This window comes from Acidovorax radicis N35 (genome assembly GCF_000204195.1).
GTDB classification, from domain to species: domain Bacteria; phylum Pseudomonadota; class Gammaproteobacteria; order Burkholderiales; family Burkholderiaceae_C; genus Acidovorax; species Acidovorax radicis.
In genome coordinates this window covers 111,261-166,570 of the sequence record NZ_AFBG01000025.1, presented here as the reverse complement: position 1 = coordinate 166,570, position 55,310 = coordinate 111,261, and the positions used below count along the sequence as shown (strand labels likewise).

General features: G+C 66.3%; 56 protein-coding genes (2 of these 56 cut by a window edge). 25 read left to right on the top strand and 31 right to left on the bottom strand.

Annotation, left to right across the window (positions count from 1 at the left end; translation table 11 throughout):
- The 6 genes from rpsL to ARADN35_RS0125040 all read right to left on the bottom strand — a co-directional run.
- Positions 1-91: the 5' portion of a 30S ribosomal protein S12 gene (gene rpsL / locus ARADN35_RS0125070; protein WP_007851137.1), read on the bottom strand. 287 nt of this gene lie to the left of the window's left edge; the window shows 91 of its 378 coding nt (coding positions 1-91); the start codon lies at positions 89-91; its stop codon lies off the left edge, out of view.
- A gap of 293 nt (positions 92-384) precedes the next feature.
- A complete protein-coding gene (locus ARADN35_RS0125065) occupies positions 385-1,554 on the bottom strand; it encodes a D-alanyl-D-alanine carboxypeptidase family protein (protein ID WP_029414398.1) in 1,170 nt (389 codons plus the stop codon).
- A 105-nt stretch (positions 1,555-1,659) separates the two neighbouring features.
- Entirely contained in the window at positions 1,660-2,313 is a 654-nt protein-coding gene (locus ARADN35_RS0125055; RefSeq protein ID WP_010467131.1) for an alpha/beta hydrolase, read from the bottom strand.
- Positions 2,314-2,410: 97 nt separating this feature from the next.
- Entirely contained in the window at positions 2,411-2,770 is a 360-nt protein-coding gene (locus ARADN35_RS0125050) for a (2Fe-2S) ferredoxin domain-containing protein (protein WP_010467130.1), read from the bottom strand.
- Positions 2,771-2,814: 44 nt separating this feature from the next.
- Positions 2,815-3,912 carry a VanZ family protein gene (locus ARADN35_RS0125045; RefSeq protein WP_029414397.1) on the bottom strand — a complete coding sequence of 366 codons (1,098 nt, stop codon included), beginning with the start codon at positions 3,910-3,912 and terminating at the stop codon, positions 2,815-2,817.
- A gap of 189 nt (positions 3,913-4,101) precedes the next feature.
- Complete coding sequence (locus tag ARADN35_RS0125040) at positions 4,102-4,530, bottom strand: CopD family protein (RefSeq protein ID WP_010467126.1); 429 nt, start codon at positions 4,528-4,530, stop codon at positions 4,102-4,104.
- A gap of 330 nt (positions 4,531-4,860) precedes the next feature.
- Between ARADN35_RS0125040 and hemB the strand changes: the two genes are divergently transcribed.
- Both hemB and ARADN35_RS0125030 read left to right on the top strand, forming a co-directional pair.
- Positions 4,861-5,868, top strand: coding sequence for a porphobilinogen synthase (hemB, locus tag ARADN35_RS0125035; RefSeq protein ID WP_010467124.1), 1,008 nt, complete (start codon positions 4,861-4,863; stop codon positions 5,866-5,868).
- A gap of 61 nt (positions 5,869-5,929) precedes the next feature.
- Positions 5,930-7,063, top strand: coding sequence for a magnesium transporter CorA family protein (locus ARADN35_RS0125030; RefSeq protein WP_050812580.1), 1,134 nt, complete (start codon positions 5,930-5,932; stop codon positions 7,061-7,063).
- Positions 7,064-7,251: 188 nt separating this feature from the next.
- On the opposite strand, the gene ARADN35_RS0125025 is transcribed toward ARADN35_RS0125030, so the two are convergent.
- From ARADN35_RS0125025 to ARADN35_RS0125015, 3 genes are all read right to left on the bottom strand, one after another.
- Entirely contained in the window at positions 7,252-7,872 is a 621-nt protein-coding gene (locus tag ARADN35_RS0125025; protein ID WP_010467120.1) for a chalcone isomerase family protein, read from the bottom strand.
- A 135-nt stretch (positions 7,873-8,007) separates the two neighbouring features.
- A complete protein-coding gene (locus ARADN35_RS0125020; protein ID WP_181147583.1) occupies positions 8,008-8,949 on the bottom strand; it encodes an amidohydrolase family protein in 942 nt (313 codons plus the stop codon).
- Positions 8,950-9,093: 144 nt separating this feature from the next.
- Positions 9,094-9,786 (bottom strand): dienelactone hydrolase family protein, encoded by a 693-nt coding sequence (locus ARADN35_RS0125015; RefSeq protein WP_010467112.1) that lies wholly within the window; start codon positions 9,784-9,786, stop codon positions 9,094-9,096.
- 218 nt (positions 9,787-10,004) lie between these two features.
- Between ARADN35_RS0125015 and ARADN35_RS0125005 the strand changes: the two genes are divergently transcribed.
- The 4 genes from ARADN35_RS0125005 to creC all read left to right on the top strand — a co-directional run bounded on the left by ARADN35_RS0125005 (position 10,005) and on the right by creC (position 14,473).
- On the top strand, positions 10,005-10,640 hold the full coding sequence (locus ARADN35_RS0125005; RefSeq protein WP_010467109.1) for a MarC family protein: 636 nt from the start codon (positions 10,005-10,007) through the stop codon (positions 10,638-10,640).
- A 98-nt stretch (positions 10,641-10,738) separates the two neighbouring features.
- Positions 10,739-11,431 carry a winged helix-turn-helix domain-containing protein gene (locus tag ARADN35_RS0125000; protein WP_010467108.1) on the top strand — a complete coding sequence of 231 codons (693 nt, stop codon included), beginning with the start codon at positions 10,739-10,741 and terminating at the stop codon, positions 11,429-11,431.
- Between the two features lie 50 nt (positions 11,432-11,481).
- Positions 11,482-12,915 (top strand): hypothetical protein, encoded by a 1,434-nt coding sequence (locus ARADN35_RS0124995; protein WP_029414395.1) that lies wholly within the window; start codon positions 11,482-11,484, stop codon positions 12,913-12,915.
- A gap of 79 nt (positions 12,916-12,994) precedes the next feature.
- Positions 12,995-14,473 carry a two-component system sensor histidine kinase CreC gene (gene creC, locus ARADN35_RS0124990; RefSeq protein ID WP_010467106.1) on the top strand — a complete coding sequence of 493 codons (1,479 nt, stop codon included), beginning with the start codon at positions 12,995-12,997 and terminating at the stop codon, positions 14,471-14,473.
- Here creC and ARADN35_RS0124985 read toward each other — a convergent pair.
- Entirely contained in the window at positions 14,470-14,850 is a 381-nt protein-coding gene (locus ARADN35_RS0124985) for a hypothetical protein (protein ID WP_010467105.1), read from the bottom strand. The two genes, creC and ARADN35_RS0124985, sit on opposite strands and share 4 nt — an antisense overlap.
- A gap of 175 nt (positions 14,851-15,025) precedes the next feature.
- On the opposite strand from ARADN35_RS0124985, the gene creD reads away from it, so the two are divergent.
- Entirely contained in the window at positions 15,026-16,474 is a 1,449-nt protein-coding gene (creD, locus tag ARADN35_RS0124980) for a cell envelope integrity protein CreD (RefSeq protein ID WP_010467103.1), read from the top strand.
- Positions 16,471-16,791, top strand: a complete 321-nt coding sequence (locus ARADN35_RS0124975; RefSeq protein WP_081474711.1) for a hypothetical protein — start codon at positions 16,471-16,473, stop codon at positions 16,789-16,791. Before creD ends, ARADN35_RS0124975 begins: the two co-directional genes overlap by 4 nt.
- Before the next feature lie 101 nt (positions 16,792-16,892).
- Here ARADN35_RS0124975 and ARADN35_RS0124970 read toward each other — a convergent pair whose 3' ends face one another.
- The 4 genes from ARADN35_RS0124970 to ARADN35_RS0124955 form a co-directional block, all read right to left on the bottom strand.
- Positions 16,893-17,939, bottom strand: coding sequence for a GGDEF domain-containing protein (locus tag ARADN35_RS0124970; protein ID WP_010467101.1), 1,047 nt, complete (start codon positions 17,937-17,939; stop codon positions 16,893-16,895).
- Between the two features lie 170 nt (positions 17,940-18,109).
- A complete protein-coding gene (locus tag ARADN35_RS0124965; RefSeq protein WP_010467100.1) occupies positions 18,110-18,625 on the bottom strand; it encodes a hemerythrin domain-containing protein in 516 nt (171 codons plus the stop codon).
- Positions 18,626-18,823: 198 nt separating this feature from the next.
- On the bottom strand, positions 18,824-19,405 hold the full coding sequence (locus ARADN35_RS0124960; RefSeq protein WP_010467099.1) for a hypothetical protein: 582 nt from the start codon (positions 19,403-19,405) through the stop codon (positions 18,824-18,826).
- Positions 19,406-19,528: 123 nt separating this feature from the next.
- Entirely contained in the window at positions 19,529-19,747 is a 219-nt protein-coding gene (locus ARADN35_RS0124955; RefSeq protein ID WP_010467098.1) for a CsbD family protein, read from the bottom strand.
- A 423-nt stretch (positions 19,748-20,170) separates the two neighbouring features.
- Here ARADN35_RS0124955 and ARADN35_RS26800 point away from each other — a divergent pair, with 423 nt between their 5' ends.
- From ARADN35_RS26800 to ARADN35_RS0124940, 3 genes are all read left to right on the top strand, one after another.
- Positions 20,171-22,195, top strand: coding sequence for a DUF1800 domain-containing protein (locus ARADN35_RS26800; RefSeq protein WP_010467097.1), 2,025 nt, complete (start codon positions 20,171-20,173; stop codon positions 22,193-22,195).
- A gap of 11 nt (positions 22,196-22,206) precedes the next feature.
- Positions 22,207-23,652 (top strand): DUF1501 domain-containing protein, encoded by a 1,446-nt coding sequence (locus ARADN35_RS0124945; RefSeq protein ID WP_010467095.1) that lies wholly within the window; start codon positions 22,207-22,209, stop codon positions 23,650-23,652.
- 118 nt (positions 23,653-23,770) lie between these two features.
- The gene (locus ARADN35_RS0124940; RefSeq protein WP_010467093.1) at positions 23,771-25,174 is read left to right on the top strand and encodes an NAD(P)/FAD-dependent oxidoreductase; all 1,404 of its coding nucleotides are present in this window, start codon (positions 23,771-23,773) and stop codon (positions 25,172-25,174) included.
- Positions 25,175-25,257: 83 nt separating this feature from the next.
- On the opposite strand, the gene ARADN35_RS0124935 is transcribed toward ARADN35_RS0124940, so the two are convergent.
- From ARADN35_RS0124935 to ARADN35_RS0124915, 5 genes are all read right to left on the bottom strand, one after another.
- Positions 25,258-26,040, bottom strand: coding sequence for a hypothetical protein (locus ARADN35_RS0124935; RefSeq protein ID WP_010467091.1), 783 nt, complete (start codon positions 26,038-26,040; stop codon positions 25,258-25,260).
- Between the two features lie 255 nt (positions 26,041-26,295).
- Positions 26,296-27,003, bottom strand: a complete 708-nt coding sequence (locus tag ARADN35_RS0124930) for an ABC-type transport auxiliary lipoprotein family protein (RefSeq protein ID WP_029414394.1) — start codon at positions 27,001-27,003, stop codon at positions 26,296-26,298.
- A gap of 9 nt (positions 27,004-27,012) precedes the next feature.
- Complete coding sequence (locus tag ARADN35_RS0124925; protein WP_010467087.1) at positions 27,013-27,978, bottom strand: MlaD family protein; 966 nt, start codon at positions 27,976-27,978, stop codon at positions 27,013-27,015.
- Positions 27,978-28,859, bottom strand: coding sequence for an ABC transporter ATP-binding protein (locus ARADN35_RS0124920; RefSeq protein WP_010467085.1), 882 nt, complete (start codon positions 28,857-28,859; stop codon positions 27,978-27,980). The genes ARADN35_RS0124925 and ARADN35_RS0124920 overlap by 1 nt, the downstream gene beginning before the upstream one ends.
- Complete coding sequence (locus tag ARADN35_RS0124915) at positions 28,856-29,980, bottom strand: MlaE family ABC transporter permease (RefSeq protein ID WP_029414393.1); 1,125 nt, start codon at positions 29,978-29,980, stop codon at positions 28,856-28,858. The genes ARADN35_RS0124920 and ARADN35_RS0124915 overlap by 4 nt, the downstream gene beginning before the upstream one ends.
- 445 nt (positions 29,981-30,425) lie before the next feature.
- Between ARADN35_RS0124915 and ARADN35_RS0124910 the strand changes: the two genes are divergently transcribed.
- Both ARADN35_RS0124910 and ARADN35_RS0124905 read left to right on the top strand, forming a co-directional pair.
- Positions 30,426-32,105, top strand: a complete 1,680-nt coding sequence (locus tag ARADN35_RS0124910) for a GMC family oxidoreductase (protein ID WP_010467081.1) — start codon at positions 30,426-30,428, stop codon at positions 32,103-32,105.
- A gap of 20 nt (positions 32,106-32,125) precedes the next feature.
- On the top strand, positions 32,126-32,476 hold the full coding sequence (locus tag ARADN35_RS0124905; RefSeq protein ID WP_010467079.1) for an antibiotic biosynthesis monooxygenase family protein: 351 nt from the start codon (positions 32,126-32,128) through the stop codon (positions 32,474-32,476).
- A 46-nt stretch (positions 32,477-32,522) separates the two neighbouring features.
- On the opposite strand, the gene ARADN35_RS0124900 is transcribed toward ARADN35_RS0124905, so the two are convergent.
- Together ARADN35_RS0124900 and ARADN35_RS0124895 are read right to left on the bottom strand one after the other, a co-directional pair.
- Complete coding sequence (locus ARADN35_RS0124900) at positions 32,523-32,858, bottom strand: hypothetical protein (protein ID WP_010467078.1); 336 nt, start codon at positions 32,856-32,858, stop codon at positions 32,523-32,525.
- Between the two features lie 170 nt (positions 32,859-33,028).
- Positions 33,029-34,396: an ammonium transporter gene (locus ARADN35_RS0124895; protein ID WP_010467076.1), complete on the bottom strand. Its 1,368-nt coding sequence runs from the start codon at positions 34,394-34,396 to the stop codon at positions 33,029-33,031.
- Positions 34,397-34,762: 366 nt separating this feature from the next.
- Here ARADN35_RS0124895 and ARADN35_RS0124890 point away from each other — a divergent pair, with 366 nt between their 5' ends.
- The 5 genes from ARADN35_RS0124890 to ARADN35_RS0124870 all read left to right on the top strand — a co-directional run bounded on the left by ARADN35_RS0124890 (position 34,763) and on the right by ARADN35_RS0124870 (position 39,448).
- The gene (locus ARADN35_RS0124890; protein ID WP_010467075.1) at positions 34,763-35,521 is read left to right on the top strand and encodes a sulfite exporter TauE/SafE family protein; all 759 of its coding nucleotides are present in this window, start codon (positions 34,763-34,765) and stop codon (positions 35,519-35,521) included.
- Positions 35,522-35,776: 255 nt separating this feature from the next.
- Positions 35,777-36,541 (top strand): ABC transporter substrate-binding protein, encoded by a 765-nt coding sequence (locus ARADN35_RS0124885; protein WP_010467071.1) that lies wholly within the window; start codon positions 35,777-35,779, stop codon positions 36,539-36,541.
- A 124-nt stretch (positions 36,542-36,665) separates the two neighbouring features.
- Positions 36,666-37,448 carry an amino acid ABC transporter permease gene (locus ARADN35_RS0124880; RefSeq protein ID WP_010467069.1) on the top strand — a complete coding sequence of 261 codons (783 nt, stop codon included), beginning with the start codon at positions 36,666-36,668 and terminating at the stop codon, positions 37,446-37,448.
- Entirely contained in the window at positions 37,445-38,197 is a 753-nt protein-coding gene (locus ARADN35_RS0124875; protein WP_010467068.1) for an amino acid ABC transporter ATP-binding protein, read from the top strand. Before ARADN35_RS0124880 ends, ARADN35_RS0124875 begins: the two co-directional genes overlap by 4 nt.
- Positions 38,198-38,551: 354 nt before the next feature.
- On the top strand, positions 38,552-39,448 hold the full coding sequence (locus ARADN35_RS0124870) for a DMT family transporter (RefSeq protein ID WP_035198701.1): 897 nt from the start codon (positions 38,552-38,554) through the stop codon (positions 39,446-39,448).
- A gap of 101 nt (positions 39,449-39,549) precedes the next feature.
- Here ARADN35_RS0124870 and mrdA read toward each other — a convergent pair whose 3' ends face one another.
- From mrdA to ARADN35_RS0124850, 4 genes are all read right to left on the bottom strand, one after another.
- On the bottom strand, positions 39,550-41,490 hold the full coding sequence (gene mrdA / locus ARADN35_RS0124865; RefSeq protein WP_010467063.1) for a penicillin-binding protein 2: 1,941 nt from the start codon (positions 41,488-41,490) through the stop codon (positions 39,550-39,552).
- 98 nt (positions 41,491-41,588) lie between these two features.
- Entirely contained in the window at positions 41,589-42,107 is a 519-nt protein-coding gene (mreD, locus tag ARADN35_RS0124860) for a rod shape-determining protein MreD (protein WP_010467061.1), read from the bottom strand.
- 76 nt (positions 42,108-42,183) lie between these two features.
- Positions 42,184-43,107, bottom strand: coding sequence for a rod shape-determining protein MreC (gene mreC, locus ARADN35_RS0124855; RefSeq protein ID WP_010467059.1), 924 nt, complete (start codon positions 43,105-43,107; stop codon positions 42,184-42,186).
- A 129-nt stretch (positions 43,108-43,236) separates the two neighbouring features.
- On the bottom strand, positions 43,237-44,280 hold the full coding sequence (locus ARADN35_RS0124850; protein WP_010467056.1) for a rod shape-determining protein: 1,044 nt from the start codon (positions 44,278-44,280) through the stop codon (positions 43,237-43,239).
- A 217-nt stretch (positions 44,281-44,497) separates the two neighbouring features.
- Between ARADN35_RS0124850 and gatC the strand changes: the two genes are divergently transcribed.
- From gatC to gatB, 3 genes are read left to right on the top strand one after another with little or no spacing between them, the layout of a single operon-like run.
- The gene (gene gatC / locus ARADN35_RS0124845; RefSeq protein ID WP_010467054.1) at positions 44,498-44,797 is read left to right on the top strand and encodes an Asp-tRNA(Asn)/Glu-tRNA(Gln) amidotransferase subunit GatC; all 300 of its coding nucleotides are present in this window, start codon (positions 44,498-44,500) and stop codon (positions 44,795-44,797) included.
- Between the two features lie 7 nt (positions 44,798-44,804).
- Entirely contained in the window at positions 44,805-46,307 is a 1,503-nt protein-coding gene (gene gatA / locus ARADN35_RS0124840) for an Asp-tRNA(Asn)/Glu-tRNA(Gln) amidotransferase subunit GatA (RefSeq protein ID WP_010467052.1), read from the top strand.
- A gap of 1 nt (position 46,308) precedes the next feature.
- Positions 46,309-47,763: an Asp-tRNA(Asn)/Glu-tRNA(Gln) amidotransferase subunit GatB gene (gene gatB, locus ARADN35_RS0124835; protein ID WP_010467050.1), complete on the top strand. Its 1,455-nt coding sequence runs from the start codon at positions 46,309-46,311 to the stop codon at positions 47,761-47,763.
- 132 nt (positions 47,764-47,895) lie between these two features.
- Here gatB and ARADN35_RS0124830 read toward each other — a convergent pair whose 3' ends face one another.
- Both ARADN35_RS0124830 and pyrE read right to left on the bottom strand, forming a co-directional pair.
- Positions 47,896-48,600: a hypothetical protein gene (locus ARADN35_RS0124830; RefSeq protein WP_010467048.1), complete on the bottom strand. Its 705-nt coding sequence runs from the start codon at positions 48,598-48,600 to the stop codon at positions 47,896-47,898.
- Positions 48,601-48,605: 5 nt separating this feature from the next.
- The gene (gene pyrE, locus ARADN35_RS0124825) at positions 48,606-49,304 is read right to left on the bottom strand and encodes an orotate phosphoribosyltransferase (protein ID WP_010467047.1); all 699 of its coding nucleotides are present in this window, start codon (positions 49,302-49,304) and stop codon (positions 48,606-48,608) included.
- Between the two features lie 10 nt (positions 49,305-49,314).
- Between pyrE and ARADN35_RS0124820 the strand changes: the two genes are divergently transcribed.
- Complete coding sequence (locus ARADN35_RS0124820; RefSeq protein WP_010467045.1) at positions 49,315-50,118, top strand: exodeoxyribonuclease III; 804 nt, start codon at positions 49,315-49,317, stop codon at positions 50,116-50,118.
- A 22-nt stretch (positions 50,119-50,140) separates the two neighbouring features.
- A complete protein-coding gene (locus ARADN35_RS0124815) occupies positions 50,141-52,048 on the top strand; it encodes a GspE/PulE family protein (RefSeq protein WP_010467043.1) in 1,908 nt (635 codons plus the stop codon).
- Between the two features lie 99 nt (positions 52,049-52,147).
- On the opposite strand, the gene ARADN35_RS26795 is transcribed toward ARADN35_RS0124815, so the two are convergent.
- Genes ARADN35_RS26795 through gstA form a run of 3 tightly spaced genes read right to left on the bottom strand, consistent with a single transcriptional unit; the run spans position 52,148 to position 53,439 of the window.
- A complete protein-coding gene (locus ARADN35_RS26795) occupies positions 52,148-52,570 on the bottom strand; it encodes a nuclear transport factor 2 family protein (RefSeq protein ID WP_010467042.1) in 423 nt (140 codons plus the stop codon).
- On the bottom strand, positions 52,567-52,794 hold the full coding sequence (locus ARADN35_RS0124805) for a tautomerase family protein (RefSeq protein ID WP_010467040.1): 228 nt from the start codon (positions 52,792-52,794) through the stop codon (positions 52,567-52,569). The genes ARADN35_RS26795 and ARADN35_RS0124805 overlap by 4 nt, the downstream gene beginning before the upstream one ends.
- A gap of 36 nt (positions 52,795-52,830) precedes the next feature.
- The gene (gene gstA / locus ARADN35_RS0124800) at positions 52,831-53,439 is read right to left on the bottom strand and encodes a glutathione transferase GstA (RefSeq protein WP_010467038.1); all 609 of its coding nucleotides are present in this window, start codon (positions 53,437-53,439) and stop codon (positions 52,831-52,833) included.
- Positions 53,440-53,550: 111 nt separating this feature from the next.
- On the opposite strand from gstA, the gene ARADN35_RS0124795 reads away from it, so the two are divergent.
- Positions 53,551-54,468: a LysR family transcriptional regulator gene (locus ARADN35_RS0124795; protein WP_010467037.1), complete on the top strand. Its 918-nt coding sequence runs from the start codon at positions 53,551-53,553 to the stop codon at positions 54,466-54,468.
- 60 nt (positions 54,469-54,528) lie between these two features.
- Entirely contained in the window at positions 54,529-55,167 is a 639-nt protein-coding gene (locus ARADN35_RS0124790; protein ID WP_010467036.1) for an MBL fold metallo-hydrolase, read from the top strand.
- A 142-nt stretch (positions 55,168-55,309) separates the two neighbouring features.
- On the opposite strand, the gene ARADN35_RS0124785 is transcribed toward ARADN35_RS0124790, so the two are convergent.
- A protein-coding gene (locus ARADN35_RS0124785; protein WP_010467034.1) for a TonB-dependent receptor crosses the window boundary here: on the bottom strand, position 55,310 shows a 1-nt sliver of it. Its footprint extends 2,171 nt past the window's final position; a 1-nt sliver of its 2,172-nt coding sequence is all that appears in the window; the start codon falls outside the window, past its right edge; only part of the stop codon is in view: it crosses the right edge, with 1 base visible at position 55,310.

The window sequence follows — 55,310 nt, the reverse complement described above, 5'->3', positions numbered from 1 at the left end:
GGCGCTGGGGAGAATTTTCCATCGCAGGGCTCTTGGACTTGATCTTTTCGACCTCGCGCCCCTGACGGACTAGTTGATTGATGGTTGGCATGAATACGTCCCTAAACGTAAAAAACGAAAACGTGAAACCCTTCGGAATTTCCGAAAAGCCTTCTAATGTAGCAGCAAGGGTGTAAAGAGGCAAGCCGCAGCGGCTTTCTCAAAAAACCACGCCACACGGATGGCCTGAACCTGCCATTGCCGACGGCCGTCGAAAGCGCACGGCAAATGTGAGGGCAGCCGTGCAAGGGCCGCCCCGCCGCACTGGCTGCGTCCCCCTTCCCGAATGGCACAGCCATTCGAGAGGAGGGGTGAAGGCGCGAAAGCGCCTCAGGGGGTTGCACCCTACTTAATCCAAAGCCGGATCGCGTCCCAGGCACGTCCCAGGATGCCCGCCTGCTCCACACCTTCCAGCGCCACCAGGGGCACTTCGGCCAGGGCCTGCTCGCCCAGGAGCACCTTCAGGGTGCCCACGGACTGGCCCTTGGTGAATGGAGCGACCAGCGGATCAGGGCGCGCGATCTGGGTGGTGATCTTGCCGGCGCTGCCCGCAGGCACCGCCACCACGATGGCATCCTCGCGCCCGATCTTGAGGGTGTTTTCCGTGCCCTTCCAGACGGCGGGCGTGGCCACGGGTTTGCCGGCGTCGAAAAGCTTGACGGCTTCAAACGCGGTATAGCCCCAGTTCAGCAGCTTCTGGCTTTCGTTCGCGCGCGCGTTTTCGCTGGCGGCGCCGAGCACGATGGACAACAGACGGCGCTGGCCCACGCCCGGGAACTCACGCTTGGACGTGGCCACCAGGCAGTAGCCGGCGGCCGCAGTGTGGCCGGTCTTGAGGCCATCCACCGTCGGGTCGCGGAACAGCAGCGAGTTGCGGTTGCTGCCGTTCGACGCGGGGGTGCCCGGGTAGCTGTACTGCTTGGTGGAGTAGTAGTGCATGTACTCCGGGAAGTCCTTCATCAGCCGCGTGGCCAGCACCGAGAGGTCACGCGCCGTGGTCGTGTGGCCGGGTTCGGTCAGGCCTTCGGGGTTCTTGTAGCTCGTGCCTTTCATGCCCAGGGCCTGGGCCTGGTCGTTCATGAGCTTGACGAAGTTCTCGGCCGTGCCGCCCACGCCTTCGGCCAGGGCCATGGTCGCGTCGTTGCCCGACTGGACGATCATGCCCTTGATGAGGTCTTCCACGGGGACCTGCATCTTGGGGTCGATGAACATGCGCGAACCGGGCATCTTCCAGGCGCGCACGCTCACGGGCAGCTTCTGGTCCAGCGCGATTTTCTTGGCGCGCAGGGCGTCGAACACCAGGTAGCCCGTCATGAGCTTGGTCAGCGAGGCCTGCTCCACGGGGGCGTCGATGTCCTTGGCTGCCAGCACCTGGTTGGCCGTGACGTCCACCAGCAGATACGTGCGCGCAGCAATTTCAGGGGGCTGGGGCGCCTGCGCAAGGGCTCCGAAGGCGGCAGGCGCCACGGCAGCAAAGACGGCCAGGGATCGCAGCGCGGACAAGATTCGTTTCATGGGCAATAAGGGGCTGGAGAGGCTTAAAAAAGGAGAGAAAGAGAGGGAGGGGACGGGCCCTGCGCACGGCGCGAGCGCCCGGCGAACCGGCATGGGCCAGGGCGTTCAGCCCCCCGATTGCAGGTGGCGCACCACCAGATTTTTCAAAAGCGGCAATTGTCCGTGAAAGAAATGCCCCCCTGCGGGAATGACTGTGACAGGCAGTATCTGGGGCCGTGCCCAGTCCATCACGGCGGCCAGCGGCACGGTGTCGTCGTGCTCGCCGTGCACGACCAGGGTGCGCAGATGCGCGTCGGGCGGCACGGGGGCAACGGTGAAACGGCTGGCGGCCGTGCCCACCAGCACTGCGTGGTCTACGCGGCCCTGCGGCCAAAGGGTGGCCAGCGCGTGGCTGGTGACAAACGCGCCAAACGAGAATCCCGCCAGCGCGATGCGCTGGCCTGCGGCGGCGGGCGCCACCTGCTCCACCACGGCCAGCAGGTCCTGCAATTCGCCCTGGCCGTCGTCGTGTACACCTTCGGTGCCACCCACACCGCGGAAATTGAAGCGCACGGCCGTCCAGCCACACTGCACAAAGGCGCGCGCCAGCGTTTGCACGACCTTGTTGTCCATGGTGCCGCCAAACAGCGGGTGGGGGTGCGCAATGATGGCCACGCCACGGGGCGCAGCAGCACCGTCAGCCAGCGTGGCAGCGTCACGCACGGCCTCGATGGCGCCTGCGGGGCCGGACAGGGTCAGGCGTTCGGTCTGGGCATTCACGATTTACTACCAAATTAATAGCTGACAGCGCTTTACAGATAAGCGCTGGGAGCCAAAATCATTCAAAAATGGATCAACGAGACGGATGGAGGCGCATTCAGCGGCCAAGTTCCGCCGGCGTGACCAGGCGCTCCACCACCTGGCCGTTCTTGAGGTGCGATTCGACGATCTCGTCGATGTCGGCGGTATCCACATAGGTGTACCAGGTGCCCTCGGGGTAGACCACCGCGACGGGGCCAGCCGCGCACCGGTCCAGGCAACCGGCCTTGTTCACGCGCACCTTGCCGGCCCCCGCCAGGCCTGCTGCCTTGACCTGGGCCTTGCAGCGGTCGAAACCCGCCTGGGCGTTGTGGTGGGCGCAGCTGTCCTCACCGTTGGTGCGTTCGTTCAGGCAGAAGAAGATGTGGCGCTGGTAGTAGCCGGGCGCTGCGGCCGGTGCGGGGGTGGTGTCGCTCATCCCTGCATTTTACGAACCCACGCCGCGAGAGAGGGGAAGGCGGCTCAGGGGGCGCCCTCTCTCCTCGACACGCGCAGCAGCACATAAAGCAGCGTGGCATAGGGCCACAACCACCCCAGCCACTGGCCCAGGCCGTAGAAGCGGATGAACCGGCCCTGCTCCCAGATCTGCAGCGTCTGCGCAAAATAGGCGCTGGTGGGCGCCTGGTTGAGCAGCGCCAGGTGCCAGACCAGGGCCACCAGCAGCACGGCGGCGCAGGCACGCCGAGGCAGGGCCAGCAGCAGCACCGCCAGCGCCAGCGCGCCCCACACGCCCACCCGCGTGGGCAGGCCCATCCACTCCCAGGCATGCACGGGGCCCCAGCTCAGGGCCGCCGACAGCGCGGTCAGCGTAACCCCCACGGCGACGACACCCAGGGCAAACAGCGCGCGCCGGCCCACGGAGCGGATCACGCAGTAGCCCAGCAGGCACGGCGCCAGCAGGCCCAGCGTCACGCACAGCAGTTCTCCGCTGGGGGAAAGGGGGTCGAACACGGCCTCGCGCAGCGGCAGCCAGTCCAGAAAGGGGGTGTCTTCCAGCACCTCGATGAGCGCTGCCTCCAGCCGTTCCAGCACCTGCCCCAGCCCGAACGGCACGGCCGCCGGGAACAGCAGCGCCAGGGGCCACAGGGCCAGCAGCACGATGGCGCCGCTGGCGTCCTGCACAAACCAGCGCCCTCTGAAATCGCTCCAGCGGTCGATGGCGCCCAGGCGCTCCAGCAGCGCGGCGCTCAGCGCCCCCGCCAGGGTGCCCGCCGCGTTGAGTAGCAAGTCCAGATTGGAGGGCACGCGCCGGGGCAGGTAGATCTGCAGGAACTCCATGGCCAGCGACAGCAGCATGCCCACCAGCGTGGCCAGCAGCACGGCGCCACGCCCCCAGCCCGAGCGCAACATGGCCAGCACCAGCAAAAAACCCAGCGGCGCATAACCCACAACATTGGTGGCGATGTCAAAGCCCGTCCAGTACGGCGGGGGCAACGGTGCCAGCAGGAACACCAGAGGGTCAATGCCCTGGGCGCGCCAGCCGTCAAACGGAAACAGACTGGCAAAGACGATAAGCGCCGTGTAGATCAGCGCCAGGGGCCAGGCGGAGGTCTTGGGCACCGACACCGCTTTCAGGCTATGGGCTGTTCAGTGCGCACTGTGGCCCGCAGCGCATGCAACAGGCGCAGCACAAGCGCAGGACGCCAAGCAAGGGCCGCCCCGCAGCGAGGGCGTCGTCCCCCTGCCGGCAGTTCGCAGCGCTGCGAGAGCGGGGGGAAGGCGCACAGCACCTCAGGGGGGTGTTCCATGTCAGAACGGCTTGACCACCACCAGCACCACCGCAACCAGCAGCAGCACCACGGGCACCTCGTTGAACCAGCGGAACCACGCATGGCTCCTGCGGCTGGTGCCGTTGGCCAGCTTGCGCAGCAGCACGCCGCAGGCGTGGTGGTAGCCGATCACCAGCAGCACCACCGCCAGCTTGGCGTGCATCCAGCCATTGCCAGGGCCCCGCCCGATGCCATAGCCCATCCACAGCCACGCGCCCAGTGCCAGCGCGGGCACGGCCAGCAGCGTGGTAAAGCGCAGAAGCTTCCTGGCCATGAGCAGCAGGCGGTCACGCTCGGCGGCCGAGCCCGGCGCCACCATCGCCAGGTTGACGAAGATGCGCGGCAGGTAGAAAAGACCAGCAAACCAGCTGGCCACGAAGACGATGTGAAAGGCTTTGACCCAGAGCATGGAGGCAGTTTAAGGGCCCGTGCCGGCCGCCCCGGGCCGCGCCAAAAAAAAGCCCGGCAAATCCGCCGGGCCGGGAAAGCCTGTTTTGCATCGCTGCAACCCGAGGCCCCGCTCAGGGAGGGAAAGCGGGGGGCGGCAAGCCGCCCGGCGCCAATTTAGCACCGGGCAAGGGGTGTTACAAGCGGCATTTTCAATGTGAGAGGACGCCGCATTGATGTTTGAAACCGGCGCGCCCCATGCCAGTGCACCCGTGGATCCGGCTTCGCCGGTCCAGGGGGTGCGTCCCCCTTTGGGGGAAGCCGCGCAGCGGCTCAGGGGGATAATCTCGCGATGCATCTCCAAAGCCCCGCCCCCTTCCCCCAGAACCGCCCGCGCCGCCTGCGCCGCGATGCGTTTACGCGCAACCTGGTGCGCGAAAACGCCGTCACGCCACACGACCTGATCTACCCCGTGTTCGTGCACGAGGGCCAAGGCCGCAGCGAGGCCGTGACCTCCATGCCCGGCGTGGACCGCCTGAGCCTGGATCTGCTGCTGGCGGTGGCCGAGGACTGCGTGAAACTGGGCATTCCGGTGTTGGCGCTGTTCCCGGCGATCGACCCGTCGCTCAAGACGCCCGATGGCAAAGAGGCGCTGAACCCCGACGGCCTGATCCCGCGCGTGGTGCGGGCGCTCAAGAAGGAATTCCCCGCCCTGGGCGTGATGACCGATGTGGCGCTGGACCCGTACACCAGCCACGGCCAGGACGGCGTGCTGGACGCCACCGGCTACATCATCAATGACGAGACGGTGGAGATCCTCACCGGCCAGGCACTCACGCATGCCGAGGCGGGCGTGGACATCGTCGCGCCCAGCGACATGATGGATGGCCGCATTGGCGCGATCCGCGAGGCGCTGGAGGTTCAGGGCCATATCCACACCCGCATCATGGCCTACAGCGCCAAGTACGCGAGCGCCTTCTACGGCCCCTTCCGCGACGCCGTGGGCACGCGCGGCGCTTTAGGCAAGGCCGACAAGAACGTCTACCAGATGGACCCCGGCAACAGCGACGAGGCCCTGCGCGAGGTGGCCATCGACATCGCCGAAGGTGCCGACATGGTGATGGTCAAGCCCGGCATGCCCTACCTGGACATCGTGCGCCGCGTGAAGGACGAGTTCCACGTGCCCACGTTCGCCTACCAGGTCAGCGGCGAGTACGCCATGATCAAGGCCGCTGCCGCGAATGGCTGGCTCGATCACGACGCCGTGATGATGGAAAGCCTGCTGGCCTTCAAGCGCGCAGGCGCCGATGGTGTGCTGACCTACTTTGCGCGCGATGCTGCGCGTTTGCTCCGAAAATAATAGCAATTAGCGCTGGATGGAAAAGCGCTAGAGGCATTTTTTATTGCTCAACCGGGGTCGCATGCGTATTTTTCACATCCACAGCGGCGGCGTGCAGGAGCTCACCGAGCTGCCCACGCAGATGCCCGCCCAGGGTTTTGTCTGGATCGCCTGCGCGCGCCCGGCCTTCCAGGCGCGGCTGGCCGAGATCCAGGCGAGCCTGCAGACCCTGGTGGGGCTGCAGCTGGTGGACCTGCACGTGTCCGACCTGCTCAACGCACAACTGCCCTCGCACTACGACTACACCTCGCAATACGACCTGCTGGTGTTCCGCCGCCTGGCCACATTGAATGGCGACGCCCCGGACGCACCCAGCGCGGCGGGCGCCGGTGCGCCCCCATCGCTCAAACGCAGCGGCCCGCCCGTGCTGCGCCGCATCGACACCAGCCCGGTGGGTTTTGCCGTGTTCGACCAGCTGCTGCTGACCGTGCACCCCGCAGACTGCGCGGTGCGCGACGCCTATGCCACACGCCTGCTGGCCTCGCTGCCCACCAGCCCCAGCGAGGGCCGCAGCAGCCCCGTGCCCGGCGCCCGCGTGCCCACCAGCCCGGCCGACCTGATGCTGCGCGTGGTCAACCTGATGGTGGATGGCTACCTGGACCTGCGCCGCGAACTCACGCGCCAGCTCGACCACTGGCAAAACGAGCTGCTCAAGCCCCGCGCACGCTACGTGAACTGGACATCGCTGCTCGAAGCCCGCCTGTCGCTGCACATGCTGGACGAGATCTGCGAAGACCAGCGCACCGCCGTGCAAGACTGGATCGACGCGCTGGAAACCTGGGCCCTGCCCGAGACCCCGCTCGGCCTGCGCGAGCTGGACCTGCTCAAGGTGCGCAGCCGCGATGTGCTGGAGCACATCGAACGTGTGGTGCACCACGTGCGCCGGCTGGAGCAAAGCACCGAAACCGCCGTGCAGATGCACTTCAGCGTGCAGAGCAACCGCACCAACGACATCATGCGCACGCTGACCGCACTGACGGCGGTGTTCCTGCCGCTCAACCTGATTGCGGGCATCTTCGGTATGAACTTCGAGTTTCTGCCCCTCATCCACAAGGCCGACGGCTTCTGGTGGGCGTTGGGCTCGATGGTCTTCATCGCCCTGGCCCTGGTGGCCCTGTTCTGGCGCAAACGCTACCTGGCGCGCACGGGCACCTGAGCACAGGCAGCCCCTCCAGCGCCCGCTCAGAGGCTGAGAGTTTTTTAGCCGAGCCCGAAAGGCGCGCCAAAAAGCCTAGGATCTAGGCGCAAAGCACAGCCATAGCTCGGGCTATGGCGAGCATTTGCAACGACGAGCCGGGGCTTTTTGGCGTGCAAGGCGGGCATGGATAAAAGACTCTCAGCCTCTCAGGTCGGGCCGGACGCCAGCAGCGCTTCCTTGAGAGACGCGTCCACCGGCGACGGGCCCAGCCAGATGCGCAGCACCATGCCGAAATACTCGGCATCGCCCACCGGCGCGCCCTGCGGCTGGCCCTGGATGAAGAATGTGGTGCCCTTGCCCGGCACATACTCCATCGCAAAGGTGTCGCCCGACGCCAGCTTGGCACGGCCCGAGAAGATCTCGACCAGGCGGTTGCTCGACGGGGTATGGCGCCGGATCTGGTCCGGCGTGGCGTTGCTGGATAGGCCCTTGATGAACGACAGCCCCAGGTCGGTGCCCGGGATGTCGCGTTGCGCCACAAACTGCAGGCGCATGGGGCCCGTGGTGGCCAGCACCTCCTCGGCCGTGCGGACCTTGCGCGGCAGGTACAGCGCCATGTCATAGACCTTGAACACAGTGCGGTAGCGGGTGCCCGAGCCCTGCAGCACCAGCGGCGTGCCTTGCACGGTTTGCGCGGGTTCGAACGGGGTGGCGGCACCTGCTGGCGCCACGAACCCCAGGCTGGCGGCTGCCAAAGCCCATGAACAGGCCACGCGCGCTGCAGGGCGATGGCGACGGGGGAAAGAAAAGGTGGTGGTGGTTTTCAAGGGCTTTTTTCCGGACTGCGGGGTGGCAAGCAAGGGCCCCCAGGCCGCCCTTCCCGCCCGGAAATCATAGGGCCTGGCCCCACGCGGCGACGGACGTGTTGGCGTCAGCGCCGCTACCGGGCCACCATAGCGCCGCTATCTGCGCGGTGCCGGCACCCCAAACAGCGCCGCCCCGTTGTCCCAGGCAATCCGCCGCGCCACATCGGCGGGCAAACCGCCGAGCCACTGCCGGTAGCCTTGCATGAGGCCCTCATAGTGCTGCCAGCGCTGGTTCACCCAGGTGTCCGAACCCACCACAAACCGCGCGGGGTACTTGAGCAGCAGCGCGCGCCACGCGGGGCACAGCTGGTTGTCGTCGCACACCAGGCCCGGCCGGTACGACAGCTCGCCCACCAGCCCGGGGTAGCGCCCCATCAGTGCATCCACGCGCTCTACCGACGCACCGCCAATGCCTGTGTGCGCCCAGATCAGGCGCAGCTTGCGGCCCTGGGACGGCGTATTGGCCATCAGCAGGTCGATGGCCGCGTCGTCCACATGGGCCAGCACCACCAGGTCGCGCTCCTCGGCCAGCACCATGAGCTTTTTGGCCACCGGGCCATCGGCGTTGGCACTGTCGTACAGGTGGAACTCGCCAATGCCCCGGTACGGCCCGGCCGCCGTGCCGCGCGCCAGCTCGGCCTGCACCATGGTGTAGATGCTCTCGTCCGCGAACCAGCCTGAATAGTCCGCACGGTTGCGGTACAGCCGCACAAACGGCACCACGGTGACGCCTGCCTTGCGCGTCTGTGGCAACTCCGCCAGCGTGAGCGAGCCGGTGTTCGGCCGCGAATTGGCCACGATGGCGCGCACGCCGCTGGCCTTCATGCGCGCCAGCACATCGGCGGGCGGATGGGGGCCGGTTTTTCCATCCCAGGCTTCCTCGTTGTAGTGCAGGTGGGCGTCGAACAGCGGGCCGGTGTAGTCGGCGGCGTGGGCCTGAAGGCCCAATGCTATCAAACCAATAGCTGTCAGCGCTTTACAGGCAAGCGGTAGCAGCAAAAATCGCTTCAAAACCTGGATACGCGTCGTACTCGCCATGCCAACCTCCAAACATTGAGCAGTCATCGCGACACCCCCGGTGCATGCACGTGGCACGACCCTGCCAGTGCCCCCGTGCAAGGGACGCCCCGCCGCACTGGGGGCGTCCCCCTGGGGGGGGCGCCGCAGGCGACTCAGGGAGGCTCAAGCAATCAGATGCTTGTCGAAGAACGCCAGCGTGCGGTCCCGCGCCGTCATCGCCGAGGGCTCGTCGTAGCTGCCACGCTGGTCGCAGTTGAAGCCGTGGTCGGCTTCATAGATGTGCACTTCGACGTCGGGGTGGGCGCGGGCAAAGGCCTGCACGCCATCCAGCGGGATGTAGTGGTCGCGCTGGCCGAAGTGCGCCAGCACGGGCACCTGCGGATGGCGCGCCGCCTCCTCGGGCGTGGTCATGCCGCCACCGTAGTACGGCACGGCGGCCGACAGGCCCTGCAGCTGGCAGGCCGCGCGCCACGTCAGCAGGCCGCCCCAGCAAAAGCCCACGATGCCCACCTTGCGACCACTTTGCGCCGCCGCATGGTCAATGGCGGCCTGGATGTCGGGCATCACGCCCGGCGCGGGCAGCGCCTCCACGGCGGCCTTGAGCGCCATGCCGGCCTTCATGTCGTCGCCCGAATAACCCATGTCCACGTCCTGCTGGACGCGGTGAAAGGTCGACGGCGCCACGGCCAGGTAGCCACGTGCCGCGAAGCGGTCGGCCACTGCGCGGATGTGCGAATTCACGCCAAAGATCTCCTGCAGCACCACCACGGCGCCACGGGGCGCCCCATCAGGCTGCGCCACCCAGGCCGGAAACGTAAAACCATCGCTTGATTTCAGATCGACAAACTGACCCATGCTGCTGCTCCTTGAAGGGGTGTTGCAAGACGGCGCCCAGCGCACTCGCAAAAGGGGCTGGGATGCCTGGAACCTGTTCCAATGCTGCATTCTTGCAGGAGACCGCATTTCATGGACAAGATTGCGTTATTCACGGGCCCCCGCCCAGGCCTTGGCGCCGCCACGGCCGCCGCACACTCCACCACCCTGTCGCTGCCTGGCGAATCCGGAGGCCATTGATGGATCTCAAACCCCTCATCACCCTGCTGGCCATCGTGAATCCGCTGGCCATCGTCCCCTTCTTCATCCACTACACGCAGGGGTTTTCGTACCCGCAGCGGCGCCGCACCATCCAGGTGGCCAGCTTCAGCGTGTTCTGCGTGATTGCAGCCTGCGCGCTGCTGGGCCTGCAGATCCTCGATTTCTTCAACATCTCGCTGCAGAGCTTCCAGGTAGGCGGCGGCATGCTGCTGCTTATCAGCGCGATGAACATGCTCAACGCCCAGCCCGCCGAGGCCAAGCCCAGCACCAACGAATATGAGGAAGGGGCCGAGAAAGCCGCCGCTGGCAGCAGCATTGCCGTGGTGCCGCTCACCATCCCGCTGCTCACGGGCCCAGCCAGCATGTCCACGGTGGTGATTTACGCCGACCGCGCCCAGGGCATCTGGCAAACCCTGGCGCTGGTGGGCTACGGCGTCGTCATCGCCCTGGCCACCGCCGTGTGTTTCGCCCTGGCCGACCCGATTGCGCGCGTGCTGGGCAAGACCGGCATCAATGTGATGACCCGGCTGATGGGCCTGATCCTGGCGGCGCTGGCGGTGGAAGTGATGGCCGACGGGCTGGGCAAGCTCTTCCCCATCCTGATCGCTCGGTGACATGTTCCCCCCTGAGTCGCCTTTGGCGGCGTCCCTCGCCTGGACCGTGCCAGTTTCAGGCGTTGCGGATGGCGCGCAGCACAACGGATGACTGAGACATGTCCGCACGGCTTTTGCTTCTGGAAGACGACCCCGCCATCGCCCGCACCGTGGCCTATGCGCTGGAGCGCGACGGACTGCTCGTGACGCACAGCCTGCTGGTGCACGATGCGCGCCAGCAGATGCTTTCGCACCGCTTTGACCTCCTGGTGCTGGACGTGGGCCTGCCCGATGGCAGCGGGCTCGATCTGCTGCGCGACGTGCGCAATGCCGCGCAGACCGCAGCCATTCCCGTGCTGATGCTCAGTGCCCACGGCGAGGAGATCGACCGCGTGCTGGGCCTGGAGCTGGGCGCCGATGACTACCTGACCAAACCCTTCAGCCCGCGCGAACTGGCGGCCCGCGTGAAGGCGCTGCTGCGCCGGGCGGGCAACGGCCACACGGCAGCACCCGCCGCTTCGGCCGCCACGCTCTTCCATGACGACGAGGCAGGACAACGCATCAGCCTGCGCGGCCAGCCCCTGCCGCTGACCCGGCGCGAATACCGCCTGCTGGCCCACCTGCTGCGCGGCGCAGGCCGCATCCACTCGCGCGACGCGCTGCTGGCCGCTGCCTGGGGCGACGACAGCGAGAGCACCGACCGCACGGTGGACACCCACATCAAGACCCTGCGCGCCAAGCTGCGCGAGGTGGACCCGGCGCGCGACTACATCAGCACGCACCGTGGCATGGGGTACTGTCTTGACGTATAGCCAAAATCGGTCCTGGCGCTCGCCCAGCTTGCGTTGACAGCTATCTTTTTATGAAATACCTGCGCCGTTGCTTGAAAGCACTGGGCTGGCTGATGCTGGCCCTGGGGGGATTGGCCTCTGTGGGGTTGGCCGCACTGATCGTTGCCAATTGGAACGATGACGCCCTGAGCGAGGCGGCCCAGCAGGCGCTGCAGTACACGCCGCCCACCGAACAAGCCCTGGAAGGCAACGGCTCTCTGATCCTCATGGGGCTGGACGCGCCCGCCGGGGGCGATGCTGTCGCCGATGCCATGGCACTGGGCCGCCAGCGCCTGGCGCGTGAAATCGAGCGCAGGCGTTGGGTGGAGGCCCATGGCGACCGGCAGGAAGGGATGCCTCCGTCCCTTGCAGCCGAGGCCATGGTGGGCGACGTACTGCCCGACCGGCTGCGTTGCCCAGTCGGCGAAGCGGATTGTTTTGCCTGGTTTGTGAAACATGGCGATGAAGTGCAGGCATTGGCGAAAAACCACCAGGCCCTGCTGCAACGGCTGGCGGCTGCGGCCAGTTCCCCGCAGTTCAGCAATCCCGCCCCCTTTTACTTGCTGGCCGAATTCCCGCCCTATGGGCTCCTCGTCCGCGCTCATGAGCTTTGGCTGGCCCAGGCCGCGCTGGCGTGGGTGCATGGGCAGCCACAGCAGGCCATGGACATCGCCCGTCAGGCCGTCCAGCTACGCAGCCGCATGGCAAGCACCTCCAACAGCCTGATTGCGTCCATGATCGCGCTGGCCATGCAGCACCGCGAACTACGGTGGCTCAGTGATGCGAGCGCACGAACAGCATCGCCAACCCCTGCGGCTGTGTCCACGACGATCGAAGAACTTGTTTCCGTGCCGACTGAGCCCTTGGGATCAGCCATGGAGGGGGAAATGCGTTTCGTCGCTAGCGGTCTATATCTGTACAAAACCGTTGATTTGTTCACCCGTCCATGGGACGAGCCCCCCACATGGTGGCAACGCCTCTTGAACAAAGCGAGCAATTGGGCCTACTTACCCAGACAGACGCTCAATCTCTCGCTCGGCTACCTGCAGCAAGTGCACACCATTCACGGCATGCCCGCCCCGCGACAGGACGCTGCTTTCTCCAAACTCATGCGGCGACTGGAAGATGATGGAGCATGTCTACCCTGGAATAGCTTGCGCAACATTGCAGGGACCTGTCTGGCTGCTATCTCTGCGCGCAATTACCAAGGGTACGCCCAGCGGGTGGCCGACATGGACGGCTACCGCCGCCTTGTCCTCCTGCAGCACCGCGCCGCCGTTGATCAGGTCGCCCCGCCCGACATGCCCGCGTGGCTGGCACAGTCACCCGAGGAACTGCGCAACCCCTACACACTGCAGCCCATGCAATGGGACGCGGCCACCAGCAGCCTGATGTTTGAAGGCCGCGAGAAGCAGAACCAGAACCCTGGTCGATCCTCGACCTATCGCATTCGCTTGCGGGGGTGAAATGAGCATGAAATCCGCCGCCTGCGCGCGCCCAGCAATCTTTTGCAGCTACTGTTTTTACAGAAGGGCCCGCTGATCCATGCGCCTCGGCATCCGCCTGCTCTTTGCCTTCTTCCTCATCAACGGCATCGCCGCGTTTTTTGTGCTGCGCGTGTTCATGGCCGAGATCAAACCCAGCGTGCGCGAGGTGATGGAGGACATGATGGTGGACACGGCCAACATCCTGGCCGAGCTGGCCAGCGATGACCTGGCGGCCGGGCGCCTGGCGACGGGGGCCGACAACAGCAGCCACAGCCCGTTTGCGCAGCATGTGCGCCGCTATGCCACGCGGCCCATCGACGCAGCGATCTGGGGGTTTTCCAAGCAGTCGCTGGACTACCGCATCTACGTGACCGACACCACGGGACGTGTGCTGTTCGACTCCGAAAACCGCGCCATCGGCGCCGACTACTCGCAGTGGCGCGACGTGGCCCGCACGCTGCGGGGCGAGTACGGCGCGCGCTCCACGCGCGATGTGGAGGACGACGACACCAGCGGCGTGATGCATGTGGCCGCCCCCATCTATGTGCAGGCGCCCGAGGGCCGCAAGATCGCCGGTGTGTTGACCGTGGCCAAACCCACGCGCACCGTGCAGCGCTTCATCGACCGCGCCGAGCAAAAGGTGTTCATGGGCGGGCTGCTGCTGCTGGCCCTCTCGGCAGCCGTGGGCGTGGCGGTGACGCTGTGGATGGTGTGGAACGTGCGCCGCCTGCGCGACTACGCCTTGAGCGTGCAGGGCCCGGCCGATGGCGAGCGCCATGATCCCGGCACCCCGCCCACCACGGCGCTGGCCGTGCCCGAGGTGCCGGGCGAACTGGGCGACCTGGCCCGCGCCATGGACCGCATGCGCGCCCGGCTGGAAGGGCGCGACTACATCGAAGGCTATGTGCGCGCCCTCACGCACGAACTCAAAAGCCCCGTGGCCGCCATCCGCGGCGCGGGCGAGCTGCTGCAGGACGACCTGCCCGCCGCCGACCGCGCCGAATTCGCGACCCAGGTGGTGCAGCAAAGCGAGCGCCTGCAGCGCATCATCGACCGGCTGCTGGAGCTGTCCAAGCTGGAGCAGCGCCACCATGCCGAAGGCCGCGCGCCCGTGGCGCTGCACGACTGCGCCGAGGCCGCCATTGCCCAGACCCGCGCCCGCGCCGGGCAGCGCGGCATCAGCCTGGCACTGGAAGGGCACGGCACCAGCGGCCCGTGGGAGGCCGAGCTGGTGACGCTGGCGCTGACCAACCTGCTGGACAACGCCATCGACTTTGCACCTGCGGGCAGCACGGTGCGGGTGGAGCTAGACGGCGCCACGGTGGCCGTGCAGGACAGCGGCCCCGGCGTGCCCGACTACGCGCTGCCGCGCCTGGGCGAGCGCTTTTTCACCACCGCGCGGCCGGGCGGGGAGCGCAGTGGATCGGGACTGGGGCTGGCGATTGTGCGGCGGGTGATGGCGCTGCACGGGGGACAGATGGTGGTGCGCAACACAGTGCCCGGACTGTGGGTGGCACTGGAGTTTCCCGCCAGCTAATGCGAGCGGCGCAGGTGCACAGCCAGGGCCACCACCAGCAAGGCCAGCGCCACCCCATCCACCCGCACGACCATCACCAGTGGAGCGCTGAGGCCGCTGCCGCGCTGCAGCCACGACAGCAGCAGAAAAGACACCACGCTCACCAGCCCCGCCACCAGGGCCAGCCGATGGAGTTCGGCTCGCGTGGCGGCATACCCCATGAAGGCGGCCAGCAGCCCGAAAAGGACGGCCCGGTGCCGCAGCAGCAACTCCACGCCTGCATCCTGCACCGGGGTGCCGTACAGCTGCGCCAGCTTGCCCGCCCCCAGCACGCCCACCAGCGGCAGGGCATGGACCACTGCCACCAAGACCAGAACCACCGGAACCACATGACGCATGCCGAAACCCCTCGTTGCAATGCGCCGTTTGTAGGCGCAAGGGGCGCGGCCGTCGATGACCTGGCAGGTCATGGCGATACGGGCAGCCCCGACTTCACACTGGCCTCACAAACTTCATAGCGCCCTCACACCGGGCCACAACACTGCCCCCACAACATCATTTGTGGAGGATCTCTTGTTCAAACACCCCCTGTTCACCAAACTGGCCGCGCTGGCCGCCATCACTGTGCTGCTGCTCTTTGGCCTCGGCATGATCGAAGACGTGGTGCGCGACCGGCTGCGCTACCGCAGCATCACCGCGCAGAGCGTGGCCGAAAGCCTGGCCGGGCCGCAGACGCTGATGGGCCCGATGATCCACAGCGCCTGTGTGGAGAGCTGGGAGGTAGAGACCGGCAAGGGCGACGAGCGCCGCATGGTGGAGCAGCGCCGCGAGTTCCTGCTGACCGCCATGCCCGAGCAGCTCAAGCTCACCACCGGCGCCGCGATGGAAGAACGTGCGCGCGGGCTGCACAAGGTGAACACCTTCAACCTCAAGGCCCACGTGACGGCGCAATGGGGATCACTGGCAAGCCTAGTACCGCAGAGCAGCATGAAAAACTCGCGCATGCATTGCGGCGCCCCCATCGTCATGATGGCCGTGGGGGATGCGCGCGGCATCCGCACCGCGCAGTTCACCATGGAATCGCATGCATTGGCCCTCAAGCCCGGCACCTTCCACCCCACTTACAGCCGGGGCCTGCACGCCGTGTTGCCTGAAGCGGTGCGCGGCAAGGCCGACGGGCTGACCGCCACGCTGGACCTGGAACTGGTGGGCACCGAGCGCCTGGCCTTCGTGCCGCTGGGCGGCAACACCGAAGTGCAGATGACCAGTGGCTGGCCCCACCCTTCGTTTGGGGGCCGCTTTCTGCCAGCGGAGCGCGAGGTCAAGAAGACCGGTTTTTCGGCCCAGTGGCGCTTGTCGTCGCTGGCCACCACGGCGCAGGCCGATATCGCCAACGGCAAGCGCATCTGCCTGGGGGGTTCGGACGACGGCAACCGCAGCGACTACGTGCCCGGGGAAGCCCCCCCCGGAGACTGCGCCGACAGCTTCAGCGTGGCCTTCATCGACCCTGTGAACCCCTATTCGCTGTCTGACCGCGCCACCAAGTACGGCGTGCTGTTCATTGCCCTGACCTTCGTGGCCGTGGGCCTGTTCGAGCTGATGAAGAAGCTGCGCGTGCACCCGGTGCAGTACCTGCTGGTGGGCAGCGCGTTGTGCAGCTTCTTCCTGCTGCTGGTGAGCCTGTCGGAGCACCTGCCGTTTGGCATCTCGTACGCCGTGGCCGCCAGCGCCTGCGTGCTGCTGCTCGCCTACTACGCAAGCCACATGCTGGGCAGCCTGGCGCGGGGCATTCCGCTGGGCGGGGGCATCGCGGTGCTGTATGGGCTGCTGTACGTGCTGCTGCAGCTGGAGCAGACGGCCTTGGCGGTGGGTGCGATTGCGCTGTTCCTGGTGCTGGCGGCCGTGATGGTGGCGACCCGCAAGGTGAACTGGTACGGGCTGTCGCAGGGCACGACCCCGCCACGCCGCCCCACGGCCCCACCCGTTGCGCGCCCCACCACGCCCCCAGCGAGCGCCGCATGACAACACACACCACGCCCCGGTCTTGGGCGCAGCACCTGGCCGGCCCGGCGGCAGGCGCCGGGGCGCACCCACCTACCTTGACACTGGCAGAGGCCGAGCGCGTGCAGCGCCACCGCGACCAGCTGATGGCCGCCCTGCGGGCACAAGACCGGGTGGCGCTGGTCAGCGCCAAGCAGCAGGTGCTGGAGGCCGCGTTTTGCCCGCGCAGCGATCCCAGCCCTGTGGGTGTGCAGGATTCACCCGCCATGCGCCGGGCCCTGCGGGATCTGTCCTGGCGCATGGCGGCCCTGCTGCTGCCCCGCAGCCCGGGGCACTGAGACGCTGAGGCAGTGCTGGAGTTTTGATGAAAATTGGCTCCAGCGCTTTAGAAGAAAGCGCTATTAGCTATCAAAATGGAAGCAAATCGCTGCACAGGCCCCTACACCACCACCGTGCGGTTGCGGCCTTCGCGCTTGGCGGCGTAGAGCGCCGAATCCAGCGCGCGCAGGGTGATGTCGAGCGGGCGCAGGGGATCAAAGTTGGACAGCCCCATGCTCACCGTCAGCACCAGCGGTGGCTCCACGCCAGGCACCGGGTGGGCGGCCAGCGCGGCATGCACGCGCTGCGCCACCGCCTGGGCCTGGTCCACCCGGGTGGCGGGTAACAGGGCCAGAAACTCCTCGCCACCCCATCGGCTCACCACATCGGCCGCGCGGAACACGTCGCGGCAGAGCGTGGCCACAAGCTGCAAGGCCTGGTCACCCACATGGTGGCCGTGCACGTCGTTGACACGCTTGAAGTGGTCGATGTCCATCATCAGCAGGCAGGCGGGTTCGCCGTCGCGCTGCAAAAGGGCCTGCTCCTGCACAAGGCGCGCGGTGAACGAGCGGCGGTTGGCCAGGCTGGTGAGCACGTCGGTATGGGCCAGCACGGCCATCTGGCGGCGCGCTTCTTCCAGCTCCACCAGCATCTGGCCCTGGCGGTCGTTGGCGCGCTTGAGCTCCAGCAGGCGGATCACCTGGCGCGCCAGCGCGGACAACATGTCCTGCGCTTTCTGGGACAGCTGGCGCGGCCGGTGGTCCAGCACGCAGAGCGTGCCCAGGGCATAACCATCGGGCGTGACCAGGGGCGCCCCGGCATAAAAACGCAAGGGGTTTTCCTGGGTCACGATGCTGAAGTGGGCAAAACGCGCATCCTGCGCGAGGTCGGGCACGATGAACACACCGGGCTGCCGCACTGCGTAGCGGCACACGGACTGGTCCAGCGGGGTTTCCCGCAGCGGGAGCCCCACCGATGCCTTGAACCACTGGCGGTGGCTGTCCAGCAGGCTGATCAGGGCCACCGGGGCTTCGCACACATGGGCCGCAATCTCGGCCAACTCGTCGTAGGCAGGCTCCATCGGCGTGTCGAGAATGCCGTAGCGCTGCAGGGCCTGCAGGCTTGCGGCGTCGTCGTACAGCGCCACCGTGGAAGAGATTTCGGCCATGGAGCAAAGCGGTCATGCCGCCCACCTTTGCCTAGAGACTTGGCAGCATGCCACACCGGCGCAGCCCACGCACGGGTGAAAGCACGCTTGCGCTGCGCCATGGCTGGCCGCGTGGGCGGACCGGCAGGCAGCGGCGCTGTGCGCCCGGCTCTCAAAACGTGTTCACGAGCTCAGGCCATCGCTGCGGGTTCGGCGGCGGCAACACCGGCCGAGGTATCGGAGCAGGTCGATCCACCACAACCCTGGATCAGTTCGCCCGGCAGCGCGTGCGGCGCATGCACCACGCCCGAGACCGGGTCAAACCCCACGCGGCGCAGGTGCAGGGCCAGCGCCGCGTCCATGCTCTGGGCGTGCTGCGGAAACCACAGCGCCAGCTCGCTGGCCATCACCCGCAGAACCTGGAGGTCGCCCTGCTCAGCCCGCACCACCCCTTCGCGCATGACCTGCAGCACCACCCTGTGCTGCATGCTGTGGCAGTTGCCCGAGGCAAAGCGGGTGGACGCCATCCAGGCATCCTCTTGCGCAAAATGGTGGTCGGTATGCTCCACCAGTGCGTGCCAGGCGGAGAGCAACTGCCCATCCTCGGCCCGGTGCACGGCGGCCAGCAAATCCACGAATTCGCGGTGGGTATCGTCCATCAGGGGCAGGTCCAGGGCCAGCGCGTCCGACCATTCGAGTTGTGCCATGCGAATCCCTTTGCAGCGAGATAAAAACAGGGCACGAGCTTAGGCCGCCAGCCACCAGGGCGTGTTGATGCAGGTCAGTTCGGCGCCAACCGCGCAGCACCATTCGGCCCCCACAACAAAAAATGCCCCGCACGGGGCGGGGCATTTTTAAGACTGCCAGCGGCTGGGAGTACCGGCCACTGTGCGGTCCACAGGGGATCAGCTCTTGCCGTACATGCGTTTCATGTCGTCCACACACTTGGACTTGGCATCACCCGACAGCGCATCGCAGCGCTCCTTGGCGGCCTTGTAGTTGGCGTCGTTCTTTTCTGCGTTGGCATCCTTGCGGGCCTCCGCCACGGCGGCGCCCTTTTCGGCAGCGTTGTCCGCGGGCTTGGCCTGCACCGCGGCGACCTTGGCATCTTCCTTGGCCTTCACATGGGCAGCCTTGGCGTCCTTTTCACAGACATCCTTTTCATTGCCCTTCAGGTCATCGCATTTTTCCTTGGCGACAGAGTAGGCTGCGTCAGCACGGGCTTCGGCGACCTTCTGGGTGGCTTTTGCGCTGGGCTTGTACTGGGCTTCGAGCTCGGCCTTGGCCACGTCTTCCTTGCCCTTGGCTTCCTTCACACAGATGTCCTTGGCGTTGGCCGACAGGGCATCACACTTTTGCTTGTCGGCCTTGTAGGCGGCCGAGATCTGGTCCTTGGCGGCCTTGTGTTCAGGGGCTGTCATGGCGAAGGCAGAGGTTGCCAGCAGGCCAGCAGCCACGGAAGCGATCAGAGTTCGTGCGAATTTCATGGGTTTCTCCTCGAATTGGATAGGTAGGGGATAGGGAGCAGGCCGGTGCGAAGGTGCGCCGGCCGTCTGCTGGTTGCCCGTGCGGCTCAGGCGCAGGGGGCTGGCCCCGGCACCAGACCCCGGTCAGTCGTTGAAGCGAAAGTCAGGGTGGCGGTCCTGCCACTCCTTGAGCTGCTTTTCGGCGGCGTCGCGGGCAATGCCCTGGCGCTCTTGCAGCTTGCCCAGGAACTGCTCGCGCTTGCCGTCGATGACGTCGAAGTCATCGTTCGTGAGCTTGCCCCACTGTTCAATCATCTTGCCCTTGAACTGCTTCCAGTTGCCCTTGACGGTGTCTTCATTCATGGTCTTCATCCTTGAGAGTGGCTCGCTGCGGCCATGCCACCGATATGGCGGTAAACGGTGCCGGACAGCGATGAGCCCACTGTAGAAACACTGCAGTGCGCCGCGCGTAGGCTCCCGGTGGCAGCGAACGTCGGCCTCTGGACTACACCGCTGCCGGACAAGCCGCCGCAGGGTGCGCAGCAAGATCCGGCGGGAATACGCCTTAATCGAAACCAGCCTCTTTGCGTAAACCGTTGCATTTGGTGACCGTTGTAGTCATTCATAACGATTTAGCCCAACAGGCTCTCAGTTGCAAATCCATACACTTGGACCAGGCCTTGGCATCCATGGCAGAGCTACCGAAGCGCACCGTCCATGCATGCAGGGCGCCTGATAGCTCTGCGTGTGGTGTTGCTCCCGCTACCAACAACTAGCAGACCCACCATGACACTGATGAAAGAGGAACCTCGCGCAGCGGCGCCTGCCGAAGTTGCAGAGGGAATCGACACCGCGCAGGCGGCTCCACGCCCGGCCCCGCTGCCCAAGGAAGCCACGCTCGCCGCCCTGATGGCCAGCGTGGCGCTGGCAGCCTGCGGTGGCGGCGACGCAGCCGATGACACCGTGAGCCCGCCCGCGACGCCCGCTCCAGGGACCACACCGACCCCCACGCCAGGCCCGGCCCCTACCCCCGGCCCGGCCCCCACACCCAGCCCCACGACGCCCCCTTCCCCCGGGCCTGCACCGGCGCCCGGGCCCACGCCCGCGCCGGGGCCATCGACTCCACCGCCCCCGCCGCCTCCACCGGCCCCGGGTGCGGGCTCCTACACGTACACAAAGGCCGGCACCGATTCGGAGGCGGCCCGCTTCCTGCTGCAAGCGCAGTTCTCGGCCTCGACGGGCGAGATTGCCACCCTGCGCGCCGGCACCTACGACGGCTGGATCAACAACCAGTTCAGCCTGCCCGTTGGCACCAAGGGGTGGGACTGGCTGAACCAGCGCGGCTACAACACGGTGGACAACACCACGTCGTACTACGACAACACCTACCCGGGCGACTGCATGATCTGGCAGCAGCTCATGACGTCCACCGACGGGCTGCGCAAACGCGTGGCCCTCGCGCTGTCCGAAATCTGCGTGGTATCGCTCTCGGGCCTGGACTTCAGCTGGCGCAGCCACGCCATCGCCCACTATTGGGACCAGCTCGTGGCCAATGCCTTCGGCAACTTCCGCCAGCTGCTGGAGGACGTGACCCTCAACCCCGCGATGGGCTACTACCTCAACACGCGCGGCAACCAGAAGGAAAACCCCTCCACGGGCCGCCAGCCCGACGAGAACTATGCGCGCGAGATCCTCCAGCTGATGTCCATCGGGCTCGTGGACCTCAACCAGGACGGCACGGCCAAGCGCGATGGCTCGGGCCAAGTGGTCGACAGCTATACCCAAAGCGACATCACCAACCTGGCACGCGTGTTCACGGGCTACGACTACGACCAGTCGCAAAACGTGCAGACCACCGTGCCGGGTACCACGCGCACCGTGCCCAGCACCCATTTCACGCGGCTGCCCATGGCACTCACCGAGTCGCGGCACTCCACGCTGGCCGCCACCTTCCTGGGCACCACCGTTGCCGCCGGCACCCCCGGCGCGGCGGCGCTCAAGACCGCGCTGGACACCATCTTCAACCACCCCAACGTGGGGCCGTTCATCGGCAAGCAGCTGATCCAGCGCCTGGTCACCAGCAATCCATCGCCGGGCTACGTGAGCCGCGTGGCCGCCGCCTTCAACAACAACGGTGTCGGCGTGCGCGGCGACATGCGCGCCGTGGTCAAGGCGGTTTTGCTGGACAACGAGGCCCGCGGGCCCGCCGGGCTCACGGACGCCATGTTCGGCCGGCTGCGCGAACCCATGTTGCGCTTCGTGCAATGGGGCCGCACGTTCGGCATCGCTTCGCAATATGGCAGCTGGAAGATCGGCGACCTCAGCTCGGCGGGTTCGCGCCTGGCGCAGAGCCCGCTGCGCTCGCCGTCGGTGTTCAACTTCTTCCGGCCGGGCTATGTGCCGCCCTCGACCGCTCTGGCCACGGCGGGCGCCGTGGCGCCGGAGTTCCAGCTCGTCAACGAAAGCAGCGTGGGCGGCTACCTCAACTACATGCAGGGCGTGATCCGCAACGGCATCTTCGTGAACGCGCCAGACCTGCCCAACAACGGCAGCACCAGCAACAACGGCGTCGACATCAAGGCGGCCTACACCAACGAACTGGCCATCGTGGCCGATGCCGACGCGCTGGTCGACCGGGTCAACCTGCTCATGACCGGCGGCCAACTGTCTGCGGCCACCATCAAGCTCATCGCGGATGCCCTCAAGACCACGTCCGTCACGGCCGCGAGCGCGGACAACGCCAAGCGCGACCGCGTGGCGGCCGCGATTTTCCTCGTCATGGCCTCGGCCGAATACCTGATCCAGAAATAAGGCGCGCCGCCATGCATCTCCTCCAACCCGAACTCCACTCCCGCCGCGCTTTCCTGCGCCGCTCGGCCCAGCTGGGCATGGCGGGCACGGCCCTGCCCTTTGCGCTCAATCTCGCGGCCGTTGGCGAGGCCGCAGCCTTCACGGCCACGGACTACAAGGCGCTGGTCTGCGTCTTCCTGTACGGCGGCAATGACTATGGCAACACTGTCATCACCTACGACGACGACAGCTACAACAAGTACAACGCCATCCGTGGCGGCGGGGCCGGCCAGACGGCCGGTGGCATCGCCCTGGCCAAGTCCGCGCTCACGCCCACGCTGCTCACCCCCACCACGCCGCTGGCCGGGGGGCGGCAGTACGCACTGCACCCCGCCATGACCGGGCTGACGAACCTGTTCAACACCGGCAAGGCCGCCGTGCAGCTGAACGTGGGTCCCCTGGTGGTGCCACTCACCCGTGCGCAGTACAGCAGCAGCAACCGCACGCTGTACCCGCTGCCCCCCAAGCTGTTCTCGCACAACGACCAGCAGTCGGTCTGGCAGTCGTCTTCGCCCGAAGGCTCCACCGTGGGCTGGGGCGGCAACATCGGCGACCTGGCGCTGTCCTCCAACGGCAGTTCGCTGTTCACCTGCATCTCCGTCACGGGCAATGCGGTGTTCCTCTCGGGTGACTCCGCGCTGCAGTACCAGGTCAGCACCAACGGCGCGATCGCGATCAACGGCGTCAAGAACAACGTCTATGGCTCCACGGCCGTGCGCGCGGCACTCAGCTCGCTGATCCAGCAAAACAGCGGCCAGACGCTGGAAAACGAATACAACCGCGTCACCGCGCGGGCCGTGGGCGCAGAAGCCTCCATCACCTCGGGGCTGGCCGGGGTCAACCTGGCCACGGCCTTCCCCTCCAGCAATTCGCTCGCCGACCAGCTCAAGATGGTCGCCCGCCTCATCGGCGCGCGCACCACATTGGGCAGCAAACGGCAGGTCTTCATGGTGTCGCTCGGCGGCTTCGACCTGCACGACAACCTGATCTCGCAGCAGCCCACGCTCATGCAGCGCGTGAGCGAAGCCATGACCGCGTTCTACAACGCCACCGTCGAACTGGGCGTGGCCGACAAGGTGACGGCGTTCACGGCCTCGGACTTCGGCCGCACGCTCAGCTCCAACGGCGACGGCTCGGACCACGGCTGGGGCAGCCACCATCTCATGGTGGGTGGCGCGGTCAAGGGCAAGGCCTTCTACGGCAAGGCCCCCCCGGTCAGCATCACCAACACCGCCGATGCCAACGACCAATGGCATGTGGGCCAGGGTCGCCTGCTGCCCAGCACCTCGGTGGACCAATACGCGGCCACGCTGGCCAGCTGGTTTGGCGTGAGCAACAGCGAACTGCCGGGTGTGCTGCCCAACCTGAGCCACTTCGGCGGGGCCGACTACCCGACCAACCTGGGCTTTATGGCTTGATGTGAAACATCCCCCGAGCGGCTGCGCCGCTCGGGGCGGGCCTTGGCTTGCTGCCCTTGCCCAAGGCGGCGCCAGTTTCACTGGCCGCCCGGAAGCTGCGAGCCCCAATAATGGGGGCATGACCACTTCCTCCGCTCCCTCGCCCCGTCCCCGTGTTGTCATCATCGGCTGCGGCTTCGGCGGCCTTGAAGCCGCCCGTGCGCTGCGTGGTGCCGCACTGGACGTGACGCTCATCGACAAGACCAACCACCACCTCTTCCAGCCCCTGCTCTACCAGGTCGCCACCGCCGGGCTGTCGGCCCCGGCCATCGCGGCGCCCATCCGCCACCTGTTTCGCCAGCAGCCCAACGTCACGACCTTGCTGGGCGAGGTCACGCACATCGATGTGGCGGCACGCACCGTACACCTGAAGGGCGGATCCCATCCCTCCGCGCCCCTGCCCTACGACCACCTCATCGTCGCGGCCGGTGCCACGCACAGCTACTTCGGCCAGGACGCCTGGGCCACCCACGCGCCCGGGCTCAAGACGCTGGACGATGCCTTCGAGATCCGCCGCCGTATCCTGCTGGCCTTCGAGGCCGCCGAAAAAGAGACGGACCCTGTGCGCCGCGCCGACTGGCTCAACTTTGTGGTCGTCGGCGCCGGCCCCACGGGCGTGGAGATGGCGGGCACCCTGGCCGAGATCGCACGCCACACGCTGCCGGGCGAGTTCCGGCACATCGACCCGGCCAGCGCAAAAATCATCCTGCTCGAAGGCGGCGCCCGCGTGCTCCAGTCCATGCCGGAGACGCTGAGCCAGCGCGCCAGGGAGCAGCTGGAAAAGCTGGGGGTGGAAGTGCGCCTCAACGCCCGCGTTACCGCCATTGACGCCGAGGGACTGATGGTCGAATCGCCATCCAGCGCTGATTCATCAGGCGCAAATAGCTATCAAATAAAGAGCAAGTGCATTGTCTGGGCTGCGGGCGTGGCCGCTTCTGCGCTGGGCCGCCAGCTGGCCGAGGCCACCGGGTGCACCACCGACCGCGCTGGCCGCGTGGTCGTGGCGCCCGACCTCACGCTGCCCGGCCACCCCGAAATCAGCGTGATCGGCGACCTGGCTGCGGCCAAGAGCCACGCGCCCGGCCAGGAGCCGACGCCTGTCCCCGGCGTATCCCCCGGCGCCAAGCAGATGGGCCGGGTCGCCGCCGCCAACATCCTGCGCCGGCTCAGTGGCCAGCCCGCGCAGCCGTTCCGCTACAGCGACTACGGCAACCTGGCCACCATCGGCCGCAACTCCGCCGTGGTGGACCTCACCTCACCCGCCGGGCCGGTGCGGTTCTCAGGCTACTTTGCGTGGCTGTTCTGGCTCTTCGCGCACGTCTACTTCCTGATCGGCTTTCGCAACCGCCTGGTGGTGCTGCTGGACTGGGCCTGGGCGTACTGGAGCTTTGCGCGCTATGCGCGGGTGGTGACGGGGATCGAGGGGCAGCCTTCGGTGGCCGCTGCGTCTGTGTCGAAGCCCCCCCAAAAACCCCAGCCGTAGGCCGCAGCACCGCAGCACCGCAGCACCGCAGCGAGAGTACGCCGTCTCGCCCCGCCTGCGTACCGACGTTCCAAGGACCTGATTCAGCCGCGCGCCCCGGCGGCGCCCTGCGGGCCCCGGATGTGCGCGATCAGTTCCGCCAGCTTGAGCTTGCTGGCCATCTTGTGCCGCAAGGTCTTGAGCTCCGCCATCACGGCCTGCAACTCGCCGGGTGTGGGCTGCAGGGGCCGCAGGCACTGGGCGAGCACCGGCACTACCTCGCGCCGCATGAACCGCCCGCCCGCCAGCACCATCTGCACGATCACGAGCAGCACGCCCAGGGCCATGAACACCAGCACCGCCAGGTCGGACGAGTCGGGAGACAGCTTGTGCACGATGGCGGGCCCTGCAATCATCAGGCCCAGCGCGACGAGGGCGGAGATGCCGACCTCCTTGTCGAAATGGGTGGATGCAAAACGCTTTTCGACCTTGGGCGACAGCAGCAGAAATGGGCTGCGGATCAGCGCCTTGCGGTCATCGGCGTGCAGGGCGCGCGGGTCCGCGCGCAATTGCCGCTCCAGGTCCAACCGCTCCTTCCAGGCCTGCTCCAGGTTCGGAAAGGTCTGCCGCGCCAACTCGGGCAAAGGCGCGGGCTTGGGTGCCACTGCAGCGTAATGGGTGGGCTCGGCATTGAACGAGGTGTCGCAACGCACGCAGGTGCGCTCGTAGCCCACCAGCTCTCCCTGGCTCACCGTGATGTAGTACACGTGCCCCGCTGAACCCAGGCGTTGCAGCACGAAGGCGCGTGGTTTGCGGCAGATGGGACAAAAATCGGCCACATGGCCGAGTTTTCGATAGACGAGCTTCTTCCCCCAGACGATGAACATGGCGTCCCTCTCGATGTGTTGTGTGATTTTTGGATACGGGAAGCGACATGGTACGCACTGCGGCGGCCGTTGGAAATGTGCCCGTGCCCACGCCAGCACACCACCCAGACATGTGCGATGCGCTGGACTTCAGTCCAGCGATTGGGGGGACTCCCCCCAAGGAAACACCCGCTCCATGGCCTGCGCTCCGCCGCGCTCCTTGGGGCAAGTCTGTGCAGCGTCTTGCGGCTCAGCCCGGCGGGCTGCCCCGCCGCGTCATTGGCGGACGTCGCCCACCTGTTCCACCCACGCGGCCAGTTCCTGCGCCACCTGGGTGGACGCCTCGGCCAGTGCGGCCACGCCGCCCGCTGCGTCGGCACTGCGCGCGGGGGTGCGCGCGATGAACACGCGCTGGCCGCGCAGCACTTCACCAGACAGCGTCAGGTCCACCACCGTGGCGCGCAGGCGCACCACGCCCGCACTCTCGGTCGGCTGGACGAAGATGTGGCTGAACTCCTCCAGCTCCACGCGCAACACCGAAGGCAGCCGGTTGCCCTGGGCCGTATCGCGTGCCTGGGCCGCAGCATCGTCGGCCTTGAGCACCGCACGCCGCTGGCCCAGGTGTTCACGCAGGCGCTGCTGCAGCAACTGCGCAGGCGGCTGGCTCCAGCGGGCCTGGCTGTACGGGCGCAGCTGCTGGGTGTCGGAATAGGCCAGGCGGTAGAGCACGGCATTGCTCCCTTCGGGCAGGCCGGGGGCCTCCACATCGGCCAGCGCCAGGGGTGGCAGGGGCGCGCGGCGGTCGGTGGGCACCGGGGCAAGTGCGCCGGGGCCAAAGTCATACAGTGCGGGGCGCGATGGCGGGCTGGGCAGCGCCGAACAGCCTGCGATGCCGAGCACCACCACAGAAAAAATAGAGGCAAACAGGCCTCTAGCGCTTGACTGATATGCGTTAGCAGCTATGTTTTTAATAGTATTGGTCATAAACGCTCCTCACGGTGCGGCAAAGCCCTGTTCACCCGGGCCGGGCGGGATGCGGCCAGACCCATAGATGAACAGCTGCGGGTTGTCGGTGACGCCGCCCGCCGTGCGGCTGAGCTGGCGCGCCGCGCGCGAGGTGTCGTCGGCGGCACGGTTCAGGCGCGGCAGCGTGGTGGTGCTGAACTGGTCGGCCGCGCGGGCGAGGGACTGCGTGCCGATGGTGATCTGGTCGATGGGGCCACCCTCCGCCCCCAGGCGCTGCGTGGTCTTGCTGACGTCGGCCGCCAGCACCGACACGCTGGCGCCGGCCTGCTGCAGCGACTGCAGGGTCTTGCGGGCATCGCTGGCCAGCGGGGGCAGCGCGGCCAGGGCCGGGTCCAGGCGCTGGGCCACGGTGGCATCGAGCCGCTGGGTCAATGTGTTCACGCTGCCTGCCGCCTGGGCAATGTTGCCCAGGGCCTCCGTCAGCTTCTGCTGGTTGGTGTCGCCCAGCAGCTGGTTGATGCGCCGCGTGGCTTCGTCCACCTGGGCGAGGATGGCGGGTGCCTGCTCGGCGAGCTTGCCAAACGGCGACGGCTTGATGGGCAGGCGCGGCAGGCCGCTCGGGCCCGGGGGCAGCTCGGGGTAGGGCTTGTCTGCGTCGTCCAGCAGGACGTGGGCCAGGCCCGTCACGCCCTGGTAGCCCAGCACGGCGAAGGTGGTGGGGCTGATGGGCGCCTGCTCGTTGACCGCAATGCGGATGAGCACGTTGCCCGTCACCTGCGGGTCGAAGCCGATGCGCGTGACCTTGCCCACGGCCACGCCCTTGTAGCGCACGGCGGCCTGGGGCTGCAGCCCGCTCACGCCGTCCTTGGTGGACAGCTCGTACTGCTCGTAGTTGGCGCTGTCGCGCGTGAGCCAGATGGCCAGGCCCGCCAGCATGGCGGCCACCACCAGCACAAAGATGCCTGCGGCGAGGGCGTGGGATTTGTTTTCCATCAGGTGGGTTCCTTGTCGGGCGTGGGCGCGGCGACGGCGGTCTGTGCTGCCAGGGCGTGCTCCACGGATTGCACCGGGGCCATGGCGCGCTGGCCACGTTCACCCAGGAAGAAGTGTTCGATGAACGGGTGCTGGAAATGCGCCACCTCGTGCGGCGGTCCGGTGACGATGACCTTTTTATCGGCCAGCACGGCCACGCGGGTGCTCAGCGCAAACAGCGTATCCAGGTCGTGCGTGACCATGACCACCGTGAGCCCCAGTGCGGCCCGCAGCTCGCGCAGCAAGGCACAGAAGTCGTCGGAGCTGCTCGGGTCGAGCCCGGCCGTGGGTTCGTCGAGCAGCAGCAGCGGCGGGTCCATGATGAGCGCGCGCGCCAATGCCACGCGCTTGACCATGCCGCCCGACAGGTCTGCCGGCATGCGCGTGGCGTGCTCGGGCTGAAGGCCCACCATCTGCAGCTTGACCAGCGCGGCATCGCGCACCAGGTCGTCGGGCAGGGTGCCCTGCTCGCGCAGCGCAAACGCCACGTTGTCGAGCACGTTGAAAGCCGAGAACAGCGCGCCGTGCTGGAACAGCATGCCCACGCGGCTGGCCGCGCCCTCGCGCCCCATTTCAGACGCCGGGCGCCCCAGCACCGTGACCTGGCCCCGCGCTGGCCGGGCCAGGCCCAGGATCTGGCGCAGGAGCACTGTCTTGCCCGTGCCCGAGCCCCCTACCAGCGACAGCATCTCACCGCGCTGCACGGTGAAGTTCAGGTCCTGGTGCACGGTGAAGGTTTCATCGCCCTTGCCGAACACCGTCCACAGGCCTTGCACGTCCACGATGGGCGGCTCGCCGGGCGCGACGGCGATGTGTTCGGGCTTGGCGATGCGCTCAGTCATATGCCGATGTTTTTGAAAGCCACCGCAAACAAAGCGTCCACGATGATGACCATGGTGATCGACGTGACCACCGAGGCCGTGGTGCCTTCGCCCAGGCTCTGGGTGTTGGGCTTCACGCGCAGGCCCCAGTGACAGCCGATGAGCGCGATGAACGCTCCAAACACCACCGACTTGGCCATGGCCAGGCCCAGGTTGCCGATCTTGACGGCGGCGGGCAGGGCCTGCACGAAGTAGCCGGGCGAGATGTCCATGGCCACGTCGGCCGCCAGCATGCCGCCCGCCAGCGCGGCCAGCGTGGTCCACACGCTGATGAGCGGCATCGCCAGCGCCAGCGCAATGGTGCGGGGCATCACCAGCCGAAAGCCGTGGGGAATGCCCATGACACGCATGGCATCGAGTTCCTCGGTCACGCGCATCACGCCGATCTGCGCGGTGATCGACGAGCCCGAGCGCCCTGCCACCAGGATGGCGGCCAGCATCGGCCCCAGCTCACGGATGAGCGAGATGCCCAGGATGTTGACGATGAACGACTCGGCGCCAAACTGCCGCAGCTGCAGGCTCATCAGGTAGGCCAGCACCACACCGATGAGGAAGCCCACCAGCGCCGTGATGGGCAGGGCCGTGGCCCCCATGCGGTACAGGTGGCCAGAGACGTCGCGCCACGGCCCCCGGCGCGGGGCACGCGCCAGGCGACCCAGATCCAGTACCAGCCGGCCCACCATTTCGAGCATGTGGCGGGCATGGTCCACGCCGTGCAGCACCAGCACCCCGAGGTGGTCCACCTGCTCGCCCAGCCGCCAGGGCTCGGGCGGCGGCGCGGTGCAGGTGAACTGCGCCACGCGTGCAAGCATGTCGCGCTGTGCGTCGGAGCAGGCCAGGCGCTCGGGCCAGGCATGCTGCCAGTGGTTCCACAGCAACTGGGCGCCCACGTGGTCCAGCCACTGCAGCTGCGTCAGGTCCCAGCCCAGTGTGGGTGCGGCCGGGTGGCTGCGCAGCTGGCCCGACACGGCCTCCCACTGCGCCCCGGTTCCCAGCTCGGCCGCGCCCCAGCGCCCATGCAGCTGCGCACAAGGCCCCTGGGGCGTATCGGCGCTAACAATGCGAGGAGCGGGGTCGGTCATGAACTGGGCAGCGCGGGCCGCCAAGAATGAAAGGGAGGGTGCATGGTAGCGGAGCCAGCCGCAGGCGGCACGTAGGATTGATGCCCGCCAGGGATCCTCTGCACGAATCGAGCGGAAAGTGTGCGCTGCGGATCGGGATGGACTGCAAGGTGCAAAACGCAGCAATAGCCGTAGCTATTGCGAGGTTTTGCAACGCCGCAGACCGCCCGAGACCGCAGATGCACGCGGCGCGACGATTCGTGCAGAGGAACCCCAGGGCCGTGCGCCAAGCACAGGTAGGCCAGGAATGCGTGAAATTAATATCAAACAGGCCGCCAGCGCTTTATCAACAAGCGCTGATAGCTATACATTTAATAGCAATAGGCACTGACCCTCTCGACACACCCGGCGCCGTCCGCACAATGGCCCTCCGTCTCCTTCCACACATTGCCACCGCCCCCTGCCCATGAGCGACCACACCACGTTTGACACCATCATCATTGGCGGCGGCACGGCCGGCGCCCTGCTTGCCAACCGCCTGAGCGCCGACGGCCGCTACCGGGTGCTGTTGATCGAAGCCGGCCGCAAGGACGACTACCACTGGATCCACATTCCCGTGGGCTATCTGTACTGCATCGGCAACCCGCGCACCGACTGGCTCTACAACACCGAACCCGACGCGGGCCTGAACGGCCGCACGCTGCGCTACCCGCGCGGCAAGACGCTGGGCGGCTGCAGCAGCATCAACGGCATGATCTACATGCGCGGCCAGGCGCGCGACTATGACCAGTGGGCCGAGCTGACCGGCGACGCCAGCTGGCGCTGGGACAACGCCCTGCCCTACTTCCGCCGCCACGAGGACCACTGGCGCCTGGACCAGCCCGGCGGCGTGAATGAAAATTTCAAACGCCTGCACGGCAACAAGGCCACCGGCAGCACCGGCGAGTGGCGGGTCGAAAAGCAGCGCCTGCGCTGGGATGTGCTCGACGCGTTTTCCCAGGCAGCGCAGCAGGCCGGCATCCCCGCCACCGACGACTTCAACGGCGGCGACAACGAAGGCGTGGGCTACTTCGAGGTGAACCAGAAGAGCGGCTGGCGCTGGAACACGGCCAAGGCCTTCCTGCGCCCCACCTGCTACGGTCGCCCCAACTTCGAGATGTGGACCAGCGCGCAGGCGGCCAAGCTTGTCGTCGAGACCCAGCCCGACGGCACCAAGCGCTGCACCGGCGTACAGGTGTGGGACGGCCAGGAGATGGTCACGGCGCATGCTTCGGGCGAGGTCATCCTGAGCGCGGGCGCGGTCAACTCACCGCAGCTGCTGCAGCTGTCGGGTATCGGCCCCGCCGCGCTGCTGCGCCAGCACGGCATCGACGTGGCGGTCGACCTGCCCGGCGTGGGCGCCAACCTGCAGGACCACCTGCAGATCCGCGCGGTGTTCAAGGTCAACGGCGTGGCCACGCTCAACACCATGGCCAGCTCGCTCTGGGGCAAGGCCAAGATCGGGCTCGAATACGCGACCAAACGCAGTGGCCCCATGAGCATGGCGCCCTCGCAGCTGGGGGCCTTCACGCGCAGCAGCGCCGACCAACCCTGGCCCAACATCGAGTACCACGTGCAGCCGCTGTCGCTCGACGCTTTTGGCGAGCCGCTGCACAGCTTTCCGGCCTTCACGGCCAGCGTGTGCAACCTCAACCCTACAAGCCGGGGCACGGTGAACATCAAGAACGCCGACTTCAAGGCCGCCCCCGCCATTGCGCCCAACTACCTGAGCACCGCCGAAGACCGCCAGGTGGCCGCCGACAGCCTGCGCGTCACGCGCAGCATCGTGGCCCAGCCCGCACTGGCCAAGTACCAGCCCGAGGAGTGGAAGCCCGGCGTGCAGTTTGAAAGCGACGAAGACCTGGCGCGCCTGGCCGGTGACATTGCCACCACGATCTTCCACCCTGTGGGCACGACGAAGATGGGGCGGGATGACGACCCGATGGCGGTGCTGGACTCCCAACTGCGCGTGCGCGGCATTGCAGGCCTGCGCGTGGTGGATGCGGGGGCCATGCCCACCATCACCAGCGGCAACACCAACTCGCCCACCCTGATGCTGGCCGAGAAGGCAGCGGAGTGGATCATCCAGGCGCGGCGCGCGGCCTAAGCGCGGATACCATCGCGCCCATGTACTCCTCCACCTTCATCTTTGCCACCAAACAATTCGACGACGCCTTCCACCGCCTGGACGAGGCGATTGCGACCGCCGCCCGCTCCATCGACGGCTACCTGGGCGAGGAATCGTGGGAGGACACGGGCAAGGGCCTCGTGTCCAACGTGTATTACTGGCAGTCGCTCGAGGCCCTGCAAGCCCTGATGCAACACCCCGCCCACCTGAAGGCCAAGGCGGCGCAAGCGCAGTGGCTCAACGGCTACCAGGTCGTCATCTCGCAGGTGATGCGCACCTATGGCGACGACAAGCTGGTCGGGCTGCTGCCCACGGCGGGCCTGTTCGTGCAGGGCGCGGCAGCGCACTGATCCCGCCCAGCCCCGGTCATACCCCGGCCACACGGCCGCGGCGCGGTCAGCGGATTCCCCCCACATACCGAGGCACTTCGGGCGCTGGCTCGGGTGTGGGCGGCGGCGCCATGCGCTGGCGCACGGCCTGCGTGGCCACATCCAGCAAGGGACGGCGCGGCGCAGCGGGTGGGGCGGCATGGATGGCCAGGTCCAGGCGGTCGGCCCACTCGACCAGCTCTGGAACGTTGTCCTCCTGGGCACGCCGGCGTGCGAAACGCACGATCTCCAGCGCATATTCGGCGTTGGCCGCCATCCATTCGGTGTCGGTCACGCGCCCCGTCTTGCGGCGCAGCAGCACATGCAGGTGGGCGGCAATCGCGAGCTTGTCGGAATCGGGCATGGTCGGCTCCTTATGGCATTTCAGTCATCCATGGCGCTGACCGGCGCGGCCCAAGCGCGGGCAGCCGCGCAAGGGCCGCCCCGCCGCGCTGGCTGCGTCCCCCTGCCCGCATTGCGCAGCAATGCGAGAGCGGGGGGAAGGCCCGCAGGGCCTCAGGGGGGTGGACTTCATTAACTCCCCAGGCGCTCACGGTGCTGTGCGATGTCGAGCCCGGTCTGCTCGCTCTGCTCATCCACCCGCAGGCCCACGGCGAAATTGGTGATCCACAGCAGCACGGCGGTCGCAACAAGGCTGTAGGCCATCACCGCCCCCACGCCAATGGCCTGGGTGAGCAGGCTGCCGGAGACACCCCCCACGGTGCGGCTGGCCAGCACGCCGGTGAGCAGCGAGCCCACGATGCCGCCGATGCCATGCACCCCAAACACATCGAGCGAATCGTCGGCGCGCAGCAGGCGCTTGAGCCCCGTGGCGCCCCAGTAGCATGCCAGCCCGGCCACCAGGCCAATCGCCACCGCCGAGCGCAGCGTGACAAACCCCGCCGCCGGCGTGATGGCCACCAGCCCCGCCACCAGGCCAGAGCACAGCCCCAGCAGGGACGGCCGCCCGCGCACCACCCATTCGCCCAGCATCCACGACAAGGCCCCGGCCGCTGCGGCCAGATGCGTCACCGCCATCGCCAGCCCGGCGCGCCCGTCGGCGGCCACGGCAGAGCCCGCGTTGAAGCCGAACCAGCCCACCCACAGCAGGCCCGCACCGGCCATGGTGAGCCCCAGGTTGTAGGGCTCGAACGGCTCACGCCCGTAGCCAGTGCGCCGCCCGAGGAACCACGCACACACCAGCCCGGCCACGCCCGCATTCACGTGCACCACCGAGCCCCCGGCAAAGTCCAGCGCGCCCATCTGGGCCAGCCAGCCCCCTGGCTCCCACACCCAATGCGCCACCGGGGCGTAGACCAGCAGGGTCCACAGGCTGATGAAGATCAGCATGGCGGAAAACCGCATGCGCTCGACAAACGCCCCCACCAGCAGCGCGGCGGTGATGATGGCAAACGTGAGCTGGAACATGGCGTACACCGACTCGGGGATGTGCGGTGCCACATGGCTCACGGCCAGCTTGCCGCCAGCGAGCTGAAAGTCCAGGCCCGCAAAGCCGATGCGCTCCCATCCCCCCAGCCAAGGGCTGCCCGGGGTGAAGGCCAGCGAGTAGCCCGCCCCAAACCACAGCAGGCTGACCAGCGCCGCAATGGCGACCACACTGGCCATGGTGTTGAGCACGTTCTTCTTGCGCACCATGCCCGCGTAGAACAGGGCAATGCCCGGCAGCGTCATCAGCAGGACCAGCGCCGTGGAGGTCATCATCCACGCGGTATCTGCCGCGCTGATGGTGGTCTGCGCCACCAGCCCGGGGCGGGTCAGGGGCGGAGATGGCACTGCCGCCACCGCACCCGCTGCATCGAGCGCCGTCTGGGCCAATGCGCTGGCGCACAGGCCCAGACACAACGACACGACCACAAAGAACCGGTGGTTGACTGCCCGCATGGCGGCTCCCTTTCGCAAATTGTTACAAGCGCAATTGCACGAGCCGTGCCAACCAAAATACCCTGTTTTCGCCCCGTGCGGCGCGTTCACCGCCCCACAACGGGGGCGGGAAACCCCCAATGCACCAGCGAAGTGCAGTCGTTACAGTTGCGGCACTCGAAAGCGCGCTTCGGTGTGCCAAGCGAGGGGCCCGAGGAGACATCCTTTCTACCAATAATCAAATTTCAAGCACCCAACGAGGTGCGGTTTTTTTCCAGGCGCTGGCGATCCCAGCGCCTTTTTCTTGCCTGTTCCACGCGGGCCTCCCTTTCGCCACTGCCTTGGGAGGTCCTGAATCCATAGCAGACAAGCTGCGAAAATCCTGCGATGGAATGGATTTTTATTACCCTGGCCTCGCTGCTGGCGGGTTTTGTGGATGCGATCGTGGGTGGGGGCGGGCTGGTGATGGTGCCGGCGCTGTTTGCGGCTTTTCCCGGGGCACCCCCGGCCACGCTGCTGGGCACCAACAAGGCCGCCTCGGTGTGGGGCACGGCCATGGCCACCTGGCAGTACAGCCGCCGCGTGCAGGTCCGCTGGTCGGCCATGTTGCCTGCCGCCGCTGCGGGTTTTGCGGGCTCGTTTGCCGGCGCCTGGGCTGTCACGGTGATGTCGGCCGATTTCCTCCGCAAGCTGCTGCCCCTGGTGCTGCTGGGGGTGCTGGTCTACACGCTGGCCAAGAAGGAGTTGGGGCGGCACCACACCCCACGTTTTGCGGGCGGCACCGAAGTGCTGGTGGCCAGCCTGATCGGCGTGCTCATCGGCTTTTATGACGGCTTCTTCGGCCCGGGCACCGGCAGCTTTTTTGTCTTCCTGTTCGTGCGGCTGCTGGGCTATGACTTCCTCAACGCCTCGGCCTCGGCCAAGCTGCTCAACTGCGCCACGAACGTCGCCGCCATCGCGCTGTTTGCCGCCAAGGGCCATGTGTGGTGGCACTTTGCGGTGACATTGGCCATCGCCAATGTGGTGGGCAGCCTGCTGGGCACGCACCTGGCGCTCAAGCACGGCACGGGTTTCGTGCGTGGCATCTTCATCGTGGTGGTGAGCACGCTGATCCTCAAGACGGGTTACGACGCGTTCCTGCGCTAGCGGAGGCCCGAAGGGGCTCGTGCCCCCGGATGGCATCATGCTTGCTAAGCTGGGCAGGCCTACCACCAGGGCGCCCCGAGGTCATCGGGGTTGCCCTGCATGGCCCGAATGCGAACGCCCGTCCTATAATTTCTGCGCATTTCCGTTTGATGACGAGGCCCATCGCTGTTGGCGATGCCCGCATTCACCCGCTCCGGCCTGCCTACCCGCATGCCGGATTTTTTGTACCTGAACCACCCCCACAGGAACCCTGCCATGAAGTTTTTCAAGTCTGCCGTTGTCACCGCCGTGGCGCTGTGCGCCGCCCTCGCCGTCCAGGCCCGCACGCTGGATGAAATCAAGAAAGACGGCAAGATCATCGTGGCCACCGAAGGCCAGTTCGCGCCGTTCAACTTCTTTGAAGGCACCAAGCTCACGGGTTTCGAGGTGGAAGTGGCCGAGCTGGTGGTCAAGAAGATGGGCCTGAAGCTCGAATGGAAGACCCTGGGGTTTGACGCGCTGCTGACCGGCCTGGGCCAAAGCCGCTGGGACGCCGTGATCGCATCGCACGGCGTGACCGAAGAGCGCTCCAAGGCTGTCACGTTTGCCAACCCCCACTACTGCTCGGGCGGCATCATCGTGGCGATGGACGCAAAGATCCGCAACGCCCAGGACCTTTCGGGCAAGGTGGTGGCCGTGCAGACCGGCACCAGCTACCTCGAGCAAGTGAAAAAGGTCAGCGGCGTGAAGGAAGTGAAGAACTTTCCGCAGGACACCGACGCCCAGCGCGCCCTGATCTCCAAGCGCGTGGACGCGTGGGTCAGCGACAAGTTCGTGGCCAAGGAAGCCGCCGCCAAGAACGCCAAGGCCGGTTTCAAGCTGGGCGACATGCTGTTCATCGAACGCATCGCCCCCGCAATGGCCAAGGGCAACACCGACCTGGCCGATGCCTGGAACAAGGCGTTTGCCGAAGTGCTGGCCGACGGCAGCTACGCCACGGTCTCCAAGAAGTACTTCAAAGAAGACGTGCGCTGCAACTGAGTTAAAAATACGCGACGGGGTGCGCAGGGCCTGGCCCTCGGCGCACCCTTTGCTGTTTCTAGCGGCGTCACCCCGGTCCTGCCGCTGGCCCGATTCCAACCAAGACCTTCCGGTCGTCTGATCCATGCTTCTCGCTCTTTGGCCACAAGGCTGGTCCCGACAGCAGCGCAGCAATGCCACGCTGGTCGCTGCACTGGTGGTGATGGTGCTGGCCCTCTCGTTGCTGGGCCAATTGCTGTCGTTCTTCCCCGACCCCATCGGCCCCAACGCCCAGGCGTTTTCCGAAGGTGCGCGCACCACGCTGTGGCTCACGCTGGTCAGTGGTGCCGTGGGCCTGGTGCTGGGCACGGCGGCGGCACTCGCCCGCACGGCCCGCTGGACTGCCGTGCGCTGGGTTGCTGGCGTGTACATCTGGGCCATCCGCGGCACGCCGCTCTTGGTGCAGATCCTGTTTGTGTACTTTGCCCTGCCCGTGCTGGTGCCGGGGCTGAACCTGCCCGACTTTGCCGCGGCCGTGGTGGCCCTGGGGCTGAACGTGGGCGCCTACAACGCCGAAGCACTGCGCGCAGGCCTGCTGGCCGTGCCCCGCGGGCAGACCGAGGCGGCCAGGGCGCTGGGCCTGGGACGGGTGCATGTGTTTCTGGACGTGGTGTTTCCGCAGGCGTTCAAGATTTCGCTGCCGCCGCTGGTGAGCAACTTTGTGGCGCTGCTCAAGGATTCATCGCTGGCCTATGCGATTGGCGTGGTGGAGCTGACCAACGTGGGCAACCGCATCCAGTCGGCCACTTTCCAGCCCATTGCCACGCTGACCACGGTGGCCGTCACCTACCTGCTGCTGACGACGCTGGTCACGCAGATCTCCAACGCTGTGGAATACCGCTTTGACGTGGAAGGGCGCAACCAATGACCGCGACCCACCAGCCCAAGCCCTACATCGTGGCCGAACGGGTGTGCAAGTCGTTTGGCACGCACCAAGTGCTCAAGGATGTCTCCACCGTGTTCCACACCGGCGAGGTGACGGTCATCATCGGCGCGTCGGGCTCGGGCAAGAGCACGCTGCTGCGCGCCATCAACCGGCTGGAGCCCCACGACAGCGGGCGCATCACCATCGACGGCGTGGAGGTCTGCGACGACCTCGGCACGCTGCAGCGCCAGCGCTGCGAAGTGGGCATGGTGTTCCAGCAGTTCAACCTGTTCGGCCACATGAGCGTGCTGGACAACGTGACGCTGGCCCCCCGCCGCATTCGCCGCACGCCGCGCGCCCAGGCTAACGAGGAAGCCATGCAGCTGCTGCGCCGCGTGGGCATGCAGGACCACGCACACAAGTACCCCTGGCAACTGTCGGGCGGGCAGCAGCAGCGCGTGGCCATTGCGCGGGCGCTGGCCATGCAGCCCAAGGTGATGCTGTTTGACGAGCCCACGTCGGCGCTCGACCCCGAGATGGTCAAGGAGGTGCTGGACGTGATGCGCGGCCTCGCACGCGGCGGCATGACGATGATTGTGGTCACCCACGAAATGGGCTTTGCCCGCGAGGTGGCCGACCGGGTGATGTTCTTCGACCAGGGCCGCATCGCACACGACGCGCCGCCGCAGGAGTTCTTCGGCAACCCGGCCAACGACCGCATTCGCGCCTTTCTGGGCCAGGTCAGCCACTGACCCGCGTCCGAGCCGCTCTGCAGCGCAGAGGCCGCCGGGCAACCGGCGGCCCTTTTTCTTAGAACCTGTTCAAAGTCTTTTTGGAGATCGCATTGGAGTGCAATCGGGATGAGTGGATGCTTCGGATGCGCCGCATGGGCTCGTGCCCATGCAAGCAGACGAGGCTTCCAATCGCCCGATTTCACTCCAACCCTTCGGGCAAGTGCCTTGCCGGGCGGTCTGCTGCGTTGCGGTGCTTGCCAATAGCACGGGCTATTGGCTGCGCCCCGCGCCTTGCATCCCATCCCGGCAAGGCACTTGTGCAACTCCAAAAAGACTTTGAACAGGTTCTTATTGGTTTGGGGAATTCTTCCGATGCGTACTGAACGTTGGGGCCTGATGGCCCTGCTGGTTGTCACAGTGGTGTGGGGCACCACGTTCCCGGCGATGAAACTGCTCTCGGCGCAGCTCGATGCGCTGCAGATCATCTGGCTGCGTTTTGTGATCGCGCTGGTGGTGCTGGCGCCGCTGTGGCGCGGCATGCTGCGGCACGAACGGCGCTGGGGTTGCGCCCTGGGCCTGCTGCTGTTCCTGGCGTTCTGGCTGCAGATCGAAGGGCTGGCGCGCACCAGCAGCAACCGCAACGCGTTTGTCACCGGGCTCAACGTGCTGGTGGTGCCCCTGATCGCCATGGCCTTCCTGGGCCGGCGCTATGGCTGGCGGCTGTGGGCGGCGTGCGCCCTGGCGTGTGCAGGCATGGCGCTGATGTTCCATGAGAACGAGCCCTGGAACCTGGGCGATACGCTGACGCTGGCCAGCACCGTGTTCTACGCGCTGTACATCCTGGCGCTGGAGGAATGTGCGCGCCGCACGGCGGCACAGCCGCTGCGGGCCACGCGCATGGCCGCCGCACAAGCCACGGTGATGGCGCTGGCCTCCACCGCGCTGCTGCTGGCGCAGGGCGGTGGCATGGACTGGCTGCGCTCCACGGCAGACCTGCCTGTGGATGCCTTGCTGGCGCTGCTCTATCTGGGCCTGCTCGCCAGCGTGGTGGTGGTGACGCTGCAGGCCTGGGGCCAGCAGCGCGTGGACGCCATGCGCAGCGCCATCGTGTTCGGGCTGGAACCGGTGTTCGCCGCGCTGACGGCCTGGGCGCTGCTGGGCGAAAGGCTGGGTTGGGCAGGGCTCGGTGGTGCCGCGCTGATCGTGGCAGCCCTGGTGTTCAGCCAGATCCAGCCCGCTGGGCGGGCCGGCACCGTGCAACGGGCCTGACGGAGCGGGACGGAGACCGGTTGGGAACGAAAATCTTACTAAAAATAGGCCCTGGCGCTTATCTGTATTGCGCTACCAGCTATCTTTTTTAAACCAATGGCTTAGGGAGCGATCATCTGCACTTCGCTCGCCTTGCGTGGCTTGCCAATCGGCGCTGAGGCCAGGCCTTTCTGCACGGCAGCCAGATCTTCCTCGTTGGGGTATTCGCCCAGCAGCCAGTAGTCAAACACCCGGCGCGCGATGGGGGCGGCATGGGCCGCGCCGAAGCCGGCGTTTTCCACAATCGCCGCGAGCACAATGCTGGGGTTTTCGGCCGGGGCAAAGGCGGTAAACAGCGAATGGTCGCGTTGGTGTTCTTCGAGGGACTTCGCGTTGTATTTGACGTTCTGCCCCATGGTCACCGCTTGGGCGGTGCCGGTCTTGCCACCGGCCGTGTACGGCGCCCCGGCAAACACGCGCGTGCCGGTGCCGCCCTTGTTCACGGCGACCATGGCGTTGCGCACGATGTCCACGTTCTTGGGCAGAAAACCCAGGTCTACGCCAGGGGGCTGGTGGATCTCGGTGATGGCCCCCGTAACCGCATTCTTCACGGCCTTGGCCATGTGCGGCCGGTAACGGGTGCCTCCGTTGGCCAGCGTGGCCTGCGCCAGCGCCAGCTGCAGCATGGTGAAGTTGTTGTAGCCCTGGCCAATGCCCAGCGACACGGTTTCGCCAGGAAACCAGCGCTTCATTTCGGGACGCTTGTAGGCATTGCGCTTCCACTCGGTGCTGGGCAAGGTGCCCCGCACCTCGCCATTGAGGTCGATGCCCGTGGCCTGCCCAAGGCCCAGCGGCTTCATGAAGTCATGGATGGCATCCACACCCATCTCCACCGCCAGCGAGTAAAAGTAGGTGTTGCTCGATTGCTGGATGGCGCGGTGCATGTCCACCCCGCCCAGCCCACCTTCATGGCTGCGGAAGGTGTGGCCGCCGAAGGTGTAGAAGCCCGGATCGTTGACCACCAGGCTGGGCGAGCGCTTGCCCAGCTGCAGCGCAGCCAGCGCCATGAAGGGCTTGTAGGTGGAGCCTGGCGGGTAGGTGCCGCGCATGGCGCGGTTGAGCAGAGGCTTGTCGATGGATTCGTTGAGCGCCGTCCAGTTCTCCACGTCAATCCCCTCGACAAAAAGATTGGGATCGAACGTGGGCTTGCTGACCAAAGCCAGGATCTCGCCGTTGCGCGGGTCGATGGCCACCAACGCACCCCGGCGGTTGCCGTACATGTCTTCAATGAGCTTTTGCAGCTTGATGTCGATGGACAGCATCACGCTGTCACCAGGCGTGGCCGCGTGGCTGGACAGCTTGCGCACCGCCCGCCCGCCCGCCGACGTTTCCATCTGCTCGACACCGGTGGCGCCATGCAGGGCGGACTCGAAACTCTGCTCGATGCCCAGCTTGCCGATGTATTCCGTACCCCGGTAGTTGGCTTCGTCCTCGGAATCCTGGATGCGCGCCTTCTCGGTCTGGTTGATGCGGCCGATGTAGCCGATGGCATGGCTGGCGACATCGCCCATGGGATAGTTGCGGAACAGGCGCGCCTTGATGTCCACACCCGGGAAGCGGTAGCGCTGGGCGGTAAAACGCGCAACCTCCTGGTCGGTCAGGCGCGTGCGGATGGGCAGGGACTCGAAGTTGCGCGACTCTTCCATGAGCCGCTTGAAGCGGCGGCGGTCACGGCTCTGGATCTCCACCACCTTGGACAGCTCATCGATGGTCTCGTCCAGCACCCCCGCGCGCGAAGGCGTGATCTCCAGCGTGTAGGCCGAATAGTTGGTGGCCAGCACCACGCCGTTGCGGTCCAGGATGAGCCCCCGGTTGGGCACGATGGGCACGACGGCCGTCCGGTTGCTCTCCGCCTGCGCCGCCAGGTCTTCGTGCCGGACCACCTGCAGATACACCAGCCGGGCAGCGATGAGGCAGAACGCAAAAAACACCAGTGCGCCGATGACCAGCGCCCGCATCCGAAAGCGCGACGCATCGGCTTCGCTGCTGCGCACCTCGGTCACGCCCTACCCCCCATTCGGGCACACGCAGGCCCGTGCTTACCGTCCACGGGCAAATACGGACCGTTGGCAAAACGCACTGGCATCAAGGAAGGCATGGGCTACAAAGGCCGGTTCTGGTCGCGGTCGGGCGGGCGTCGCTGCGGGGCCAGCAGCACCCAGCTGGCCAGAGGCCACAGCAGGGCCTCCAGCACTGGCGCGAGAAAACTCCACAGTCCCGGGAATATGCCCCCGGACGCCATCCGCAGCAAGAGCTCGATGGCGTGGGCAAGGGCAAACAGGGGCAACACCTGCAAGGCCTGCGACGGCACACTGAACCACAGCAGGCGGCGGTGGATGGCAATCGCGCCAAACGACAGCACGGTGTAGGACAGCGCATGCTGGCCCAGCAGCGCCGACTGGCTCACATCCATGCACAGACCCAGCAGGAACGCCACGCCCATGCCGATGCGCAGTGGCTGGTGCACGCCCCAGAAGACCAGCAGCACCATCAGCACATCGGGCGTCCAGACGATGCGGCCCAGTGGCAGCATGTTGATGGCCAGCCCCACAGCCAGGCTGGCGACAATAAATACCGGGTTGACCGGAAGCAGCAGCGGCTCGCCGCGCGGCATGATCATCGCGCGCTCCCTTTCGAAAGGGGTTCACCCTTTCGCAGGCCGTGGTCCAGCCACCGCCTCCTTGACACGTACTTCGTCATCCCCGGCGCCCTCCGCGTTTCGCGGGCGCGGGGTGCGCGGGCTCCGGCCGCGGCAGCGCGTTCTCGGCCAAGGGCTGGAGGACCACCACGTGGCGTGCCCCCTGCACCTGGGCCAGGGGCGTGCAGTAGACCCTGGCGAAGGCGGAGTCGGCCCGGCGCTCCACCCGCAGCACCCGCGCCACGGGCAGGCCCGAGGGGTACAAACCGTCCACGCCGCTGGTCGTCAGCAGGTCATCCTCGCGCACGTCGGCATTCGCAGGCATGAAGCGCAGCTCCATGCCGCCGCCGTGTCCGGCCACGGGATCGCCATAGGCCACCCCGCGCGCGCCCGTGCGAACGTTCAGCACGGGAATGGCCTGGTCGCGGTCCACCAGCAAAGTGACTTCGCTCACGAGCGGAAAAACCCGCGTGACCTGTCCCAGCACGCCCGCCTCGTCCATCACCGGGGCACCCAACATCACGCCGCCCATCTGCCCGCGGTCGATCACCACGCGGCGCGTATAGGGGTCGGCCGTGTCATAGATCACCTCTGCGGCCTGCGCCGGGGTTTCCAGGCGGTCGCGCAGCGCCAAGAGCTGTCGCAGCCGCCCGTTTTCCAGGGCCAGTTGTTCCGCCTGGTTGGCGCGCTGGCCCATCAGGGTCATCTTCTGGCGCGCGGCATCCAGCCCTTCCTGGGCGGTCTGCAGCGACTGGAAATAGTCCGCACCGTGGCTCGCAAACTCCACGGGCTTGAGCATCAGCCATTGCACCGGATAGAGCACGGTGGCCACCGCCTGCCGAAAAGGCCCGGTGAGCTGAAAGCGCGCATCGGCCACCATGAGAAACAGCGCCAGTGCGCTGTAGACGGCCAAACGCGACAGGGCCGAAGGGCCCTGTTTGAAGAAAGGGGGAGCGCTGCGCTCAAGAGTACCCAGTGGCATCGTGCGAAGCGGTCAGGATCTGCCGCGTGGAGGCAACTCCACGGGCATGTGCTCAGACAGAAGCAATGGAGCAGGTGCGGTCATGCAGTTCAGAGCGAAAAAGTGCCTGCAGCATACAGGCCCGCAGGCTTACTCGCTCGTGAAAATGCTACCCAGGCGGTCCATGCGCTCCAGCGCAATGCCGCAGCCGCGCACCACGCAGGTCAGCGGGTCTTCCGCCACCAGCACCGGCAGGCCGGTTTCTTCGGCCAGCAGGCGATCCAGGTCGCGCAACAGCGCGCCGCCGCCGGTCAGCATCATGCCGCGGTCGGCGATGTCGGCGCCCAGCTCGGGCGGGGTCTGCTCCAGCGCGTTCTTCACGGCAGAGACGATCTGGTTAAGCGGGTCGGTCAGCGCCTCCAGCACTTCGTTGCTGGAAATGGTGAAGCTGCGCGGTACGCCTTCGGACAGGTTGCGGCCCTTGACCTCCATCTCGCGCACTTCCGAACCAGGGAAGGCCGAGCCAATGCTCTTCTTGATGGCCTCGGCCGTAGGTTCGCCGATCAGCATGCCGTAGTTGCGGCGGATGTAGCTGATGATGGCTTCGTCAAACTTGTCGCCACCGACGCGGACGCTGCCCTTGTAGACCATGCCGCCCAGCGAAATCACCCCGACTTCGGTGGTGCCACCGCCGATGTCCACGACCATGGAGCCCGAGGCTTCGGACACCGGAAGGCCCGCGCCGATACCGGCGGCCATAGGTTCTTCGATCAGATAGACGGCAGTAGCGCCAGCGGCTTCTGCAGCGTCCTTGATGGCGCGGCGCTCGACCTGGGTGGAGCCGCAGGGCACGCAGATGATGATGCGCGGGCTGGGGGTGAACAGCGTGCGCGGGTGCACCATCTTGATGAACTGCTTGATCATCTGTTCGGTGATCACGAAGTCAGCAATCACGCCGTCCTTCATGGGCCGGATGGCCTCGATATTGCCGGGCACCTTGCCCAGCATGGCTTTCGCTTCGCGGCCTACCGCCTGAATGACTTTCTTGCCGTGCGGCCCGCCTTCGTGGCGGATGGCGACGACGGAAGGTTCGTCAAGCACAATGCCCTTGTCGCGGGCGAAAATGAGGGTGTTGGCGGTGCCAAGGTCAATGGCAAGGTCGGTGGAGAAATACCGACGGAAAGCTCCGAACATTCAAAAATCCTCTCAGGCACGGCATGCACGTCGGCCTGCCATCGCCAGGTGTGTCAGGGTGTGGGTGGGGGTCAAAAATCGCTTTTTTCGCACAAAAACCGGCAGTGAAGGGGGTATTGCGGCAAAGCCGGGATAATACCCCATCCCCTGTGAATAACTCCCTCCGGCGCGGCCCGGATCACAGCTTTACTTCTGGTTTCTCTAGATTCTCCTCCCTATGGCACTGACCCCCCAGGACATCGGCCGCATCGCCAATTTGGCACGGCTTGAGCTGACACCCTCCGAAAGTGAGCGCATGCTGACCCAGCTCAATGGCTTCTTTGACATCGTGGAACAGATGCGGGCTGTGGATACCTCGGGCATCACGCCCCTGGCGCACCCCGTCGCTGCCATCCAGGACGTGGCTTTGCGGCTGCGCGAGGACGTGGCCAGCGAGCCCAACCAGCGTGAAGCCAACCAGAAGAGCGCACCCGCTGTAGAGCGCGGCCTGTTCCTCGTCCCCAAAGTGATCGAGTGAGACGCGCATGAGCACAACAACGACCAAAGCCCTGCACGACCTGGGCGTTTCCGAATTGGCCACCGGCCTGCGCAACAAGCAATTTTCTGCCGTCGAAGCCGCCCAGCATTTCCTGGCCCGCGCCAAAGCGCACCAGAATCTGGGCGCCTATGTGGCCCTGAACGAAGACGCCACCCTGGCCCAGGCCCAGGCCGCCGATGCGCACCTTGCCGCTGGCACGGCGGGCGCACTGGAAGGCGTGCCGATTGCCCACAAGGACATCTTCGTCACGCGCGACTTCCCCAGCACGGCGGGCTCCAAGATGCTCGCGGGCTACCAGTCGCCCTTTGATGCCACCGTCGTCACCAAGCTGGCCGATGCGGGCGCCGTGACGCTGGGCAAGCTCAACTGCGACGAGTTCGCGATGGGTTCGTCCAACGAGAACTCCGCCGTCGCCCCTGTGGGCTTTGGCGCCCCGGCCCCCGTGCGCAACCCCTGGGACACCAGCCGCATCCCCGGCGGCTCGTCGGGTGGCAGCGCCGTGGCCGTGGCCGCGCGCCTGGCCCCGGCCGTCACCGGCACCGACACTGGCGGCTCCATCCGCCAGCCCGCATCGTTTTGTGGCATCACCGGCATCAAGCCCACCTATGGCCGCGCCAGCCGCTACGGCATGATCGCCTTTGCGTCCAGCCTCGACCAGGCCGGCCCCATGGCCCGCTCGGCCGAAGACTGCGCGCTGCTGCTGTCTGCCATGTGCGGCCCCGACCCGGACCGCGACTCCACGTCGCTCGATGTGCCTGCCGAGAACTTCAGCGCGAAGCTCAACGACAGCATTGACGGCCTGCGCATCGGCATCCCCGCCGAGTTCTTTGGCGAAGGCCTGGCGCCCGATGTGCGCGCCGCCGTGGACGCCGCCCTGAAGGAATACGAAAAGCTCGGCGCCAAGCTCGTGCCCATCAGCCTGCCGCGCACCGAGCTGTCCATCCCCGTGTACTACATCATTGCCCCCGCCGAAGCCTCGTCCAACCTCAGCCGCTTCGACGGCGTGAAGTTCGGCCACCGCGCCAAGGACTACACCGACCTGGTGGACATGTACAAGAAGACCCGCGCCGAAGGCTTTGGCGACGAGGTCAAGCGCCGCATCATGATCGGCGCCTATGTGCTGAGTCACGGCTACTACGACGCCTATTACCTGCAGGCGCAGAAGATCCGCCGCATGATCGCCGACGACTTCCAGAACGCGTTCAAGAGCTGCGACCTCATCGCCGGCCCCGTGGCCCCCACCGTGGCCTGGAAGCTGGGCGAGCATGGCGCCGACCCGCTGGCCGACTACCTGGCCGACATCTTCACCCTGCCCGGCTCGCTGGCCGGCCTGCCCGGCATGAGCGTGCCTGCAGGTTTTGGCGAAGGGGGTTTGCCCGTGGGGCTGCAGCTGATTGGCAACTACTTCCAGGAAGCCCGCCTTCTGAACGCCGCGCACCGCCTGCAGCAAGCCACCGATTTCCACCTCCGCCAACCCGGAGGTCTGTGACATGACGACGACCAGCAAATTGATCCACGGTTATGAAGTCGTTATCGGCTTCGAAACCCACACCCAGCTTGCCACGCAGAGCAAGATCTTCAGCCGCGCGCCCACCGCCTTTGGCGCCGAGCCCAACACGCAGGCCTGCGCGGTGGACCTGGCCCTGCCCGGCACGCTGCCCGTGATGAACCGCGAAGCAGTGGCCTGCGCTATCAAATTAGGACTGGCTCTGGGCTCCCACATTGCGCCAGTGAGTATTTTTGCCCGTAAAAACTACTTCTACCCCGACCTGCCCAAGGGCTACCAGATCAGCCAGTTCGAGATCCCGGTGGTGCAGGGCGGCGAGGTGGAGTTTTTTCTCGGCGACGAAAAGAAAACCGTGCGCCTGGTCCGCGCCCATCTCGAAGAAGATGCGGGCAAGTCCCTGCACGAAGACTTCATCGGCCAAAGCGGCATTGACCTGAACCGCGCCGGCACGCCGCTGCTGGAGATCGTGACCGAGCCCGACATGCGCTCGTCCGACGAAGCCGTGGCCTATGCGAAAGAGTTGCACAAGATCGTGACCTGGATCGGCATCTGCGACGGCAACATGCAGGAAGGCAGCTTCCGCTGTGACGCCAACGTGTCCGTCCGCAAGCCCGGCGGCCCGCTGGGCACGCGCCGCGAGATCAAGAACCTGAACTCGTTCAAGTTCATGCAGCAGGCCATCGACTACGAGATCCGCTGGCAGATCGACCAGATCGAGGACGGCCACGCCATCCAGCAGGCCACCGTGCTTTTCGACCCGGATACGGGCGAAACACGCGCCATGCGGACCAAGGAAGACGCGGCGGATTACCGCTACTTCCCTGATCCGGATCTGCCTCCGCTGCACATTTCAGAGCACTGGGTGCAGGAACAACGCGCGCTGATGGCCGAATTGCCCCGCACCATGGCTGCGCGTTTTGTGGCGGACTACGGCCTGCCCGAATACGACGCCACCACACTTACACAGAGCAAGGCGATGGCGGCCTATTTCGAGGCAGCAGCCAAGGCCTGCGGTCAGCCCAAGCTGGCCAGCAACTGGATCATGGGCGAAGTGTCACGGCGCATGAACCTGGGAGAGATCGGCATCGAGAAAGCGCCGGTCACTTCGGTGCAACTGGCTGCGCTGATTGGCCGGATCGCCGATGGCACGATTTCCAACAATGCAGCGAAGCAGGTGTTTGATGCATTGTGGGAAGGTGAAGCTGCAGACGTGGATACCCTCATTGAGTCCAAAGGCCTCAAGCAGATGAACGACTCCGGCGCGCTGGAGAAAATCATCGACGAGGTGATTGCCGCCAACCCCGACAACGTGGCCCAGTTCCGCGCGGGCAAGGACAAGGCGTTCAATGCACTGGTGGGCCAGGCGATGAAGGCCAGCAAGGGCAAGGCGAACCCGCAACAGGTCAATGACCTGCTGCGTGCCAAGCTGGCGGGCTGATTTCAAGACCTGTAAACACAGGCGCAAAGAACAAAGGGGTCCGCGAGGCCCCTTTGTTTTTTTATCCTGAAGTCGGTTCTTTAAGTGATTTTCGCGGCGCGGGCTCTGTGCAGCTCAGCCCCCCAACCTCGTCTATCGAGCTCCCGAGGCAGGAGGCACCGCGCTGGCAGAGGGTTTCGCAGCCGCTGCGGGGGACACGCGCTGAGGGTCCCACAGCTTGCGCAGCTGGGCCAGTTCAGCGTCAAAGCGCTGGTGCACGCGGCGCTTTTCCTGGTCCTGTCCCGTGATGAAGCGCTGCTGCTCGGCAAGGCTGTCGTCAATCTCAGCGATCTTGCGGCGCAGCGTCATGGGCGCCTTGTTGGGGTCCTTCTTGTAGAACTCCATCTCCACATCGAGTTTCTTGCGCTCCGCCTTCAGCTCGGTGATTCGCTTTTCTGCTGTAGCCGTCACGTCATCCACCATCTGGATGGCCGCCGTGCGCTCCACATCGTGGGACGCCTTGTCGGGGTAGCGCGCGACGAGAACGCGTTCACGCCGGCGCTCTTCGACAATGCGGGCGCGCTCCTCGGCATCCTTGCGGTTCTGGGCGTCCTGGGCGGCACGCTCCAGCTCCGTGAGCGAGGGTCCGATCTGGCGGCGTGTGATGCCCGAGGGGCTGAGTTCGCGCTGCTCCCGGTCCAGGCATTCCGGAATAGGCCGGTCGGCCGTCAGCCGGCGCCCGTTGCGGTCCACACACGTGTAGATGCCGCCAGACGCTTCCTGAGGCTGCGCCGAGGCCAGCTCCACGCCCAGGGTGAGCAGCACCAACCCGCCCATGATCCACGCCGACTTGCTCAAATCATCTACCCTTCGTTGACGCCGTACCGCTGGCGGTAGGCCAGCACTTTTTCGTGATGCGAGCGCATCCCTTCTTCCCCGTTTTGCGAGAGATACAGCAATAAGTCTGCCAGCCGGGCGATGGCACACACCTGCATGCCCAGCTGATCGCGCACGTACTGCACGGCGCTATGGTCCACGTCCTGGCCATTCTCTGTGGCTTTTTCCTGGCGGTCCAGCGCAATTGCAACCGCATGCGGCGTGGCACCGGCGGCCCGGATGATCGCAATGGATTCGCGGGCAGCGGTCCCTGCCGACATGACGTCATCCACGATCAGCACCCGGCCTTTCAAGGGGGCACCCACCAGCGTGCCGCCCTCGCCATGGTCCTTGGCCTCCTTGCGGTTGTAGGCAAAAGGCACGTTGCGCCCCAGCCGGGCCAGCTCCACCGCGACCGTGGCCGCCAGGGGAATGCCCTTGTAGGCCGGGCCAAAAACCATGTCGAATTCGATGCCGCTGGCCAGCAGGGCTTTTGCATAGAATTCCGCCAGCCGTCCCATCTTGCGGCCGTCGTCGAACAACCCTGCATTGAAGAAGTAGGGGCTCAGGCGCCCCGCCTTGGTCTTGAATTCACCGAACCGCAGCACGCCCGATTCGACGGCAAAACGTACAAAATCCTGCGCCAGCTGGCCCTGTCCAGAGGTTTGCGCGCCAACATCCACCATGGGGAATTCCTTGTTCAAGTTAACCAGCCTCAATCTCAATGGCATCCGCTCGGCCACCAGCAAAGGCGTGGAAAGCTGGATGGCAGCCACGCGGCCGGATTGTATTTGTGTGCAGGAAGTGAAGGCCCAGGCGGCCGACATGGCCAACCGCTTCGAGCGCATGGCCGGCCTGCAAGGCCACTTCCACTATGCCCAGAAAAAAGGCTATTCCGGCGTGGGCGTCTACACGCGGCACGAGCCTTCGGATGTAGTCATTGGCTATGGCTCTGAAGAGTTCGATACAGAAGGCCGCTATGTGGAGCTGCGTTTCGACACGCCGGCCCGCAAGCTGTCGATCATCAGCGCGTACTTTCCGAGCGGCTCGTCGGGCGAGGAGCGCCAGCAGGCCAAGTTCCGGTTTCTGGCCGAGTTCCATCCCCATCTGATGAAAGTCAAGGGCGAACGCGACTTCATCCTGTGCGGCGACATCAACATTGCGCACCAGCAAATTGACCTCAAAAACTGGCGCAGCAACCAGAAAAACAGTGGTTTTTTGCCCGAAGAGCGGGCCTGGGTGACAAAGTTGTTGCACACAACTGATGAAGGCGGCGGCATCATAGACGTTTACCGCCAGTTACAACCTACCGCCACGGACACCGCCTACACATGGTGGAGCAACCGGGGGCAGGCGTATGCCAACAACGTGGGGTGGCGGCTGGACTACCACCTGGCCACCCCCGCGCTCGCAGCGCTGGCACGTGCTGAATCCATCTACAAAAGTGAAAAGTTCTCGGACCACGCGCCCATCACGGTGGACTATGACTTCAGCCTTTGACGATGCCCGCCTCTGACCATTGATGCCCGACACCGCAGCCTCCACCGCCCCCCCGCCCCACGGTTTCCGCCCCGCCAACGCGGAATCTTTGTGGAGACAGCTCTCCACCCCCCACCCCACCGTCGGCAAGGCGCGCCACCTGGGGGAGGCGCTGGTCCATGCGGGCATGCTGTCCCCCTCGGCTCTGGAAGACGGCCTCAAGAAGCAATTGCAGGAGCGCGGCGCCGGGCAACACCGGCTGATCGGGCAGATCCTGGTGGAAGGCGGCGTCCTCACCCAGGAGCAGCTGCGCCAGGTCATTGCCGCGTGGCTGGGCGAGTACACCGTGCACCCGGGCGACATTGCGCCAGAAGCGACGGCCCTGGCCCTGGTGCCACGCGCAGTGGCAGAGCGTGAATCCGTGCTGCCGCTGATCGCCCGCGAAGACGCGCTGGTGTTGCTCATGGCCGATCCCTGTGACCGCGTGCTGCTGGACGAACTGCGGTTTCTCACACAGCGCCGGCTCCTTCCGCTGCAGGCCGCACCCGGCACGCTGATGCCCGCCATCCACCGCGCCTACCGCACCCAGCCCGGTGGCGGCGCCGACGCGACCACCGCCGCACGCGCCACCTCTCGCGAGCTGGCGGCCAACCTCGGCAGCACGGCCCCGGACGCGGACTCCGAGCAGGCCGACGTGATCAGCGAGTCGGACAACACCCTGGTGCGGCTCATCAACTCGGTGATCGACGAAGCCATCCACCACCGCGCCTCCGACATCCACATCGAGACCGAGCCCGCGCCGCAGAACGTGCGCATCCGCCTGCGCATCGATGGCGACCTCACGCCCTACCTGGAGCTGCCAGCGCGCTACCGCTTCGCGATGGTGGCGCGCATCAAGATCATGGCGGGCATGGACATCTCGGAGCACCGCAAGCCCCAGGACGGCAAGATCGACTTCGCCCGCTTCGGCGGCCCGCCGGTGGAGCTGCGCGTGGTCACCGTGCCCACCTCGCGCGGACTGGAAGACGTGGTGCTGCGCCTGCTGGCCGGTGCCAAGCCGCTGCCGCTGGAGAACATCGGCCTGAGCCCGCCCAACCTGCAGGCCCTGCGGGCGGTGGTGCAAAAGAGTTACGGCCTGGTGCTGGTGTGCGGCCCCACGGGCTGCGGCAAGACGACCACGCTGCACTCGGTGGTGCGCGACATCAACACCGCCGGCCGCAAGATCTGGACGGCCGAAGACCCCATCGAGATCACGCAGGAGGGCCTGCGCCAGGTCCAGGTGAACCCGCGCATCGGCTGGACTTTTGCAGCCGCAATGCGCACCTTTCTGCGCGCCGACCCGGACGTCATCATGATCGGCGAGATGCGCGACGAGGAAACCGCGCGCATCGCCATCGAGGCCTCACTCACCGGCCACCTGGTGCTGTCCACCCTGCACACCAACTCGGCGCCCGAGAGCATTGCGCGGCTGCTCGAGATGGGCCTGGACCCGTTCAACTTCTCGGATTCTCTGCTCGCCATCCTGGCCCAGCGCCTGGTGCGCCGCCTGTGCACGGCCTGCCGCGAGCCGCGGGTGGCCGACCACGACACGCTGCTGGGCCTGGCGTCGCAGTACCTGGACAGTGGCACCCGCAACACGCCCGAGGCCTGCGAGGCGCAGGTGGCGCGCTGGCGCCAGCAGCATGGCGGCGCACAGGGCGAGCTGCGCCTGTGGCGGCACGTGGGCTGCACGAAGTGCGACGGCCACGGCTACCACGGCCGGCTGGGCATCCATGAGCTGATGCTGAGCGACGAGGCCATCCGCCAGCACATCCGCCACCGCGCCCCCGCCTCGGACATCCGCCATTCGGCACTGGCCGCGGGCATGCTGACGCTGCGCCAGGACGGCATCGAGAAGGTGCTGCAGGGGTTGACCGACATGTCGGAAGTGGTGGCGGCGACCAACCTGTGATGTGCGCCCACTCCGGCGATGGCTACCGCTGGAAAAATGTGAAAAAAATGGCCGCTGGCGCTTAAAAGATCAGCGCCAGTAGCTATCAAAAAATGAGCGTCATCCGGATTGAGCCCCGCTCGCCGACTTGTTCACGCCGTCGCCTCGGCGATCCAGCTCGTAGTGAAACACCTTGGCAATGATCTGCCAGCGCCCATCCACATGGATCAGGGTCAGCAGGTCGGTGAAGTGCTTGGGCAGGATGGCGCATTCGACCTTGGCCAGGGCGGTCACCGGCCCGGCAAATTCAATCGACAGGATGCGCTCCTGCACCGTCTCGCCCCGGCTCGCGGGCGAGGGGCGCTGGTCCACGATGGGGAAATATTCCTCCATGCGCAGGATCACCGCAGGCTCGGCCGTGGCGCAGGCATAGACCGCCTGCGGGTGGAACACGCGGCGCAGGCGCTGGGTATCGCTGTGGCACAGGCCGTCGAAATACTCCTGCAGCACGGCGGCGACTGCGTCGAAGCGCGGGTCACTCATGGCGCGCTCCCGTCGGTGGCGGCGCGAGCGCGCTGGCGCCGCACGGTCACCGTCTCACCGGCCACCCCCCAGTTGTCGGTCTCGACCTCGTCGATCACGACAAAGGTGGTGGCGGGCTCCTTGTTCAGAACGCGCACCAGCAAATCGGTCGCCCCCTGGATCAGTGCGGCCTTTTGCGCACTGCTGACACCTTCGCGGGTCACTTTGATGTTGATGTAAGGCATGGCGTGTTCCTTGTGGATGGATGAATGAACGGCGTCTCAGCCCAGCAACCCTTCGGCCCGCATCGCGGCCTGTACCGCGGGGCGCGCGGCCACACGGCGCATGAACGCCTGCAGATGGGCCAGGTCGCTGATGTCCAGCTTCACGAACTTGGCCCAGCCCAGCACCACAAAAAGGTAGGCGTCGGCCGCCGTGAAGTGCTCGCCCGTCAGGTAGTTGCCGTCCTGCAGTTGCGCGTCCAGCCACTCCATCTTCTTGCGCAGCAGGGCGGCCAGTGCGGCCTTGGCGTTGTCATCCAGCCCGGCGTGGAACAGGGGCGTGAAGGACTTGTGCAGCTCGGTGCTGACGTAGTTCTGCCACTCCATCACCCGGTAGCGCGCCCGCGTGCCGGCGGCCGGCATCAGTGGCGTGGCCTGGGCCTGGTCGGCGATGTATTGCGCAATGACCGGGCCTTCGGTGAGGCGGGAGCCGTCGTCCAGCTCCAGCACGGGCACCTGGCCTTTGGGGTTGATCGCATAGAAATCCTGCCCATCGGCCGTCTGGTGGCGCGCGGTATCGACCTTTTCCAGCGCAAACGGCAAGCCACATTCCAGCAGCAGGATGTGGGGCGACAAGGAGCAGGCGGCGGGGGAAAAGTACAGCTTCATGGGGAGGCCTTGGGGGCGTGGTGGAAAGGTGAAGCGATGGTATTGGCGATGCAAACAGCAATAAACTAGGCACCAGTAATTTCACTGATTACATGAAGTAATAAACAAGACATGGCGCGCCAATTTGACGACCTGAAGCTGGGCAGCATCGAGCTGTTCTGCCTGACCGCGCAGTGGCAAAGCTTCACGGCCGCCGCCCAGGCGGCCGGGCTGACGGCGGCGGCGGTGAGCCGATCCGTGGCACGCATGGAGGCGCGCCTGGGCGTGCGCCTGTTCCAGCGCACGACACGCCAGGTGCGGCTGACCGACGCCGGCAAGCGCTACTACGAGCAATGCCGCCAGGCGCTGGGGCAGCTGGCCGAGGCAGAACGCGAGCTGTCAGGCCAGCAACAAAGCCCGGCGGGCCTCGTCCGCTTCAGCCTGCCCACCTCCTATGGGCACTGCCGCATCCTGCCCCTGCTGCCCGCATTTGCGCAGGCCTACCCCGGCGTGGAGCTGGAGCTGCAGTTGAGCAACCGCAACGTGGACTTCACCGAGGAAGGCTTTGACCTGGCCGTGCGCGGTCGCGCACCCATCGACTCGGGGCTGGTGGCACGCAAGCTGGAGGACGCCGCCCTGGTGGTGGTCGCCGCCCCGGCGTATCTGGCGCGTTGCGGCACGCCACACGAAGCGGCCGACCTGGCGGCGCACGAATGCATCCAGTTCGTGCTGCCCAGCAGCGGGCAGGCGGTGGCGTGGATACTGCGCGACGCGGCCGGGCGCGATATGGAGGTGCCCACCCAAGGCCGCCTGCGCTGCGCCGATGACATCCTGGGCCCCGTGACCCTGGCGCGTGCCGGCGCAGGGCTGCTGCAGACCTACCGGTTCATTGTGGAAGCCGACCTGCACAGCGGTGCCTTGCAGGAGGTGCTGCCCGCACATGCCGGTGCCTCCCGCCCGTTTTCGCTGCTGTACCCCGCCAACCGGCACATGCCGCTGCGCGTGCGGGTGCTGGTGGATTTCCTCGTTGATCGGCTGGCGCGGGCTTGACCCTGTCCCGTCCGCCATGCGCCAGACCCGCAAAATACACAAAACCAATCCTCACCCACCATGCTCCGCTACCTCACCGTCCCTGTTACTGCGTTCCAGCAAAACTGCTCCCTCGTCTGGTGCGACGCCACCCACAAAGCCGCCGTGATCGACCCCGGCGGTGACCTGGATGTGCTGCTGGCAGAAATCCAGCGCCTTGACCTCACGCTCGAACAGATCTGGCTCACCCACGCCCACATCGACCACGCGGGCGGCACGGGCGAGCTGGCAGAGCGGCTTTCGCTGCCCATCGTCGGCCCTCACCCGGGCGACCAGTTCTGGATTGACGGCCTGCCGCAGCAAAGCGCGATGTTTGGTTTTCCGCCCGCCCAGCACTTCACGCCCACGCGCTGGCTGCACGACGGCGACACGGTGCAGATTGGCGACGAGACGCTGAATGTGCGCCACTGCCCCGGCCACACCCCTGGGCATGTGGTGTTCCATGCGCCGCAGATTGACCGTGCTTTTGTGGGCGATGTGCTGTTTGCCGGCAGCATGGGGCGCACCGACTTCCCGCAGGGAAACCACCAGCAGCTCATCGACAGCATCACCCAGCGCCTGTGGCCCATGGGCAACCAGACGGTGTTCATCCCTGGGCACGGTCCTGAGAGCACGTTCGGGCGTGAGCGCCAAAGCAACCCCTATGTGGGTGGGACGTAAGCCTTTTTTTGGCATTTTTGGGTTCTAGCGATTATCCAGAAAGCGCAGACAGCTATTATTTTTGAAGTAGCCCTGTGCCTCTGCGCGTGCCGCAGGGGCCAGCGTGCCCACCAGGATGCACGCCGGCCCCTGCAATGCGGCGT

Bases quoted from the DNA above. Each gene is read 5' to 3' on its own strand.
- ARADN35_RS0125065 (WP_029414398.1), bottom strand. From the start codon at position 1,554: ATGAAACGAATCTTGTCCGCGCTGCGATCCCTGGCCGTCTTTGCTGCC.
- ARADN35_RS0125050 (WP_010467130.1), bottom strand. From the start codon at position 2,770: ATGAGCGACACCACCCCCGCACCGGCCGCAGCGCCCGGCTACTACCAG.
- ARADN35_RS0125040 (WP_010467126.1), bottom strand. From the start codon at position 4,530: ATGCTCTGGGTCAAAGCCTTTCACATCGTCTTCGTGGCCAGCTGGTTT.
- hemB (WP_010467124.1), top strand. From the start codon at position 4,861: ATGCATCTCCAAAGCCCCGCCCCCTTCCCCCAGAACCGCCCGCGCCGC.
- ARADN35_RS0125030 (WP_050812580.1), top strand. From the start codon at position 5,930: ATGCGTATTTTTCACATCCACAGCGGCGGCGTGCAGGAGCTCACCGAG.
- ARADN35_RS0125020 (WP_181147583.1), bottom strand. From the start codon at position 8,949: ATGGCGAGTACGACGCGTATCCAGGTTTTGAAGCGATTTTTGCTGCTA.
- ARADN35_RS0125015 (WP_010467112.1), bottom strand. From the start codon at position 9,786: ATGGGTCAGTTTGTCGATCTGAAATCAAGCGATGGTTTTACGTTTCCG.
- ARADN35_RS0125005 (WP_010467109.1), top strand. From the start codon at position 10,005: ATGGATCTCAAACCCCTCATCACCCTGCTGGCCATCGTGAATCCGCTG.
- ARADN35_RS0125000 (WP_010467108.1), top strand. From the start codon at position 10,739: ATGTCCGCACGGCTTTTGCTTCTGGAAGACGACCCCGCCATCGCCCGC.
- ARADN35_RS0124995 (WP_029414395.1), top strand. From the start codon at position 11,482: ATGAAATACCTGCGCCGTTGCTTGAAAGCACTGGGCTGGCTGATGCTG.
- creC (WP_010467106.1), top strand. From the start codon at position 12,995: ATGCGCCTCGGCATCCGCCTGCTCTTTGCCTTCTTCCTCATCAACGGC.
- ARADN35_RS0124985 (WP_010467105.1), bottom strand. From the start codon at position 14,850: ATGCGTCATGTGGTTCCGGTGGTTCTGGTCTTGGTGGCAGTGGTCCAT.
- ARADN35_RS0124975 (WP_081474711.1), top strand. From the start codon at position 16,471: ATGACAACACACACCACGCCCCGGTCTTGGGCGCAGCACCTGGCCGGC.
- ARADN35_RS0124970 (WP_010467101.1), bottom strand. From the start codon at position 17,939: ATGGCCGAAATCTCTTCCACGGTGGCGCTGTACGACGACGCCGCAAGC.
- ARADN35_RS0124965 (WP_010467100.1), bottom strand. From the start codon at position 18,625: ATGGCACAACTCGAATGGTCGGACGCGCTGGCCCTGGACCTGCCCCTG.
- ARADN35_RS0124960 (WP_010467099.1), bottom strand. From the start codon at position 19,405: ATGAAATTCGCACGAACTCTGATCGCTTCCGTGGCTGCTGGCCTGCTG.
- ARADN35_RS0124955 (WP_010467098.1), bottom strand. From the start codon at position 19,747: ATGAATGAAGACACCGTCAAGGGCAACTGGAAGCAGTTCAAGGGCAAG.
- ARADN35_RS26800 (WP_010467097.1), top strand. From the start codon at position 20,171: ATGACACTGATGAAAGAGGAACCTCGCGCAGCGGCGCCTGCCGAAGTT.
- ARADN35_RS0124945 (WP_010467095.1), top strand. From the start codon at position 22,207: ATGCATCTCCTCCAACCCGAACTCCACTCCCGCCGCGCTTTCCTGCGC.
- ARADN35_RS0124940 (WP_010467093.1), top strand. From the start codon at position 23,771: ATGACCACTTCCTCCGCTCCCTCGCCCCGTCCCCGTGTTGTCATCATC.
- ARADN35_RS0124935 (WP_010467091.1), bottom strand. From the start codon at position 26,040: ATGTTCATCGTCTGGGGGAAGAAGCTCGTCTATCGAAAACTCGGCCAT.
- ARADN35_RS0124930 (WP_029414394.1), bottom strand. From the start codon at position 27,003: ATGACCAATACTATTAAAAACATAGCTGCTAACGCATATCAGTCAAGC.
- ARADN35_RS0124925 (WP_010467087.1), bottom strand. From the start codon at position 27,978: ATGGAAAACAAATCCCACGCCCTCGCCGCAGGCATCTTTGTGCTGGTG.
- ARADN35_RS0124920 (WP_010467085.1), bottom strand. From the start codon at position 28,859: ATGACTGAGCGCATCGCCAAGCCCGAACACATCGCCGTCGCGCCCGGC.
- ARADN35_RS0124915 (WP_029414393.1), bottom strand. From the start codon at position 29,980: ATGACCGACCCCGCTCCTCGCATTGTTAGCGCCGATACGCCCCAGGGG.
- ARADN35_RS0124910 (WP_010467081.1), top strand. From the start codon at position 30,426: ATGAGCGACCACACCACGTTTGACACCATCATCATTGGCGGCGGCACG.
- ARADN35_RS0124905 (WP_010467079.1), top strand. From the start codon at position 32,126: ATGTACTCCTCCACCTTCATCTTTGCCACCAAACAATTCGACGACGCC.
- ARADN35_RS0124900 (WP_010467078.1), bottom strand. From the start codon at position 32,858: ATGCCCGATTCCGACAAGCTCGCGATTGCCGCCCACCTGCATGTGCTG.
- ARADN35_RS0124895 (WP_010467076.1), bottom strand. From the start codon at position 34,396: ATGCGGGCAGTCAACCACCGGTTCTTTGTGGTCGTGTCGTTGTGTCTG.
- ARADN35_RS0124890 (WP_010467075.1), top strand. From the start codon at position 34,763: ATGGAATGGATTTTTATTACCCTGGCCTCGCTGCTGGCGGGTTTTGTG.
- ARADN35_RS0124885 (WP_010467071.1), top strand. From the start codon at position 35,777: ATGAAGTTTTTCAAGTCTGCCGTTGTCACCGCCGTGGCGCTGTGCGCC.
- ARADN35_RS0124880 (WP_010467069.1), top strand. From the start codon at position 36,666: ATGCTTCTCGCTCTTTGGCCACAAGGCTGGTCCCGACAGCAGCGCAGC.
- ARADN35_RS0124875 (WP_010467068.1), top strand. From the start codon at position 37,445: ATGACCGCGACCCACCAGCCCAAGCCCTACATCGTGGCCGAACGGGTG.
- ARADN35_RS0124870 (WP_035198701.1), top strand. From the start codon at position 38,552: ATGCGTACTGAACGTTGGGGCCTGATGGCCCTGCTGGTTGTCACAGTG.
- mreD (WP_010467061.1), bottom strand. From the start codon at position 42,107: ATGATCATGCCGCGCGGCGAGCCGCTGCTGCTTCCGGTCAACCCGGTA.
- mreC (WP_010467059.1), bottom strand. From the start codon at position 43,107: ATGCCACTGGGTACTCTTGAGCGCAGCGCTCCCCCTTTCTTCAAACAG.
- ARADN35_RS0124850 (WP_010467056.1), bottom strand. From the start codon at position 44,280: ATGTTCGGAGCTTTCCGTCGGTATTTCTCCACCGACCTTGCCATTGAC.
- gatC (WP_010467054.1), top strand. From the start codon at position 44,498: ATGGCACTGACCCCCCAGGACATCGGCCGCATCGCCAATTTGGCACGG.
- gatA (WP_010467052.1), top strand. From the start codon at position 44,805: ATGAGCACAACAACGACCAAAGCCCTGCACGACCTGGGCGTTTCCGAA.
- gatB (WP_010467050.1), top strand. From the start codon at position 46,309: ATGACGACGACCAGCAAATTGATCCACGGTTATGAAGTCGTTATCGGC.
- pyrE (WP_010467047.1), bottom strand. From the start codon at position 49,304: ATGGTGGATGTTGGCGCGCAAACCTCTGGACAGGGCCAGCTGGCGCAG.
- ARADN35_RS0124815 (WP_010467043.1), top strand. From the start codon at position 50,141: ATGCCCGACACCGCAGCCTCCACCGCCCCCCCGCCCCACGGTTTCCGC.
- ARADN35_RS26795 (WP_010467042.1), bottom strand. From the start codon at position 52,570: ATGAGTGACCCGCGCTTCGACGCAGTCGCCGCCGTGCTGCAGGAGTAT.
- ARADN35_RS0124805 (WP_010467040.1), bottom strand. From the start codon at position 52,794: ATGCCTTACATCAACATCAAAGTGACCCGCGAAGGTGTCAGCAGTGCG.
- gstA (WP_010467038.1), bottom strand. From the start codon at position 53,439: ATGAAGCTGTACTTTTCCCCCGCCGCCTGCTCCTTGTCGCCCCACATC.
- ARADN35_RS0124795 (WP_010467037.1), top strand. From the start codon at position 53,551: ATGGCGCGCCAATTTGACGACCTGAAGCTGGGCAGCATCGAGCTGTTC.
- ARADN35_RS0124790 (WP_010467036.1), top strand. From the start codon at position 54,529: ATGCTCCGCTACCTCACCGTCCCTGTTACTGCGTTCCAGCAAAACTGC.